At 61.4% G+C, this 55,576-nt stretch carries 60 protein-coding genes, 2 tRNA genes, 1 pseudogene and 1 riboswitch (1 of these 64 running past the window's edge); of the genes and pseudogenes, 37 read left to right on the top strand and 26 right to left on the bottom strand.

Annotation, left to right across the window (positions count from 1 at the left end):
* From RI518_RS00875 to gatB, 8 genes are all read left to right on the top strand, one after another.
* A protein-coding gene (locus RI518_RS00875) for a polyribonucleotide nucleotidyltransferase (protein WP_310671554.1) crosses the window boundary here: on the top strand, positions 1-905 show its end. The gene continues 1,342 nt to the left of window position 1, outside the view; only the last 905 of its 2,247 coding nucleotides appear in the window; its start codon lies beyond the left edge, outside the window; its stop codon occupies positions 903-905.
* Positions 906-1,205: 300 nt separating this feature from the next.
* Positions 1,206-1,934 (top strand): bacteriorhodopsin, encoded by a 729-nt coding sequence (locus RI518_RS00870; RefSeq protein ID WP_310689141.1) that lies wholly within the window; start codon positions 1,206-1,208, stop codon positions 1,932-1,934.
* A gap of 111 nt (positions 1,935-2,045) precedes the next feature.
* The gene (locus RI518_RS00865; RefSeq protein WP_310671557.1) at positions 2,046-3,398 is read left to right on the top strand and encodes a pitrilysin family protein; all 1,353 of its coding nucleotides are present in this window, start codon (positions 2,046-2,048) and stop codon (positions 3,396-3,398) included.
* Positions 3,399-3,456: 58 nt separating this feature from the next.
* A complete protein-coding gene (locus RI518_RS00860; protein WP_310671558.1) occupies positions 3,457-4,059 on the top strand; it encodes a histidine phosphatase family protein in 603 nt (200 codons plus the stop codon).
* Between the two features lie 84 nt (positions 4,060-4,143).
* Entirely contained in the window at positions 4,144-6,354 is a 2,211-nt protein-coding gene (gene ligA / locus RI518_RS00855; protein ID WP_397428152.1) for an NAD-dependent DNA ligase LigA, read from the top strand.
* A 60-nt stretch (positions 6,355-6,414) separates the two neighbouring features.
* A complete protein-coding gene (gatC, locus tag RI518_RS00850) occupies positions 6,415-6,714 on the top strand; it encodes an Asp-tRNA(Asn)/Glu-tRNA(Gln) amidotransferase subunit GatC (RefSeq protein ID WP_310671561.1) in 300 nt (99 codons plus the stop codon).
* The gene (gene gatA, locus RI518_RS00845) at positions 6,711-8,243 is read left to right on the top strand and encodes an Asp-tRNA(Asn)/Glu-tRNA(Gln) amidotransferase subunit GatA (RefSeq protein ID WP_310689139.1); all 1,533 of its coding nucleotides are present in this window, start codon (positions 6,711-6,713) and stop codon (positions 8,241-8,243) included. Before gatC ends, gatA begins: the two co-directional genes overlap by 4 nt.
* Entirely contained in the window at positions 8,240-9,748 is a 1,509-nt protein-coding gene (gene gatB / locus RI518_RS00840) for an Asp-tRNA(Asn)/Glu-tRNA(Gln) amidotransferase subunit GatB (protein WP_310671563.1), read from the top strand. The genes gatA and gatB overlap by 4 nt, the downstream gene beginning before the upstream one ends.
* An 85-nt stretch (positions 9,749-9,833) precedes the next feature.
* Here gatB and RI518_RS00835 read toward each other — a convergent pair whose 3' ends face one another.
* Positions 9,834-10,607 carry an alpha/beta hydrolase gene (locus RI518_RS00835; RefSeq protein WP_310689138.1) on the bottom strand — a complete coding sequence of 258 codons (774 nt, stop codon included), beginning with the start codon at positions 10,605-10,607 and terminating at the stop codon, positions 9,834-9,836.
* A 36-nt stretch (positions 10,608-10,643) separates the two neighbouring features.
* Here RI518_RS00835 and RI518_RS00830 point away from each other — a divergent pair, with 36 nt between their 5' ends.
* Positions 10,644-10,820, top strand: a complete 177-nt coding sequence (locus tag RI518_RS00830) for a hypothetical protein (RefSeq protein ID WP_310671566.1) — start codon at positions 10,644-10,646, stop codon at positions 10,818-10,820.
* 95 nt (positions 10,821-10,915) lie between these two features.
* Here RI518_RS00830 and RI518_RS00825 read toward each other — a convergent pair whose 3' ends face one another.
* Positions 10,916-11,410, bottom strand: a complete 495-nt coding sequence (locus RI518_RS00825; RefSeq protein WP_310671567.1) for an FBP domain-containing protein — start codon at positions 11,408-11,410, stop codon at positions 10,916-10,918.
* A gap of 139 nt (positions 11,411-11,549) precedes the next feature.
* Positions 11,550-11,753, bottom strand: a complete 204-nt coding sequence (locus RI518_RS00820; RefSeq protein WP_310671568.1) for a cold-shock protein — start codon at positions 11,751-11,753, stop codon at positions 11,550-11,552.
* Between the two features lie 245 nt (positions 11,754-11,998).
* Between RI518_RS00820 and RI518_RS00815 the strand changes: the two genes are divergently transcribed.
* The 6 genes from RI518_RS00815 (at position 11,999) to RI518_RS00790 (ending at position 16,872) form a co-directional block, all read left to right on the top strand.
* Positions 11,999-12,481, top strand: coding sequence for a DUF427 domain-containing protein (locus RI518_RS00815; RefSeq protein WP_310671569.1), 483 nt, complete (start codon positions 11,999-12,001; stop codon positions 12,479-12,481).
* 23 nt (positions 12,482-12,504) lie between these two features.
* Positions 12,505-13,044: a GNAT family N-acetyltransferase gene (locus RI518_RS00810; RefSeq protein ID WP_310671570.1), complete on the top strand. Its 540-nt coding sequence runs from the start codon at positions 12,505-12,507 to the stop codon at positions 13,042-13,044.
* Complete coding sequence (locus RI518_RS00805) at positions 13,037-13,885, top strand: glycosyltransferase family 2 protein (RefSeq protein ID WP_310671571.1); 849 nt, start codon at positions 13,037-13,039, stop codon at positions 13,883-13,885. The genes RI518_RS00810 and RI518_RS00805 overlap by 8 nt, the downstream gene beginning before the upstream one ends.
* A gap of 4 nt (positions 13,886-13,889) precedes the next feature.
* Positions 13,890-13,996: riboswitch (TPP riboswitch) on the top strand.
* A 30-nt stretch (positions 13,997-14,026) separates the two neighbouring features.
* Entirely contained in the window at positions 14,027-14,980 is a 954-nt protein-coding gene (locus RI518_RS00800) for a thiamine ABC transporter substrate-binding protein (RefSeq protein WP_310671572.1), read from the top strand.
* The gene (locus RI518_RS00795; protein WP_310671573.1) at positions 14,940-16,382 is read left to right on the top strand and encodes an ABC transporter permease subunit; all 1,443 of its coding nucleotides are present in this window, start codon (positions 14,940-14,942) and stop codon (positions 16,380-16,382) included. Before RI518_RS00800 ends, RI518_RS00795 begins: the two co-directional genes overlap by 41 nt.
* Positions 16,375-16,872 (top strand): hypothetical protein, encoded by a 498-nt coding sequence (locus RI518_RS00790; RefSeq protein ID WP_310671574.1) that lies wholly within the window; start codon positions 16,375-16,377, stop codon positions 16,870-16,872. Before RI518_RS00795 ends, RI518_RS00790 begins: the two co-directional genes overlap by 8 nt.
* Here the strand turns inward: RI518_RS00790 and RI518_RS00785 are convergent.
* From RI518_RS00785 to RI518_RS00770, 4 genes are all read right to left on the bottom strand, one after another.
* Positions 16,869-17,147, bottom strand: a complete 279-nt coding sequence (locus tag RI518_RS00785; protein WP_310671575.1) for a metallopeptidase family protein — start codon at positions 17,145-17,147, stop codon at positions 16,869-16,871. The genes RI518_RS00790 and RI518_RS00785 overlap by 4 nt on opposite strands.
* A 99-nt stretch (positions 17,148-17,246) precedes the next feature.
* Positions 17,247-17,322 (bottom strand) — tRNA-His (locus RI518_RS00780).
* A gap of 60 nt (positions 17,323-17,382) precedes the next feature.
* Entirely contained in the window at positions 17,383-17,997 is a 615-nt protein-coding gene (gene orn / locus RI518_RS00775; protein ID WP_310671576.1) for an oligoribonuclease, read from the bottom strand.
* A 9-nt stretch (positions 17,998-18,006) separates the two neighbouring features.
* Complete coding sequence (locus RI518_RS00770) at positions 18,007-18,411, bottom strand: hypothetical protein (protein WP_310671577.1); 405 nt, start codon at positions 18,409-18,411, stop codon at positions 18,007-18,009.
* 289 nt (positions 18,412-18,700) lie between these two features.
* On the opposite strand from RI518_RS00770, the gene RI518_RS00765 reads away from it, so the two are divergent.
* The 3 genes from RI518_RS00765 to RI518_RS00755 are packed head-to-tail and all read left to right on the top strand — an operon-like array spanning position 18,701 to position 21,844.
* On the top strand, positions 18,701-19,981 hold the full coding sequence (locus RI518_RS00765) for an efflux RND transporter periplasmic adaptor subunit (protein WP_310689137.1): 1,281 nt from the start codon (positions 18,701-18,703) through the stop codon (positions 19,979-19,981).
* Positions 19,974-20,681: an ABC transporter ATP-binding protein gene (locus RI518_RS00760; protein WP_310671580.1), complete on the top strand. Its 708-nt coding sequence runs from the start codon at positions 19,974-19,976 to the stop codon at positions 20,679-20,681. Before RI518_RS00765 ends, RI518_RS00760 begins: the two co-directional genes overlap by 8 nt.
* The gene (locus tag RI518_RS00755) at positions 20,678-21,844 is read left to right on the top strand and encodes an ABC transporter permease (protein WP_310671581.1); all 1,167 of its coding nucleotides are present in this window, start codon (positions 20,678-20,680) and stop codon (positions 21,842-21,844) included. The genes RI518_RS00760 and RI518_RS00755 overlap by 4 nt, the downstream gene beginning before the upstream one ends.
* Positions 21,845-21,854: 10 nt before the next feature.
* Here the strand turns inward: RI518_RS00755 and RI518_RS00750 are convergent, their stop codons facing one another.
* Both RI518_RS00750 and RI518_RS00745 read right to left on the bottom strand, forming a co-directional pair.
* Entirely contained in the window at positions 21,855-22,232 is a 378-nt protein-coding gene (locus RI518_RS00750) for a type II toxin-antitoxin system death-on-curing family toxin (RefSeq protein ID WP_310689136.1), read from the bottom strand.
* Positions 22,229-22,438, bottom strand: a complete 210-nt coding sequence (locus RI518_RS00745; RefSeq protein WP_310671584.1) for a hypothetical protein — start codon at positions 22,436-22,438, stop codon at positions 22,229-22,231. Before RI518_RS00745 ends, RI518_RS00750 begins: the two co-directional genes overlap by 4 nt.
* 123 nt (positions 22,439-22,561) lie before the next feature.
* Between RI518_RS00745 and RI518_RS00740 the strand changes: the two genes are divergently transcribed.
* The 4 genes from RI518_RS00740 to RI518_RS00725 all read left to right on the top strand — a co-directional run bounded on the left by RI518_RS00740 (position 22,562) and on the right by RI518_RS00725 (position 27,194).
* Complete coding sequence (locus tag RI518_RS00740; RefSeq protein ID WP_310689135.1) at positions 22,562-23,578, top strand: DUF1611 domain-containing protein; 1,017 nt, start codon at positions 22,562-22,564, stop codon at positions 23,576-23,578.
* A 17-nt stretch (positions 23,579-23,595) separates the two neighbouring features.
* The gene (locus tag RI518_RS00735) at positions 23,596-24,567 is read left to right on the top strand and encodes a dipeptide epimerase (RefSeq protein WP_310671586.1); all 972 of its coding nucleotides are present in this window, start codon (positions 23,596-23,598) and stop codon (positions 24,565-24,567) included.
* Positions 24,568-24,714: 147 nt separating this feature from the next.
* Positions 24,715-26,025, top strand: coding sequence for a pyridoxal-phosphate dependent enzyme (locus tag RI518_RS00730; RefSeq protein ID WP_310689134.1), 1,311 nt, complete (start codon positions 24,715-24,717; stop codon positions 26,023-26,025).
* Positions 26,025-27,194 carry a cystathionine gamma-synthase gene (locus RI518_RS00725; RefSeq protein WP_310689133.1) on the top strand — a complete coding sequence of 390 codons (1,170 nt, stop codon included), beginning with the start codon at positions 26,025-26,027 and terminating at the stop codon, positions 27,192-27,194. Before RI518_RS00730 ends, RI518_RS00725 begins: the two co-directional genes overlap by 1 nt.
* A gap of 293 nt (positions 27,195-27,487) precedes the next feature.
* On the opposite strand, the gene RI518_RS00720 is transcribed toward RI518_RS00725, so the two are convergent.
* Together RI518_RS00720 and RI518_RS00715 are read right to left on the bottom strand one after the other, a co-directional pair.
* The gene (locus tag RI518_RS00720) at positions 27,488-28,453 is read right to left on the bottom strand and encodes a bile acid:sodium symporter (RefSeq protein ID WP_310672370.1); all 966 of its coding nucleotides are present in this window, start codon (positions 28,451-28,453) and stop codon (positions 27,488-27,490) included.
* Complete coding sequence (locus tag RI518_RS00715) at positions 28,450-30,198, bottom strand: AMP-binding protein (protein ID WP_310689132.1); 1,749 nt, start codon at positions 30,196-30,198, stop codon at positions 28,450-28,452. Before RI518_RS00715 ends, RI518_RS00720 begins: the two co-directional genes overlap by 4 nt.
* 198 nt (positions 30,199-30,396) lie before the next feature.
* Here RI518_RS00715 and RI518_RS00710 point away from each other — a divergent pair, with 198 nt between their 5' ends.
* The 6 genes from RI518_RS00710 (at position 30,397) to RI518_RS00685 (ending at position 34,154) form a co-directional block, all read left to right on the top strand.
* Positions 30,397-30,855: a MarR family winged helix-turn-helix transcriptional regulator gene (locus RI518_RS00710; RefSeq protein ID WP_310672368.1), complete on the top strand. Its 459-nt coding sequence runs from the start codon at positions 30,397-30,399 to the stop codon at positions 30,853-30,855.
* A gap of 199 nt (positions 30,856-31,054) precedes the next feature.
* Positions 31,055-31,732: a hypothetical protein gene (locus tag RI518_RS00705; protein WP_310689131.1), complete on the top strand. Its 678-nt coding sequence runs from the start codon at positions 31,055-31,057 to the stop codon at positions 31,730-31,732.
* Positions 31,733-31,799: 67 nt separating this feature from the next.
* Complete coding sequence (locus RI518_RS00700) at positions 31,800-32,513, top strand: phenylalanine--tRNA ligase beta subunit-related protein (protein ID WP_310672365.1); 714 nt, start codon at positions 31,800-31,802, stop codon at positions 32,511-32,513.
* A gap of 17 nt (positions 32,514-32,530) precedes the next feature.
* The gene (locus RI518_RS00695; RefSeq protein ID WP_310689130.1) at positions 32,531-33,403 is read left to right on the top strand and encodes an EamA family transporter; all 873 of its coding nucleotides are present in this window, start codon (positions 32,531-32,533) and stop codon (positions 33,401-33,403) included.
* Between the two features lie 95 nt (positions 33,404-33,498).
* Positions 33,499-33,768, top strand: a complete 270-nt coding sequence (locus RI518_RS00690) for a hypothetical protein (protein WP_310672363.1) — start codon at positions 33,499-33,501, stop codon at positions 33,766-33,768.
* Positions 33,756-34,154, top strand: coding sequence for a PIN domain-containing protein (locus tag RI518_RS00685; RefSeq protein WP_310689129.1), 399 nt, complete (start codon positions 33,756-33,758; stop codon positions 34,152-34,154). Before RI518_RS00690 ends, RI518_RS00685 begins: the two co-directional genes overlap by 13 nt.
* Before the next feature lie 34 nt (positions 34,155-34,188).
* On the opposite strand, the gene RI518_RS00680 is transcribed toward RI518_RS00685, so the two are convergent.
* The 4 genes and pseudogenes from RI518_RS00680 to RI518_RS00665 all read right to left on the bottom strand — a co-directional run bounded on the left by RI518_RS00680 (position 34,189) and on the right by RI518_RS00665 (position 37,152).
* A complete protein-coding gene (locus tag RI518_RS00680; protein ID WP_310689128.1) occupies positions 34,189-34,959 on the bottom strand; it encodes a RibD family protein in 771 nt (256 codons plus the stop codon).
* Between the two features lie 473 nt (positions 34,960-35,432).
* Positions 35,433-35,663, bottom strand: a pseudogene (locus RI518_RS08030) (methyltransferase domain-containing protein); the annotation flags it as partial.
* Positions 35,664-35,776: 113 nt separating this feature from the next.
* Positions 35,777-36,172 (bottom strand): 6-carboxytetrahydropterin synthase, encoded by a 396-nt coding sequence (locus RI518_RS00670; RefSeq protein ID WP_310672378.1) that lies wholly within the window; start codon positions 36,170-36,172, stop codon positions 35,777-35,779.
* Between the two features lie 11 nt (positions 36,173-36,183).
* A complete protein-coding gene (locus RI518_RS00665) occupies positions 36,184-37,152 on the bottom strand; it encodes a zinc-binding alcohol dehydrogenase (RefSeq protein WP_310689127.1) in 969 nt (322 codons plus the stop codon).
* A gap of 34 nt (positions 37,153-37,186) precedes the next feature.
* On the opposite strand from RI518_RS00665, the gene RI518_RS00660 reads away from it, so the two are divergent.
* Positions 37,187-37,945, top strand: coding sequence for an FkbM family methyltransferase (locus tag RI518_RS00660; protein WP_310689126.1), 759 nt, complete (start codon positions 37,187-37,189; stop codon positions 37,943-37,945).
* On the opposite strand, the gene RI518_RS00655 is transcribed toward RI518_RS00660, so the two are convergent.
* Genes RI518_RS00655 through RI518_RS00640 form a run of 4 tightly spaced genes read right to left on the bottom strand, consistent with a single transcriptional unit; the run spans position 37,942 to position 41,613 of the window.
* Positions 37,942-38,799: an inositol monophosphatase family protein gene (locus RI518_RS00655; protein ID WP_310689125.1), complete on the bottom strand. Its 858-nt coding sequence runs from the start codon at positions 38,797-38,799 to the stop codon at positions 37,942-37,944. The genes RI518_RS00660 and RI518_RS00655 overlap by 4 nt on opposite strands.
* Complete coding sequence (locus tag RI518_RS00650; protein ID WP_310689124.1) at positions 38,796-39,896, bottom strand: glycosyltransferase family 4 protein; 1,101 nt, start codon at positions 39,894-39,896, stop codon at positions 38,796-38,798. The genes RI518_RS00655 and RI518_RS00650 overlap by 4 nt, the downstream gene beginning before the upstream one ends.
* On the bottom strand, positions 39,893-40,831 hold the full coding sequence (locus tag RI518_RS00645) for a lysylphosphatidylglycerol synthase transmembrane domain-containing protein (protein ID WP_310672372.1): 939 nt from the start codon (positions 40,829-40,831) through the stop codon (positions 39,893-39,895). Before RI518_RS00645 ends, RI518_RS00650 begins: the two co-directional genes overlap by 4 nt.
* A gap of 35 nt (positions 40,832-40,866) precedes the next feature.
* On the bottom strand, positions 40,867-41,613 hold the full coding sequence (locus RI518_RS00640; RefSeq protein ID WP_310672371.1) for a CDP-alcohol phosphatidyltransferase family protein: 747 nt from the start codon (positions 41,611-41,613) through the stop codon (positions 40,867-40,869).
* Positions 41,614-41,835: 222 nt separating this feature from the next.
* Here RI518_RS00640 and RI518_RS00635 point away from each other — a divergent pair, with 222 nt between their 5' ends.
* From RI518_RS00635 to RI518_RS00625, 3 genes are all read left to right on the top strand, one after another.
* Entirely contained in the window at positions 41,836-41,991 is a 156-nt protein-coding gene (locus RI518_RS00635; protein ID WP_310689123.1) for a hypothetical protein, read from the top strand.
* Between the two features lie 247 nt (positions 41,992-42,238).
* On the top strand, positions 42,239-42,730 hold the full coding sequence (locus RI518_RS00630; protein ID WP_310689122.1) for a DUF6036 family nucleotidyltransferase: 492 nt from the start codon (positions 42,239-42,241) through the stop codon (positions 42,728-42,730).
* A 612-nt stretch (positions 42,731-43,342) separates the two neighbouring features.
* Positions 43,343-43,418 (top strand) — tRNA-Arg (locus tag RI518_RS00625).
* Positions 43,419-43,467: 49 nt separating this feature from the next.
* On the opposite strand, the gene RI518_RS00620 is transcribed toward RI518_RS00625, so the two are convergent.
* Genes RI518_RS00620 through RI518_RS00610 form a run of 3 tightly spaced genes read right to left on the bottom strand, consistent with a single transcriptional unit; the run spans position 43,468 to position 46,037 of the window.
* Entirely contained in the window at positions 43,468-44,412 is a 945-nt protein-coding gene (locus RI518_RS00620) for an aldo/keto reductase (RefSeq protein WP_310689121.1), read from the bottom strand.
* A gap of 18 nt (positions 44,413-44,430) precedes the next feature.
* Positions 44,431-45,018: a DUF6069 family protein gene (locus RI518_RS00615; protein WP_310689120.1), complete on the bottom strand. Its 588-nt coding sequence runs from the start codon at positions 45,016-45,018 to the stop codon at positions 44,431-44,433.
* A complete protein-coding gene (locus tag RI518_RS00610; RefSeq protein ID WP_310671141.1) occupies positions 45,015-46,037 on the bottom strand; it encodes a DMT family transporter in 1,023 nt (340 codons plus the stop codon). The genes RI518_RS00615 and RI518_RS00610 overlap by 4 nt, the downstream gene beginning before the upstream one ends.
* Before the next feature lie 127 nt (positions 46,038-46,164).
* Here RI518_RS00610 and msrA point away from each other — a divergent pair, with 127 nt between their 5' ends.
* From msrA to RI518_RS00585, 5 genes are all read left to right on the top strand, one after another.
* Complete coding sequence (gene msrA, locus RI518_RS00605; protein WP_310689119.1) at positions 46,165-46,689, top strand: peptide-methionine (S)-S-oxide reductase MsrA; 525 nt, start codon at positions 46,165-46,167, stop codon at positions 46,687-46,689.
* A gap of 142 nt (positions 46,690-46,831) precedes the next feature.
* Positions 46,832-47,230 carry a single-stranded DNA-binding protein gene (locus RI518_RS00600; RefSeq protein ID WP_310689118.1) on the top strand — a complete coding sequence of 133 codons (399 nt, stop codon included), beginning with the start codon at positions 46,832-46,834 and terminating at the stop codon, positions 47,228-47,230.
* 65 nt (positions 47,231-47,295) lie between these two features.
* A complete protein-coding gene (locus RI518_RS00595) occupies positions 47,296-47,796 on the top strand; it encodes a DUF6993 domain-containing protein (RefSeq protein ID WP_310671146.1) in 501 nt (166 codons plus the stop codon).
* A 5-nt stretch (positions 47,797-47,801) separates the two neighbouring features.
* Positions 47,802-49,484 (top strand): energy-dependent translational throttle protein EttA, encoded by a 1,683-nt coding sequence (gene ettA / locus RI518_RS00590; RefSeq protein WP_310689117.1) that lies wholly within the window; start codon positions 47,802-47,804, stop codon positions 49,482-49,484.
* A 45-nt stretch (positions 49,485-49,529) separates the two neighbouring features.
* Positions 49,530-50,246, top strand: coding sequence for a hypothetical protein (locus tag RI518_RS00585; RefSeq protein WP_310689116.1), 717 nt, complete (start codon positions 49,530-49,532; stop codon positions 50,244-50,246).
* Here RI518_RS00585 and RI518_RS00580 read toward each other — a convergent pair.
* The 4 genes from RI518_RS00580 to RI518_RS00565 all read right to left on the bottom strand — a co-directional run bounded on the left by RI518_RS00580 (position 50,243) and on the right by RI518_RS00565 (position 55,486).
* Positions 50,243-50,656, bottom strand: coding sequence for a globin (locus RI518_RS00580; protein WP_310689115.1), 414 nt, complete (start codon positions 50,654-50,656; stop codon positions 50,243-50,245). The two genes, RI518_RS00585 and RI518_RS00580, sit on opposite strands and share 4 nt — an antisense overlap.
* Positions 50,657-50,660: 4 nt before the next feature.
* Complete coding sequence (locus tag RI518_RS00575) at positions 50,661-51,620, bottom strand: mechanosensitive ion channel family protein (RefSeq protein WP_310689114.1); 960 nt, start codon at positions 51,618-51,620, stop codon at positions 50,661-50,663.
* 34 nt (positions 51,621-51,654) lie between these two features.
* Complete coding sequence (gene pepN / locus RI518_RS00570; RefSeq protein ID WP_310689113.1) at positions 51,655-54,207, bottom strand: aminopeptidase N; 2,553 nt, start codon at positions 54,205-54,207, stop codon at positions 51,655-51,657.
* 121 nt (positions 54,208-54,328) lie between these two features.
* Complete coding sequence (locus RI518_RS00565) at positions 54,329-55,486, bottom strand: DivIVA domain-containing protein (RefSeq protein WP_310671153.1); 1,158 nt, start codon at positions 55,484-55,486, stop codon at positions 54,329-54,331.
* Between the last annotated feature and the right edge of the window lie 90 nt (positions 55,487-55,576).

The following is a 55,576-nucleotide window of genomic DNA, read 5'->3' as shown; positions in this document are numbered from 1 at the left end:
CGGTACTGCCCACCCGCGAAGAGTTCCCCTACGCCATCCGGCAGGTCTCCGAGGCCCTCGGGTCTAACGGGTCCACCTCGATGGGCTCAGTCTGCGCATCGACCCTGTCGATGCTGGATGCCGGTGTGCCGCTGCGCGCCCCGGTTGCCGGTATCGCGATGGGTCTGATCAGTGAAGAGGTCGACGGAAAGATGCACTACAGCGCATTGACCGACATCCTCGGAGCAGAAGACGCCCTGGGTGACATGGACTTCAAGGTCGCGGGCACGAGGGACTTCATCACGGCAATCCAGCTGGATACGAAACTCGACGGCCTTCCCGCCAGTGTCCTCTCGGGCGCCCTGGGCCAGGCCAAAGAGGCTCGTCTCACCATTCTCGATGTGATGAACCAGGCCATTAGTGAACCCGATGAGATGGCTCCGACGGCGCCGCGGGTCATCAGTGTGCAAATCCCTGAGGACAAGATTGGCGAGCTAATCGGACCCAAGGGTAAAACCATCAACTCGATCCAGGATGAGACAGGGGCTCAAATCTCTATCGAGGATGACGGCACCGTCTACATCGGAGCAACGGACCAGGCGATTGCCGATGAGGCCCGTTCACGGGTCAACGCGATTGCCAACCCGGTCACCCCGGAAATCGGTGAGCAGTACCTCGGTACTGTCGTCAAGCTGGCGACCTTCGGTGCATTCGTGTCCCTGATGCCCGGTAAAGATGGTCTGCTGCACATCTCTGAGGTGCGCAAGCTCGCGGGCGGTAAGCGGGTCGAAGACATCGAAGAAGTGCTCTCCGTGGGTCAAAAAGTCCAGGTGGAAATCACCAAGATTGACGACCGCGGCAAGTTGTCGCTGAGCCCCGTGCTCGAGCAGGGCGCTCCTTCGGGAGATGACGGCGAGGACGGCTAACACCCGCAGATGCGGGGCAAAAGGGGCGGGAATTCCCGCCCCTTTTGCCGTTTCTTACCCCCTAGACACAGGGCTTTTGTTGATTACCTACAAAAGGGACCCAGGTTATTTTCAGCTGAATTTCGGGTTTCACCTAAACAGGAGTTCACGACATAGCGGTAGCCTGTGGGGCGCTAGGTCGTGGAAGGGTTGATATTCTTCTGCACGTAGCACCGGGGACCCAATCCCCACCACCCGCCGACATCCCGTCGTGGCGGCGGGCGGACAAGTAAAAACCCAAAAACCTTTCGAGGGAGAACAATGGATCTGCTCGCTATTACGCAGGCATTCTTCATGCTCGGATTTGTGGCCATGGCCGCGGGAACGCTGTACTTCGTTCTCGAGCGCAATGACATCAAACCCGAACACCGTATGACTGCTACTTATGCAGGCATCATCACCTTCATCGCCGCGATTATGTACTGGATCATGACCGACTTCGTCGGCTTCTTTGACCAGGCCGCAACCGCCGATGTCGCCGCGACGATGCCCTACCGTTACATCGACTGGCTGCTCACCACCCCGCTTCTGCTGGTGGAGTTCGGTCTGATTGTCGCCATCGCTGGTGGCGCAACCAAGGGCTTCGTGACCCGCATCGTGATCGCTGACGTGATCATGATCGTCACCGGTTACCTCGGTGAGCTGGGTGAAGCAGGTACGGTCAACAACTGGGTCTTCTTCATCATCTCCAGCCTCGCGTGGCTCTACATCGTCTACGCGGTGTACCAGGTGAAGCTCGATGGAATGCCCGACTACGCAGCACGCGCCGTGCGCATCATGCGTCGCTTCGTGTTCTTCGGTTGGACAATCTACCCCGTCGGCGTTGCCGTTGAAGAGTTCCTCACCCTCGGTGGTGCGGACCTCGGCCTCGCTGTCGGCCTCGCCGCGATCATCTTCGTCATCGCTGACGTGTTGAACAAGGTGGGCTTCGGTATGGTTGCGGTTTCCGCAGCCAAGAAAGCCAGCGAAACAGCAGGTGCCAAGGCGTAATTGCCCAAGGTATCGAGTGGGCCGGAGCGAAAGCTCCGGCCCACTTGGCGTTTCAGGGCAGGTGATGTTTGTGCAGGCTCCACTGACCTTCTGCCAGTAGGCTCGGCGTTTGTGTCCGACGCCATTGACCTCCCCTTAGACGTTCCAGAAATTGCGAGCACTATTTCCCAGGGCGCCCATCTGCGGCGCACCGTCCACCCCTCGGGACTGCGCATCCTCACCGAGTGGGTTCCCGGTGCCGCGAGCACCTCGGTGGGTTTCTGGGTCCCCGTGGGCAGCCGCGACGAAGACGCCGTGGCGTACGGTTCCACCCACTTTCTCGAACACCTGTTGTTCAAGGGCACTCCGGGTCGCTCGGCCATGGACATTGCGGTGGCCTTTGATCGGGTGGGCGGTGAACACAACGCGCTCACCGCCAAGGAGCACACCTGCTACTACGCCAAAGTGCAAGACCGCGACGTCGACATGGCGATCGACGTGCTCGCTGACATGGTCTCATCGTCGCTGCTTGACCCGGGTGAATTCGATGTCGAGCGCAGGGTAATTCTCGAAGAGCTCGCCATGGCAGAAGACGACGCCACCGACGTCGCTCACGAGCACATTGCGCAGGCGGTGATGGGTGAACATCCACTCGGGCGGCCCATCGGTGGTTCGCCGGAAAGTATCGAAGCGGCCTCCCGCGACCAAGTGCTCGCCCACTACGCGCGCTACTACCGACCCGACCACCTCGTGGTCACTCTCGCGGGGGCTGTCGACCACGATCACGCGGTGCGCACGCTGCTCGACGCACTGGAGCGCTACGGCTGGCCGCTGGAGCGCCAGGACGCCCCGGCTCCCCGGCGCTCCACGACCGCTCTCGGACTGCCCCAGGAGTCGACCAAGAAGGTCATTCATCGCCCGCTGGAGCAATCCATTGTGGTGTTGGCCACACCGGGGCTTACCCAAACCGATGAACGCCGCTCCACCGCCGCCGTGTTGACAACCGTGCTCGGTGGCGGGATGTCCTCGAGGCTGTTTCAAGAAATTCGCGAGAAGCGCGGTCTGGCCTACAGCGTCTACGCCTACGCGAGCCACCACTCCGATGCCGGGCTGTTTGGAATGGCCGCCGGCACCAGCCCCGAACAGGTGGACACCGTCGCGAGGGTGATGCAGGAGATTTTCCAAGACGTCGTCGCCGAGGGCATTACCCGGGAGGAGCTGGAGCGCACCCTGGGAAATCTGCAGGGGGCGAGCTCCCTGGCGCTGGAAAATACGGATAGTCGAATGGTGCGCCTCGGGCGATCGGAAATACACACGGGTGAATTCGTGGACCGCGACGAAGCGCTGAGGCGATTGGGTCTGGTCACTCGAGAATCCGTGCAGGATCTCGCACAGCATTTCGCCGAGGGTCCACTCAGTGCCGTCGCGGTGGGCTCGGTGAGCGATACTGCTCTCGACAGCGTGGGGTCTGCCGTAGCAGACTAGGGTCGGTTCGATCGTTCACCTCTTGTGGGCCGACCTTCTTCCGAAAGTGAGACCAAAGGTGTCGCGTTATCTCTACCTGGTCAGACACGGTGAACAAGTCGACGCAGAATACGGCCTCCCGGAGGGTCCGCTCTCACCGCGGGGGATGCGACAGGCCGACGCAATCGCGGAGCGTCTGAGCGCGGTGCCCTTCACCCACGCCTACACGTCACCTCTGCAACGCGCCCTGGACACGGCTCAGGCAATGGCGACAAGGATGCCCTCGCTGGCGCCAGAGCCCTCCGCGCTGCTCATGGACTGCGTACCCAGTGGACCCACCCCCGATATGCCCGGAGTGTTCGAGACGTTTTACGGGGGCATAAGCGACGAGGAGATTCAAGCCGGGGAAGCGCAAATGGCCGACGCGACCGCGGAGTGGCTCTCGGTCGGCCCCAGTGACACCCACGAGCTGCTGGTCACCCACAACTTTGTCATCGCCTGGTTTGTTCGAGAAGTCTTTGGGGCCGCCCCCTGGCGATGGATGGGAATCAACCAGGCCCACTGTGGTCTCACCATCATCCGTGTGCGCACGGCGAAACCGGCGGTCCTCGTGACCCATAACGATCTCGGACACCTCCCCGCTGAGTTGCGCACCGGAATGCCCGAAGAGCAACCGTTCTGAGCCCTCCCGTCCCTCGATTCCCTCTGGTGACAGGTGCTCACCAGATAGAATGGTGGGGTGGAGGAGTCCGAAGCGCGAGTCGAAATGGACTCCCTGGCGGCCAGAATCTATGCCCTCCGCGACGCCTATTACGCCCGCGATGAGCTCCTCGCCGACGACGCCGAGTACGACCAACTGGTCGCACAGCTAGAAGCCCTCGAGGAGCAATTTCCCCAATTTGCCACCGACGATTCGCCGACCCGCATTGTGGGGGCAGGCCAGTCCACGCTTTTTGCCCCGCTGACACACGCGGAGCGGATGTACAGCCTCGATAACGTTTTTTCCGATGAGGAAATGCGCGACTGGTTGAGCAAAATCCGGGGTGAATACCCCCAGGTGCACTTTTTGTGTGAACCCAAAATTGATGGTTTGGCCCTGAACCTGCACTACGAAAACGGGCGGCTGATCACCGCGGCGACTCGAGGTGACGGTGTCACCGGGGAGGACGTCAGCGAAAACGTTCAGCACATTCCGGGGCTCCCCGAAATGCTCACCGGCACCGAACACCCAGCCGTCGTCGAAGTGCGCGGCGAGGTGTTCTTTCCCGTCCAGGTATTTCACGACATGAACGCCACCCTCGCGGAGGCCGGTGAGCGGGTCTTTGCCAACCCCCGAAATGCCGCCTCTGGTTCGCTGCGCCAAAAACTCGACGCCCGCGCCCAAGCCAAACAGGACGCGGGCCGCTGGCGCATTTCTCAGCTGAAGATGACCGTGCACGGTATTGGGGCGTGGCCCGAACCCCCACTGTCCACCCAAAGTGAACTCTATGAATTGCTGGGCCACTGGGGCTTGCCGGTGTCCTCGCTGGCGGAGGTGCACACAGACACCGAAGGGGTCATCGACTACATCCACCGGATGAATGAACGTCGGGAGGGTCTGGACCACGAAATCGACGGGGTTGTCGTCAAAGTGGACTCCTGGGCGACGCAGCGTGAATTGGGTGCCACCTCGAGGGCGCCGCGCTGGGCGGTTGCCTATAAGTATCCTCCGGAGCAGGTGAGTACCATCCTGCGCGACATTGTCGTCAGCGTGGGGCGAACCGGGCGGGCGACCCCCTACGCCGTGTTAGACCCTGTCACCGTGGCAGGAAGCGAAGTGGAACGCGCGACCCTGCACAACCAGGACGTCGTGAAGGCCAAAGGGGTGCTGATTGGTGACCACGTGGTCATTCGCAAAGCGGGCGATGTCATCCCCGAAGTGTTGGGCCCGGTGGTCGAGCGCCGAGACGGCTCGGAGCGTCCCTTTGAGATGCCCACCCACTGCCCGGAGTGTGGCACCAGGCTTGCCCCTCAGAAAGAGGGCGATATTGACCTGCGCTGCCCCAATCAGCGCAGCTGCCCCGCGCAGGTGCGCGGACGGATCGAACACATCGGCTCGCGCGGTGGCCTCGATATTGAAGGCTTGGGTGAAGTCAGCGCCTTCGCGCTGACCCAGCCCCTACGCCCCTCGCCGGCACCGCTGAGCTCGGAGGCGGGACTTTTCGGACTACGGGTGGAAGACATTTTCCCCATCGATTACCAACCGCGAGACGCGGATACCGGACAACCCCGAGTGGACGACACGACCGGTGAACCCATCGTCTTGAGCCCGTTTCGACGAAAACGCGGCAAAGACGACCCGCACCACCAGGACGGTGGCGACTTTGCGGGAACAGAATCTGAGGTGCCGTCCCGGGCGGCCATCGAGCTCATTGATCAGCTGGAAAAAGCTCGAACAAAACCGCTCTGGAGGCTTCTGGTGAGCCTCAACATTCGACACGTGGGGCCCGTGGCTGCGCGGGCGCTAGCCGGGCATTTTGGATCCCTCGAGGCGATCGAAGCGGCGGATAGTCAACAACTGGCCGCTATCGACGGAGTCGGTCCGACCATCGCCCAGTCCATCGTGGACTGGCTTGAGGTGGACTGGCACCGAGAGATTGTCGCGTCCTGGCGAGCATCGGGGGTGAACTTTGTGGACCCGGACTGGTCGCCAGAGGCTGGCCACGCCGAGTCGGGCCCGTTGGCCGGCGCGAAAGTGGTTGTCACGGGCAGTGTGGACGGGTTCACTCGTGACGGGGCGGCGGAGGCTGTTCGGGCAGCCGGCGGGCTGCCCGTCTCCGGTGTGAGCAAAAACACCACCGTGGTCGTGGTGGGCCCCGGTGCCGGCTCAAAACACGATAAAGCCCTCGAGCTCGGTATTCCCGTGGTGGATCAGAAGGACTTTTCCACACTGATTACCGAAGGTCTCGCTGCTGTCAGTGTCCTCAACGCCGACTGAGGCGAGGGTCGTTGCCCCCTAAACTATGGGGGTCAGCGGCTCCAATGAGTAGAGGGTGTTATGTCGGAAATTACGCCGGACCAGGTGCGACACCTTGCGGGTTTAGCCCGCATTGCTCTGGATGAGAGTGAAGTCACACGACTGACCGGCGAGCTGGGCGCCATTGTCGACGCTGTCGAAAAGGTGGGTGCTGTCGTTTCTGAAGATGTTGAGCCCACCAGTCACCCGATTGGCCTGGGAAACGTGTGGCGGGTCGATGAAGTCGGAGACACCCTGACGACCGAGCAGGCACTCGACGGGGCGCCCGATCACGACGGGTCGCGCTTTCGGGTCACCGCGATTCTGGGTGAAGAGCAGTGAGCGAACTGCACCGGCTCTCGGCACTCGACTTGCAGGGTTTGTTGCAGTCGGGTGAAGTCTCCGCAACGGAATTGACGCAAACATTCGTGGACCGCATTTCGGCGGTGGAACCCGTGCTGAACGCGTTCGTGCACCTCAATGACGCCGCCCTGGCCGAAGCGCGCGAGATTGATGCGCGCCGCGCCGACGGGGAGAGTCTTCCCGCCACCGCAGGGCTGCCGGTCGCGGTGAAAGACGTGCTGTGCACGCTCGGGATGCCAACGACGGCGGGCTCTCGAATGTTGGAGGGATGGCGACCTCCCTACGACGCGACCGCGGTGAAAAAATACCGCGACGCCGGAATGGTCGCGCTGGGAAAAACCAATATGGACGAATTTGCGATGGGCTCCTCCACGGAACATTCGGCCTGGGGTCCCACCACAAACCCCTGGGACATCGAACGGGTGCCGGGTGGCTCCGGCGGTGGTTCTGCTGCCGCGGTAGGAGCATTCGAGGCACCCATTGCGCTGGGCAGTGACACCGGTGGGTCTATTCGACAGCCCGCCGCTCTGACGGGAACAGTGGGGATGAAGCCCACGTACGGGGGAGTCAGTCGTTACGGCGTGATTGCCCTGGCGTCCTCGCTCGACCAGGTAGGACCGGTCGCGCGCAGTGTCGCCGATGCCGCGCTGTTGCACGACGTGATCGCCGGTCACGACCCCCGCGATTCGACGTCGATTCCCGACGCCTGGCCGTCGATGCTGGAAGCGGCTCTTCGTTCGGGGGTCGAACCCGATCTTCGCGGGGTGCGCCTTGGTCGGGTCACACAGCTCGACACGGACGGGTTCCAACCCGGTGTTCGCACTCGTTTTGCTCAGTTGCTCGAGTTGGCAAGCGCCCACGGTGCAGAAATTATTGATGTGGACTGCCCGCATTTTGATTACGCCGTGGCCGCCTACTACCTCATCTTGCCCGCGGAAGCCTCCAGCAACCTCGCCAAGTACGATTCCGTCCGCTTTGGAATGCGCACGGCCATGACCAATGGCCAGTCCACCGTCGAAGACGTGATGGCGGCCACCCGCGAGGCGGGTTTTGGCGACGAGGTCAAACGCCGAATCATTCTGGGAACTTACGCGCTGAGCGCTGGCTACTACGACGCGTATTACGGCAGTGCCCAGCAGGTGCGCACCCTGATCCAAGGTGACTTCCAAAGAGCTTTTGAACAAGTCGACGCACTCATCACCCCCTCTGCTCCGACCACGGCGTTTAAGTTGGGCGAACAGTTAGATAACCCGTTGACGATGTATGCCAACGATTTGACCACCATTCCGGCCAACCTGGCCGGGGTGCCGGGGTTGTCCCTGCCGATGGGGTTGGCCCCGGAAGACGGCCTGCCCGTTGGCGTGCAACTGATGGCGCCCGCCTTCCAAGACCAGCGCCTCTACAGTGTCGGGGCTGCGCTGGAAGCGCTCATCATTCAGCGCGATGGCTCGACACTCAGTGCGCGTGTGCCAGAGCCCGGTCAACCACGACAGCAGGTGGCCCAGTGAACACCCTGGTCGATTTAGATGTCGCCCTGGAGCATTTTGATCCAGTGATCGGTCTCGAAGTGCACGTGGAGCTTTCTACGGCAACCAAGATGTTTTCTCCCGCACCCAACCCCGCCGCATCACTGGAAGATTTCGCCCCCAACACCGCAATCTCACCGGTGTGCCTCGGGCTTCCGGGTTCGCTCCCGGTGGTGAACGCCGAGGCGGTGCGCTCCAGTATTGCCCTCGGTCTGGCGCTGGGTTGCGAGATTCGGCCCACGTCGCGTTTTGCGAGGAAGAACTACTTTTACCCCGACCTGGCGAAGAACTACCAGATCAGCCAATACGACGAGCCCATCGCCTACGACGGCGCCGTCGAAGTGGAGCTCGACGACCAAAGCGTGTGGAGGGTGGAAATTGAGCGCGCCCACATGGAAGAAGATGCGGGGAAACTCACTCACGTGGGCGGGAGCACCGGCCGCATTCAAGGTGCGGAGTATTCCCTGGTCGACTACAACCGTGCGGGTGTGCCGCTGGTCGAAATCGTGACCAGACCGATCGCCGGCGCGGGTGCTCGTGCGCCGCAGTTGGCCAGGGCGTATGTCCAGACCATCAGAGACATCGTCATCGCCCTCGGCGTCTCACAGGCGCGAATGGAGCGGGGGAACCTTCGCTGCGACGCCAACGTGTCGCTCATGCCTCGAGGTGCCACCGAGTTTGGCACCCGCACGGAGACGAAAAACGTCAACTCTTTTCGCTCCATCGAGCGCGCCGTGATTTACGAAATCCGACGCCAGGCCACCCTGCTGCTCGGGGACACGGCCATCACCCAAGAAACCAGGCACTGGCACGAAGACACCGGTCAAACCAGCCCCGGCCGGCCCAAATCCGACGCGGATGATTACCGCTACTTCCCGGAGCCAGATCTTCTGCCGGTGAGTCCTGACTCGGACTGGGTGGAAGAGATCAGGCAATCGCTGCCGGAGACCCCGTCGGTGCGACGGCGCCGGTTGCGCGAGGCGTGGCAGTTGCCAGAAACGGATTTCCACGCGCTGATCAACGCTGATCTGTTGGATGTGGTGGAGGCCACCATCTCGCTGGGCACTTCCCCGGCTGCGGCCAAGAAATGGTGGTTGGGGGAGCTCTCACGCATTGCCAACGATCGCGGTGTGGAGGTCACCAGCCTGTTGACGCCCGAACACGTCGTTGAGCTCGATCGCCACATCAGCGAGGGCACCATCAACGACAAGATGGCCCGAGAGGTCCTCCTCGCCATGGTTGAGGGTGAGGGCAGTGCGGCGGAAATCATCGAGGCGCGGGGGTTAGCCGTTGTCAGTGACGACGGCGCGCTGCGCGCCGCTATTGACGAGGCGCTTCGAGCTCAGCCGGATGTGTTGGCCAAGATTCGTGAGGGCAAAGTCCAAGCAGCGGGCGCCATCATCGGTCAGGTGATGAAGGCACTGGGCGGTCAAGCAGACGCCCAACGAGTTCGCGAGCTGATTCTCGAACAGGCCGAGCAGTCCTGACACAGCCTGGGCAGCGAGTTACTCGCCCGACAGGCGCTGTGACCATTCTCCCGGGTGCCCTGCCCTCCCTCAGGGGCGCTTAGGCCTAGCGGGCAATCTCCCGCAGGAGAATGTCGCTGACTTTTTCGATCGCGTCCGTCCGAGAAAGAGTGGGTATTCCATCACCGCCCTGGGGTCCGTAATCGCCAAACGACGCGTGGCTCGCGCCGTCGATGGTGACTTCTTGGTAGCTCTGTGGCATCAGCTCGCGAGCAGTCACAACGGCGTCCCGGTCGATTAGTTCATCCTTGGAGGCCAAGACATTGAGCACGTCCACCTCTGTGTCCTGGAGGTCGACTGCGCAGTAACTGGCGAAGAGAATCAGCCGCTCGATGCCAGAGTTTGTGGCCAACGTGCAGGCCTGCACTCCACCCATCGAGTGGCCACCGACCAGAGAGATGGGCGTCGAGGGGCTGAGGGCTTGAAAATCCTCCAGGCTTCGACCATCAGCCAGGGCGAGGTTCATTGTCGGTCGGGGCAGAATCACCGTCAGCCCCGTCTCGGCGACCACGTCATAAAAGGTGGTGGCGTAGGCGTGGGGGCTCACCCGGGCTCCTGGCAGAAACAACAGCGCATCACCCGAGAGGGGACCGGATTGTTGTGCTGGGCCCATGACCACGAGGTCGGGGCCGATCGACCAGGCGATGTCTTCGGTGGCGTAGAGCTCGCGCAAACCCTCGGGTTGGTCGGGGTAGGGCGTGTAGGCCCACACTAAAAAGCCCACGATGGTGACCAGGAGGCTGGAGAGTGCCGTCCACCCCGTGATGCGGATACGCCGAATTTTGCGTCGTTGTTTTGCTGACCGGTTGGATGGCGCCATCACGACACTTTCTTAGTGTGGGATACTGGGGGAACCATGAATATCTTCCTCTTCATTCTCTCATCGGTCATCTTCCTCGCGTCGTTTCCGATGTTTACCTACTCGTTTGTTGTCCCCGAGGAATACGCCGCCCTGCTCTTTTCGGCGGGAATTTTCACCGCCTCGGCGGCGTTTTGGATTCCCATGGTGATTCTCGGTCGCTCCGAGCGCTAACGCCCCAGTCCCCGCTGCACGGGGCAGACCGCTGTGCCTGAAGCGACCGCGAGGAGTCACCGAGCGGGCGTGGCCGCCGTGTGGCACTTCGTGTGCTAGCTGTCGTTTCGCACGCGTGCGGTGAAGCCCAAGAGACGCTTGAGAACTCCTTCGGCGAGCATTCTCCGCGTGTGTTCTGAATCGATTGGCCGCGAGAGTTCATCTGATTTCTGACGGATCAACATCGGACAGTTCAGATCGCGACAGAGGTAGGTGCCGACCGTGTCGCCTTTTTTGCCCGAGGCGCCGGCTTTGGGGGCCACAAAGAGGCTCACCTGTGGGGCGGGCTGTTGGGTGTGACACAGTGAGCACATCGCTGGCCGTCCGGGGGGCATTGTGGACTCGGCCGCCCTCACCCAGACACCCACCGGGGTCTCACCGTCCCAAAAAACTAGGTAGCCACGGTGGGGCCTTTCTGGATCTCGCCAACCGAGAAACTCCCGCTCGGACCACTCTGTCTCGTGCAGGCCGGGCAGAGGAATTTCCGGCCTCTCGGAATCGTCGATATTCACGATCGACGAGCGAATGTCGTCAGGAGCTAGGGGGCGCATTCATCCCAGTCTATGACGGGCGGTAGGGCAGAGCAGGAAAGCCACTGGGCGGTGAGTAAATCGGCGGTGGAGCCCAAAGAGTCCCACAAAGCACTGTGGCCAGCCCGGAGGCTGGCCACAGTGGTAATCCCACCGATCGTTAGAGCGGTTGGATGTTCTCTGCCTGAGGGCCTTTCTGGCCCTGGGTGGTTTCAAACTGAACCTTTTGGTTCTCATCGAGGCTTCGGTAACCACTCGACTGAATGGCGCTGAAGTGGGCGAAGACGTCCGCTCCGCCATCGTCGGGGGTAATGAACCCGTAGCCTTTATCGGCGTTGAACCATTTCACGGTTCCGGTTGCCATGTACTTTCCTTACTTTCGGGGTATATCTGGTAGGAGTTTCGAACGACGAAACAACTCGTCGAGACTCCCAGTGTGATCTCCCAGAAAGCAGGTCCGTAAGGGCCCCCACTACACCGACTGACCACTGGGCCTTTCAACGCCCTCTTAGCCTAGCGGGAAAAGGGTCCCACCGGAATGATGCGCACCATTTTCTAAGGTTTGTCTCGCTCCCACCGCCTAGCGTGGGAAGCGGCGAAAGGATTGTGATGGCCGAAAAAGAGCAGACTCCCGAATCGGTGTGGGACTATCCACGGCCCCCGGCCCTGGATGAGAGCTCAGAACGCGTCGTGGTCACCCACCGCGGTGTGGTGATTGCCGATTCGACCGAGACTATTCGGGTCCTCGAAACGAGCCACCCGCCGACCTATTACATCCCGTTGAAGGATTTCACCCCCGGACTTTTGGAGCCTGTCGCCGGTCAAACAATGTGTGAGTTCAAGGGCGCTGCGTCCTACGCCGATCTTGTGCTGGAGGGTGGTCGCATGCCGCGAGCGGTGTGGTGGTATCCGACGCCGCACCGCGACTACACCCGCCTGGCGGACCACGCCGCGTTGTATCCGGCGATGTTCGACGATGTGCGCGTCAACGGAGAGAAGGTCGTTGCCCAGGAGGGCGACTTTTATGGCGGGTGGATTACCTCACGAGTGCAAGGCCCATTTAAAGGCGCTCCGGGAACCTGGGGCTGGTAACCCCACGTTGGTAGGCTGAGGGTGTGGTTACACCCCCCAGCACTCACGGCACCCTTCCTGTCTCACCCCCGGTCATTCGTGGTGCGCTCGCTGCTGACGCGCCCCGGCTGGTGGCATTGAACAATGGTGCCGTACCCGCTGTTCCAGAAGTATCGCTGGAGGAGATGGCCGCACTACTAGAAGCCTCTTCGTGGTCGGTTGTGGCCGAGAGAGACGGTGTCGTTGTCGGGTTTGTGATCTGTTTCGACCCCGGTGTGTCATACGATTCGGAAAATTATCGGTACTTCGAGGCGCGCTACCCGAGTCATTTCTACATCGACCGGATTGTCATTGACCCTGACCACCGCGGGGCCAAATGGGGCGCAAGGCTCTACGCCGAAGTGTTTAATCGGGCGGAGGAACAAGGCCACGCCCAGGTGACCTGCGAGGTGAACCTGGAGCCGCCCAACCCGGCGAGCATCGCCTTTCACCGCAGGATGGGCTTTGTGGATGTCGACACCCAAGCAACTAAAGGCGGCAGCGTCGTGGTGCAACTGATGGCTGCCCCAGCACGCCATGTCTGAGGCTGCGGGGGTCAGCGTGGGGATTGTGATCCCCGCCTACAACGAAGAGGACACGATTCGCGGTTGCGTCGAGGCGGCGCTGGGACAAACAGTTCCTGCGGACGAGATCATCATCGTCGACAACCGTTCACGAGACAACACTCGGGCGATTTTGGACGAACTGATCGCTCGACACCCCCACGCACCTCTTCGGGTGCTGAGCCAAGAATCCGAACAGGGGATTACTCCGACACGAAATATGGGATTCGATGCCGTCGAATCCGACGTAATCGGTCGGATTGATTCGGACACTCTGCTCGAGCCCAACTGGGTCGAGCAGGTGAAAAGGGTGTTCGCCGACCCTGGCGTGCACGCCGCCACCGGGCCCGTGATCTACTACGACATGCCCCTGCGGCGCTATATGGCCAGAGCCGATGACACCATGCGCAAAGCGATGTTTCGCCTCGCGACCAGCTATAAGTTCCTCTTTGGAACAAACATGGCGTTGCGCAAAGACGCCTGGCAGGCCATACGAGACGAGGTTTGCCTCGATTCCGACGACGACATGCACGAAGACATTGACCTGTCCGTGCACCTCTACGACCAGGGGTTCCGCGCGATCTATTCCTCGCAGATGGTGGCGGGGATGTCTGCCAGGCGCCTCGAAGATAACCCCAAAGATTTTTACGACTACGTGCAACGTTTCGATCGCACCTACCGCCACCACGGCATACGCAAACGTCGTTTGCGTGCGCCGGCCTGGGTCTATTTGGCGATGTATCCGATTGCGAAAGGGATGCGCTGGAGCCACAAGCTTCGAGAAAACCAAGTCTTCAAGATTCCCCGTATCGATCTGCGATAGACTGAGCCAGTAACACGGGAGTCTCGAGCAAGAGGCTGAGAGGAAGCAAACGCTTCGACCGTCGAACCTGATCCGGATCATGCCGGCGCAGGGAGGACCTCTACCCGTGCCACGTTATCAATCGATTGCGAAAGGCACGTAATGAAAAAGATTGCGCTACTACTGGCCGGTGTGATGGCTCTCGCCGGCTGCACGGGACCAGAAAACACTCTGGTGCGTTTGGCCGCCCACGATTCGTTTGTGATGAGCGACGAACTGATCGCTCAGTTTGAATCGGATACCGGCTACGAACTCGAAATCATCCGCCTGGGCGATACCGGTTCGCTCACCAACCAGCTTGTCCTCACCAAGAATGCGCCCGTTGCGGACGCCTTCTTTGGAATCGACAACACGTTTGTGGGTCGAGCCGAGGCGGAAGGAGTGTTTGAGTCCACACCATCCGCCATCGACTATTCGGATGTCTGTTTTAACTACGACATCGCCTGGTTTGACGACGAATCACTGACTCCGCCGGCAACGTGGAGGGACTTGGTGAACGATGACTATCGGGGTTTGACGGTGGTGACCAACCCGAACTTCTCCTCACCCGGCTTGGCGTTTCTTGCGACCACCCACGCCGCTTTTGACTCACCCGCAGAGGTTCAGGGTTTTTGGGCCGATCTTCGCGATAACGACGTGAAGGTGGCGGGGTCGTGGGAGGACGCCTATTTCTCCGATTTCACCCGCTACGGCGGGAATTACCCCATTGTGCTGAGCTACGCGTCCTCACCTGCCGCCGAAGTTAACGAGGATGGCACCCCCGGTTCGAAGGCCCTGTTGGAAGAGTGCTTCCGACAGACGGAATTCGCCGGAGTGATCGCCGACTCGGACAACATCGCCGGAGCCGAAGCGCTCGTCGAGTTCATGCTTGGCGAGGAGTTCCAACGCTCCGTGCCCGAAGCAATGTATGTCTACCCGGCGGTCGAGGACACCCCGGTGCCCGACTCCTGGGCCGAATTTGCCACTCCGGCCACCTCCACTCTCGGTGAGGATCTCGACATCAACGCCAACCGGGATGACTGGCTCGAGCAGTGGTCTGAGGTGTTCGCTGGCTAGCGGAGAACTCTTTGTCACCACCGCGCTGATCGCGACGATGAGCGCGGTGGTGGCACTGCTCCTTGGTTACCCGGTGGGGCTGTGGCTGGCGTCTGTGCGGCGGGGGCGAAAACTGGCCACCAGTGTGTTGCTGCTGCCGTTTCTGCTGCCGGCCTTTCTGATCGGCTTGGCGTTTCGTCCCGTCTTTGGCCCGTGGCTCGACGACAGCCGGGTCGGGATTGCTGCGGTCGTGTGTGCGCATGCGTTGATGAATGCGGGTTTTATCGCGGTCGTGACCGCTGCGTCCCTTGTGCCACGAGACCAGGTCGAGGCGGCGTTGCTCGATGGAGCCTCAGCCGGTCAGACCAGGCGTTTTATCGAAATCCCCCAACAACTCCCCGCGCTGAGCGCGGCGGCGTTGCTGGTGGCGCTGTATTCAGCGACCAGTTTCGGGTTGGTCATTTCTCTGGGTCAGGGCGCGATCAACACCCTGGAAACCGGGATCGCCACCGCGGCACTTCAACTGCTTGACCTGCCGACGGCGGCGTTACTCGCTGGTCTACAAAGCCTGTTGACGCTGGGATTTTTCCTCATCTCGAGGCGCCTCGGGGCAACACCCACGGTGCTCTTTGGTGATGTCGAGCCGGTCGCTCGCCGTTTTGTTCCGGGAATGGTCGTCGGCGGTGTCGTGATCGCTGCGGTGGTCTGGCTGGTGGCGGGTGTCGTGCAGCGGGCGATCAGCGCGGGGCCTGGCCTCTGGGGAAACATCGCGAACCTCGCGGGGCGTGGTTCCAGAGACATTCTCAACCTCAGCGTCATCGACGCGTTGGGCAACTCGCTTCGAAACACCCTCGTCGCCGTGGCGATCTCGTTGGCCCTCGCGTGGTGGTTGAGTGCAAAGCGGGTGGGGTTGGCCGTGTTGGCGCCGATTGGTATCTCTCCCGTCGTGATCGGCTTGGGCGCCCTGGTGCTCTCCGGGTATTTACCCAGCGCCATCTCCGGGAGCTGGCTGCTTTTGCCCCTCGTGCAGAGTATTTTCCTCACCCCACTGGCCTTCCACATCATCGCTCCTGCACGGCGTTCACTCTCTCGAGACCTGGTGGACGCGGCCCGCTTGGACGGCGCGAACAGCGGGCAACTTTTTACCCATGTGGAGTTGCCGACACTCCAGAGGCCGCTGATCGCCGCGGCGGCCTTGGTGAGCCTTGGTTCACTGGGCGAGTTTGGCGCCGCCACCTTCTTGGCCTACGGCTCTGACCAGACCCTGCCTCTGGTGATGTTTCGGTTGATGTCTCGACCGGGTTCGGAAAACGTGGGGATGGCGATGGTGGCCGCCACCCTCTTCATCGCTCTCGCAGTAGCCGTGGTGTGGCTGATTTCCTCGGTGGGTCGCCATCCGGATCGGGTGAGAGCAGATGGGTGACGGGGACGCCAGAAGGCAGTTGGTGCTCGTCGATGGTCGCTCCGGGGCGGGTAAAACCCAGTGGGCGAGCGAGTTGGCAGAGCGTTCCAACAGTGCGCTGCTGAGCCTCGACGATCTCTACCCCGGCTGGGACGGTTTGGATGCCGGGTCCTGGCAGGCCTACCAGCGGGGGATTGCGCCGTGGGCGCAGGGGCGCACGGCCCGGCTGCGCACCTGGGACTGGTCGCGGGGCGCGTGGGGGGCTCTGCGGGACATCGGGCCCGAGCAGAGCCTGATCGTCGAGGGGTGTGGCGCGCTGTCGAGGTTCAGCGCCCCCCACGCCACCGCTCGATATTGGTTGGAGGCCGACGACGAGGTGAGAAAACAGCGCGCGCTCGAGCGCGACGGCGACACCTTTCGACCCCACTGGCTTCGGTGGGCATTACAGGAGGACCGGTTTTATCGCCTCCACCGGTCCAGAGATTTGGCCGATTCGATTATCCGCACTTAGCCCCAGCCCAGCTCATGAAGCTGCTGGTCGTCAATGCCGTAATAGTGGGCAATTTCGTGTACGAGCGTGACGTGAATTTCGTGAATCAGATGCTCTAAGGATTCTGATTGTTCGAGCAGCGGTTGACGGTAAAGAACGATGCGATCGGGTAATTCGCCGTAGCCGTAGTCGCCGCGCTCGGTGAGGGCGACTCCCTCGTAAATACCCAGTACCGCCTCGGAGTCAGTGGGCTGGTCTTCGACGAGGAAGACGACGTTGTCGAGACCATCGACCATCGCGTCGGGTAGTCGGTCGAGCCCCTCGACGACGAGGGCTTCGAACTGTTCGAGGGTGGGCCACCAGTCGGAAATAGCGCGCCTCCTCGAGGGGAGCTTTGGGGTGAGTAACGGGGCTTGAACCCGCGACCTCCTGGACCACAACCAGGCGCTCTGCCAGCTGAGCTATACCCACCATGCGCCCGATGCGCGGGCCCCCACAGTCTAATACAGCACGGCCGGCGTTTTCGCAGGGTTAGTCGAATTCGGCGCTCACGTCGAGACTGATTTGCTTGATCTCGGCACTGCTGGGCCCCGGTTCTGCCACGAAAGCCACTCGGCGGTAGTAAGCGAGTTCGCGAATCGACTCCCGAATGTCGGCGAGGGCTCGGTGGCCACCATTTTTTTCCGGTGCCCCGAAATACATTCTGGGAAACCAGTGGCGAGTGAGTTCTTTAATGGTGGACACGTCGATATTTCGGTAGTGCAGGTGGTCGTGGACCTCGGGCATATCGCGCTGAATAAACGCCCGGTCGGTGCCGATGGTGTTGCCCGCCAGCGGCGCGGTGTGCGCCTCCGGAAGGTGGCTGCGTAAGTAGTCCATCAATTCTGACTGGGCCTGCTCCAGGCTGATGCCCTCGGCGAGCTCATCGAGGAGGCCGGAGCTGGTGTGCATCTGTCGCACAAAGTCACCCATCTGCTCCAGCGCCGCCGCGCTCGGTGCAATGACTCGGTGGAAACCCTCGTCTTGGATGGTGAGGTTGTAGTCGGTGATGAGTACCGCGACTTCAATCAGTTCGTCAGATTCGAGGTCCAGCCCGGTCATCTCTGCATCGAGCCAGACCAGCCTGGCGTTATCGGTTGAAGCCATTTGAGGATTCTAGCGACCGGGGCGCAGCCATCGGGCGAGCGCCGCAAAATAGGCGGCGGAAAAGCCAAAACTGAGCAATCCGTACGCCACACCGAACCCCGTAATGGCGGCGGGAACGAGCAGGGTGACGAAACCGAGGGCGCCCGAGCTCACCATCATCACCGCGGATGCCGCCACCACGCTGGAGGCCGGGGCGCGGTAGGAGACGATGGCCATGTTGCCGGTGAGGGCAATGAGGGTGATCGCACTCATCCACATCGACCAGCGCAGCGCAAGGGTCGGCTCCAGGGCCAATAATTCGAGAAAAAAGCCGGGGGTGATCAGCAGCCATACGGCGCTGAGGCCAAACACACCAGCCCCGGCGCGGAGGATCCAGCGCAGAATCCGGGGGTCGTCGACGCGATTGCCTGTCATTGTGTCTCCTCGGGCTCGGTGGTGCCAGACGTTGTGGTGCCACACGTTGTGGCGCCAGACTATTGGGTCGTGGGGGACGCCGGGGAGGCCCAACCGGGTCGCGTTTCGCTCGAGTAGACCCACACCTCGGGGTCAGTCTGAGCCGACCGGTAAACTCCCAGGAGCTACCAAGAGTAGGAGCCCTTCCGGTGACAGACTGGGCGAGGCCGGGTGGAGATTATTGCTCGGCGGCCGTCGCTTCGTCGGTGGCCAGGATGGATACCCTCCACAAAAAGGACAAGGCATACGCGTGAAGAAGTCGACCAAAATTACCCTCGGTGTCGTGATCGGAGTGGCCGTAGTTGGAGCCGGTGTGGCCACCGCGGTATCGCTTGCAGACCAGCCCGACCCCGTGGAGCAGCTGATCACCAGCGAAGTGGAAGTGCGGACCATTTCCACGACGGTGGCCGCCTCTGGTGAGGTTCAGGCAGCCGATCAGTTGGGGATCAACTTCGCTGTTGCCGGCGAAATCGCCAGCATCGATGTCGACGCGGGCGATGTTGTCTCCGCCGGTGACGTCTTGGCCACGCTCGATCCCACCGCGTTGGAATCGGCTGTTGCGACCGCTGAGAACACCCTGGCGAGCGCCAGAGACGGTGTGAGTAGTGCGAACCTCGCTGAAGCCACCGCCCAGCAAGCAATCAATTCCGCCGACCAGGCGCTCGCCGCGGCGGAACAAGCCATTGCCAACGCCAAAGACTCCGAGACCAACCGATCCGAAGCGGTGGCAACGGCCAACCGCCAACTCGCGGCAGCGCAAGCCCAGCGGGACACCGCCGAATACCAGCAGGCTCGGGTGCCCCTCCAGAAAGCGGCGGCGGCCACCGCGCTCGCGTCCGCTGAAGCGGGACTCGAGCAGGCCGAAGCCAACCTCGAAAAAGCTACCCTGCGCGCTCCGATGTCGGGCACCGTCTTGATGGTGTCGGCCGAGGAGGGTGATGCGGTCACCACCGCGGGTGGCGACGTGTTCATCGTGGCTGATTTAGGGTCGTTCGAGGTAACGGCGAACTTCGGGGAGTCCGACATCACGGCCATTGAAGAGGGCCAGAGCGTCCAGGTGGACTTTGACGCCATCGCCGGCGAGGCTCGCGAGGGGACGGTGACCGAGGTGTCACTGATGGGCCAGGTCGACCCCAGCGGGGGATCGCTCACCACCTACCCCGTTACCGTCTCCATCACCGACCCGCCCGAGCAGCTTCGGGTGGGCATGACCGCTCAAATCGACATCATCACGGCCGAAAACGTCGATGTGGTGGCCGCGCCGGTCTCCGCGTTGAATGTGCGGGGCGATGACGTCGTCGTCAACGTGCTCGGCGCCAATGACACCGTGCAAGAGGTGGTCGTGGAAACGGGCACCCAGGGCAGTAACTTTGTGGAAATCACGTCCGGTCTCGAAGGCGGTGAGATCGTGGTGATTGGTGATGTCGGGGAGTTCCCGGTGGTGAGCACCGATGAAGAGTTCGATCCCGCCACGGGACCCCCACCTGGTGTGGAAGACCAGCAGCGCCAGGAAGAGCAATTTAATGAGTGAGCTGGTCGTTGACCTCCGACACGTGAAGCGGGAGTACCTCACCGGCGACGTGATCACCGTGGCGCTTGCGGATGTGAGCTTCCAGGTGGAGCGCGGCGAATTTGTCGCCATTGTGGGGCCTTCAGGGTCGGGCAAGTCGACGCTAATGAACCTCGTCGGCTGTCTTGATCGGCCGAGCTCCGGTGATGTGATTGTGGCGGGTAAGAACGTCAAAAATCTCGATGACGGTGAACTCACCGAGTTGCGCTCGAAGTCGATTGGTTTTGTGTTCCAACAGTTCCAGCTCTTGCCGCTGACCTCAGCGGTCGACAATGTGGCGACTCCGCTGCTCTACCAGGGTGTTCGGCCTCGAGAAGCGAAACGTCGCGCGGCCGAAATGCTCACCAGGCTGGGCTTGGGTGAGCGATTGAATTTTGATCGTGGGCGACTGAGTGGCGGTCAGCAACAGCGCGTCGCCATCGCTCGTGCGCTCGTGACAAACCCCGATATCGTGCTCGCCGATGAGCCCACCGGTGCGCTGGATTCGGCCTCCGGTGAAGCGGTGATGAATATTTTCAAGGAAATGAACGCCGAGGGTCGCACCATCGTGTTGATTACCCACGAGTTGGATGTGGCGGCGGTCGCCAGTCGTCGTGTGCACATCCGCGACGGGTTGATCGAGCGAGACGACCGGTCTCCGATGACGGCGGCGACGCGATGACTTTTGCGCTGCTTTTGCGCTTGGCCACTCAGCGTATTTGGGCGTCCAAATTACGCTCTGCCCTGACCATGCTGGGCATCGTTATCGGTGTCTCGGCGGTGGTGACCCTGATTTCTGTGGGGCAAGGCGCTCAGCAGGGGATTAACGATTCGTTGGCCGATTTGGGGGCCAACCAGATCTCGGTGACGTCGACGACCCCTGATGGTTTGCAAGACCAGGACATGGACAATATTGCCACTATCCAGGGGGTATCGAGAGTCTCCAGTGAAGTGCGCTCCAACGGCGATGCGTCTTTCGAGGGTAATGACGCCAGGGTTTCCCTGATCGGCGTCTCGCCCGGGTATGAGGCCATTGCCACTCCGACGGTGGGATCGGGGCGTTTCCTTCCCGAAAATCAGGCGGCGCAGTCGTCTCGGGTGGCGGTGCTGAGCGCGATTGCCGCCTCTGACCTGGGTGTGGGCTTTGATGACCTGGGCAGTGAAATCAGGGTCAATGGCGTCGCGTTCCAAGTGATCGGCGTGCTGGACGACGCCGAAGGCTTTGGTGGCGGTGGAAATGTGCTGATGACCCAGACGGCCGCCCGGAGCCTCTACGCCAAGTCGCCCTATGTGTCAGTCATTAACATTCAAGCCGTCGACAAAGAAGCCGTCGCGGCCGTGGAATCCTCGGTCGAGAGCTACCTGCGGGTGAGTAAGGGTTTTGTCGACGACGACGACGCCGAATTCATCATCTTCAACCAGGCTGCCCTGCAGGATGCGGTGAATACGGTGACGGGCACGCTAAGCCTCTTCATCACCGCCATCGCCGGAATCAGCCTTGTCGTGGGTGGTATCGGGATTATGAACATCATGCTCGTGTCCGTGCGTGAGCGCACCCGAGAGATTGGTGTGCGACGGGCGATTGGTGCCACCCAGGGCCAGATTCTCACGCAGTTTCTCCTCGAAGCGGTCCTGTTATCGGTGTTGGGCGGACTGATCGGGTTGATTATCGGCCTGGTGTCGTCATTCGGGCTTGCCCAGTTGGGTGGTTGGGACTTCTTTATCGACCCGGGGACCGTCGCGCTCGCGCTCGGCTTCAGTGCGTTTGTGGGAATCGTCTTCGGGGTGTGGCCCGCGCGGACAGCCGGCAAACTCCAACCCGTTGAAGCGCTACGCTTCGAATAACGATGTGGCGCTAATGCAGGGGTGAGACTTCGAGACGGTCGCTCAACCACTGGGCAATCTCGTCCAGTTCGAGAGTGTTTGTTGCGACAGCGAGGACAAATTCCAGACCCTCATCGGCACTAGTGATCACTTCACGGTCATTCATCGCAAGAAAAGTCACCAGAAGAGCCCACGCTGTGCGCTTATTGCCGTCGATTAGCGGGTGGCTTGTCGCGACCGAGTGCAATAGGGCAGCAGCTTTATGGCTGAGAGTGGAGTAGGCCTCTTCGCCGAAGAGCGTCGTCTCTGGGCGGGCAAGGCATCCCTGGAGAAGGCCAAGGTCTCGGACGTGAAATCCGAGGTACTTGACCTGGCGAAGTGCGTCCTCGAGGTCAAGAAATCGCGTCATGAGTCGGCGAGACGGTCCATGAGCTCTTTATCTCGTGTTTCGAGAATGTGCTGGGCCTTTCGCAGCGCGGTTTCTTTGAGGGAGATACGAGTGTCAGTCATTTCAATGGCTCGAATAATCGCTTCGTGTTTTGAGCAGTCGAACGCCTCAGCGAGCCGCTGAGCCATCATGTCGTGGTCGGCATCTAGTCGAAGAGTCATAGCCATGACCATATGGTACCAGAGTGGTATCACGGCGTCGGGGCGGAAATATGTGGATAATGGCTATCCCGACCTTTCTTGTGGAACGAGTCGATCAGCGGGTCTGGTTCGGCGTGGCACACTAAGGGCATGCTGACCCTACGCACCCCCTACCTCGTATTCCTCGGCGACGAAGCAGACGCGGGATACGCCAAAACAGGAGTAGGCCTGGCCTACTGGCGCCCCGATCTCTGTGTCGGACAAATGCGCCTGAGTGACAATGCCGCCGATGCAGGCCTTCCCGACCAGAGCATTCAGGAAGCCAAAGCTGCCGGCGCACAATCGGTTGTGTTGGGGGTGGCCATGGTCGGCGGCGCCATCCCCGCCGAATGGCTGCCCATCCTGGTGGAAGCCCTCGAGGCGGGAATGGATGTTGTCGCGGGTTTCCACACCAGGCTCAGTTCTTTTCCGGAACTTGTCGACGCCGCCGAGCGCGGTGGGGCGAATCTTGTTGACGTGCGGGTACCACCAGCAGATATCCCCGTGGGCACAGGCCAGAAGCGCACCGGCCGCAGGCTTCTCACGGTGGGAACAGACTGCGCACTGGGGAAAAAATACACCGCACTCGCCTTGGCGAAAGGAATGGCTGCCTCGGGCATGTCCGCCGACTTCCGCGCCACCGGTCAAACGGGAATACTCATTGCCGGTGGGGGAGTGCCCCTCGATGCCGTGGTGGCAGACTTCCTCGTCGGGGCAGCCGAAAAGGTCTCCCCGGATAATGACCCCGACCACTGGGATGTTATTGAAGGCCAAGGGGCCCTTTTTCACCCCGGCTACGGCCCGGTCAGCATGGGGTTACTCATCGGGTCACAACCCGACGCGTTCGTGGTGTGCACGGAGGCGGGGCGTGACACCATCCGCGGCTGGGATCGCTTCAGCACACCCGATATTCGAGACGTCATTGCGCGCACCATTGACATCGGTCAGCAGTTCAACCCCGATATTCGCTGTGTGGGAATCAGTGCCAACACCCGACACCTGGATGCCTCCGCGAGGGCCGACTATTTGGGTGCCCTGGAGAAGGAATACGGGCTTCCTGCGATTGACCCCATCGCGACTGGGGTCGAGCCCATCGTGACACGACTCGCCACAGAATTTGGCCAGTAGGGGTCACTCCAGTGCGAATGACCATTGCCACCCAACGGTTTGCCCTGCGGGCACCGTTTGTGATCACCGGGCACACCTTCACCGAAATTAACCCCGTGTGGGTTCACCTCGAAACTGACGGGCACACCGGGCGGGGCGAAGCCATCGGTGTCTATTACACCGGGGAAACCACGGAATCGATGGTGGCCCAGTTGGAAGCAGTGCGTGAAGCTGTTGAAGCGGGAGCAACACGGGCCGATATTCAACACCTGCTCCCTGCAGGGGGTGCGAGAAACGCATTGGACTGTGCCTACTGGGACCTTGAATGCAAAAGCTCCGGCACGACCATTTGGCAGCTACTGGGTCTGGTACCCCACGAGTTGAACACTGTCGCCACGATCGGCATTGGTACCCCGGAGGCCATGGCCCAACAGGCACGCGACTACCACTCCTTCGAGAAACTGAAAATCAAACTCGACGGCGATAGTCCTTTGGAGAAACTTCGTGCGATTCGCCACGCCCGGCCTGAGGCCTCACTGGTGATTGATGTGAATCAGGGCTGGAGCCTCCAGGAACTGACCGACTACCTTCCCGCATTAGAAGAGCTCCAGATCGCCATGGTGGAGCAGCCCTTAGCCCGGGGCACCGACAGCCAGCTGGAAGGATTTTCCTCCGCGATTCCCTTAGGTGCGGATGAGAGCTGTTTGGATCTCGCCGAGTACGACAGCGTTGCCCCGTTCTATGACGTCATCAACATCAAACTGGATAAGTGTGGGGGGCTCACAGAAGCCCTCGCCATTGCGAAACGCGCCACCGAAGACGGCAAATCGGTGATGGTCGGCAACATGACCGGCACATCACTGTCGATGGCCCCCAGCTACGTGGTGGGGCAGTGGTGCGAGTTTGTCGACATCGATGGGCCAGTACTACTCGCTGAGGATGTTCCCGGTGGTTTGGTCTACCGCGAAGGCGGCACAGTGGGTCTGCCCGCAGCAGAGCTCTGGGGTTAGCAACTGGGGTTAGCAACTGGGGTTAGCAACTGGGGTTAGCAACTGGGGCTAGCGACTGGGCCACCCACCAAGCCCAGAGCGGTACCATCGAGTGTTAGCGGGGGTTCAGGTCTCCAGAGACTACCCGCCCACTACCGGGGAGGTTTAGTGAAAATCGCAGGGTCCGTTTTGGACGTAATTGGCCACACACCCCTCATCCAACTGGGCCCGCTGGTCAAAGGTCTCACCGACGCCACCGTTGTGGCCAAAGTCGAATACTTCAATCCCGGCGGGTCCTCCAAAGACCGCCTTGCGGTGGGCATGATTGATGCGGCCGAAAAGGCGGGTCTGTTGAAACCAGGCGGAACCATCGTCGAGCCCACCAGTGGAAACACGGGAGTGGGTTTGGCTCTGGTTGCCCAACAGCGCGGTTACCACTGCGTGTTTGTCTGCCCCGACAAAGTCAGCGCCGATAAGCGCAAAGTGTTGGAAGCCTACGGAGCGAAAGTTGTCGTGACCCCCACCAACGTGGAACCCGATGACCCCGAATCGTATTACTCGGTGAGCGACCGGTTGGCCAGGGAAATTCCGGGTGGGTTTAAACCCAACCAGTACGCAAACCCCGCCGGGCCAGAGGCGCACTACCGCACGACGGGTCCCGAAATTTGGGAAGACACCGACGGGACGGTGACCCACTTTGTCGCCGGTGTCGGCACCGGGGGCACCATCAGCGGCACCGGAAAATACTTAAAAGAGGCCTCAGGTGGAAGTGTCCGGGTCATCGGAGCAGACCCCTACGGCAGTGTCTATGCCGAAAAAGGTGCCGCGAGGCCCTACTTTGTCGAAGGCGTGGGGGAAGATTTCTGGCCCGAAGCCTACGACCCCTCGATTCCCGATGAAATCATCACCGTCAGTGACGCCGAAGCGTTTTCCATGACGAGGCGTTTGGCGCGCGAAGAGGGACTCCTGGTGGGGGGCTCCTGCGGCATGGCGATGGTGGCCGGGCTTGAGGTCGCGAAAAAAGCGTCCGCGGGCGACCTCGTCGTTGTCTTACTTCCCGATAGTGGCCGCGGTTACTTACAAAAGATTTTCGACGATGGTTGGATGACCCACAACGGGTTCCTTGCGCCTGAAGGAGTGGCCACCACCTGGGGGAGCCGGGTTTCTGGGCTGAAGCCTGCCGTGCTCACCAGTCAGAAGGAGGACGAGGCCTCGACCCGGGCAAAACGTCTGGAAGACTCCGGTCGGCTGGTGGGTGTGGTGACTCACGCGTCCCCTCCGCTTCAGCCCGGTGAAATGAAGGGGTGGTTCCACCTGGACGACCCTGCAGAAGTGCGAACGGCGGATCGCTTAGTCACTGTGGGTGCCGCCGAGGAGTTTGACCCCCACGCCCTGGACGGTGTGGATGGCGTCGTGGTGATGGATCAAGGACAGGTCGTCGCGGTTGTGGCATCTGAGGAAGTAATGGAGCAGGTCTAATGACAGAACAGACGCACGGTGACAACAATCAAGGGTTTGCGACCAGAGCGATTCACGCCGGGCAAGAACCCGACCCGTTGACGGGTGCCGTGGTGCCGCCAGTAGTGATGGCCTCGACGTTTACCCAAGACGGTGTGGGAAACCTGCGCGGTGGTTACGAATACGCCAGGGCGGCAAACCCCACCCGGGATGCCCTCCAGACCCAACTGGCCTCGCTCGAGGGAGCACGCCACGCCATTTCCTTTGCCTCCGGTCTCGCCGCTGAAGACGCTCTGATGCGCGCGGTATTAGCACCGGGCGATACCGTGCTGATGGGTAACGACGTCTACGGCGGCACTCACCGCTTAGCGAGTAAAATCTTTGGACCCTGGGGCGTCACCGTGGTCACCACGGAAATGACCGACCTGGCAGGTGTGGAGGCGGCCATTTCCCAGCACGGCCCCGCTGTGGTGTGGTTGGAAACCCCCAGTAATCCCTTTATGAAAGTCTCCGATATTCAGGCGGTATCCCAGTTGGTGGGGGACGCGCTGCTGGTGGTCGATAACACCTTTGCCTCGCCCTATCTCCAGCGCCCCCTGGAGCACGGCGCGCGCGTCGTCGTGCACTCCACCACCAAATATCTCGGCGGCCACTCCGATGTGGTCGGTGGTGCTGTCATCACCAGTGACGATGAATTGGCCGAAAAAGTGGGCTTTCACCAGTTTGCGGCCGGCGCGATTAGCGCCCCATTAGAGGCATGGCTCACGACGAGGGGAATCAAGACCCTCCCGGTTCGGATGGACCGCCACTGTCACAACGCCCAGGTACTCGCTGAAGCCCTCGACACGGATGCGCGAGTGGAGCAGGTGTACTACCCGGGCTTGCCCGCCCACGCCGGCCACGAGATTGCCCGCAGGCAAATGTCGGGTTTTGGCGGCATGCTGTCGCTGCGCTTTCCCTCCGGCGCTCACGCACAGGCGTTTGTCGAATCTACCGAAGTGTTCACCCTGGCGGAGAGCCTCGGGGGAGTGGAATCGCTGGTGAACTATCCGGCAAAAATGACCCACATGTCCGTCAAGGGCACCGAGTTGGAGGTGCCGGACACCATCGTGCGCCTCTCCGTCGGGATTGAAGATGCCGACGACTTGCTGGCCGATGTGATGCAGGCGTTGAGCCGGGCGGTGGCATAGGGAGTTGGCCCCTCCCGAACTGCCCCACCACGCGTTGTGCCTGCTGTGTTGCGGGGATAGTTTATTTCGCCGGGGCGGGTTCAGATTCAACCGGTTTTCTGCGTGAGCGCTCACTAACGCAATGCACCTCGAATCCATGGTGTGAACAATGAGCGCGGCGGTGAGGGTCGTTGTGCCTGTATTGCCGGTCTTGCTCATGACTCAAGGGTAGACCTGGCCTCTCGGCGTGACCTGTGGCCCCATCCGAGCCGGGAGGGGTTTGGATCAGGTTGGGGGTGAGACCAGGTCGGGGGTTAGAGCAGGTTGGGGATTTTTTGTTCCTCGGCGAGGTTTGCCCGGCGGAAAAAGAGGGTGACGATTGTGGCCACGACGACAATGAAGAGCGAATAGAGCGCCGGGATGATCAAAATCAGACCGATGTCGGGGTTTCCCGAGAAACTCAGCAGCACGACGGCAATACCGAGGGGCCCGTTTTGAATCCCCGTTTCCATGCCGATGGTCCTCGCGTTCATCGGGTGGAGCCGGAGCGCGCGGGCCAGACCGTACGCCACGAAGATTCCCAAAAGGCCCATCACAATGGCGACGGTGAAGGTCTGCCACGGAGTATTGGTGAGTAGGACCCAGTTGCGGGGCACCCAGGTGGCGACCAAAAACACGATGAAGAACATGCCGACAAAACCACCGAGGAGCTCCAAGACCGCTCCCACATTGGCGCTTTTCTTGCGAATGAACATACCCGCCACGACGGGCACCAACAGCAGCACAAGGGTGATGACGATGTTGAGCATCGGGATTTCAAAATCATCGGCCTGGTCGGCAAAGAGCAGCCTGCCGTAGAGGGTGAGAACGAGCGGAGTCATCAGGATCGCCCACAGGGTCGAGTGGGTCGTCATCATCACGCTCAGCGCCAAGTTGCCTTTGGAGAAGTAGGTGAAGATGTTGGAGGTCGTTCCGGCCGGAACGCTCCCCATCAGCAGTGCGCCCAGGGCGACCGGTGCGGCGTATTCGAGGGGTAGCTGGAAGAGCAGCAGGCTGATCAAACCGAAGGTGATCAGGGGCATCAGGCCGAACTGGGTAAACCAGCCAATGATCAGGCCCCAGGGGCGTCTAAACGCCAGGCGAAAATCTTTGGGAGTGAGCCCTGCGCCCAAGCCAAACATGATGATGAAGACCAGGATCACCAACAGGTTTTGCTCAAAAGGGGTGACGACGTCTTGTTCGGAAATTCCGGCCTGCGCGAGCACCATCACGTTATTCATTTGGCAGAGCCCTTCTCGTCAGTACTTCCCGACTGGGTGGTGATCTCACCGGTCGCGGTGGAGCGAAGTTGGCGGCGCAAAATTTTGCCAATTGGGCTTTTGGGTAGCTCATCGATGATGGTGACCCGCTGGGGCACCTTATAGGCGGCCAATTGGGTGCGGCAGTGCGCGCGGATACTCTCGCTGGAGGGTGGAGGGTGTGACGCGACGACGAACGCTTCGACGCGCTCGCCGGATTTTTCATCCGGTAGCCCGATGACGCCCACCTCGAGGACTCCGGGAACCGTCGCAATCTGATCTTCGACCTCGTTGGGGTAGACGTTGAACCCGCTGACCAGGATGACGTCTTTTTTGCGATCCACGACGGTGAAAAACCCGTCGGCGTCCATTTCGGCCACGTCACCGGTGCGTAACCACCCCTCGGTGATCGCCGAGGCGGTCTCTTCCGGCTTATTCCAATAGCCGGCCATGATTTGGGGCCCTTTGGCGAGGAGCTCCCCTGCCTGGCCTACCGGAACGTCTTTTCCGGCGTCGTCGACACAGCGAACAAAGGTCGAGGGCACCGGGATGCCAATCGTGCCGTCACGCGCCGTGCCATCGAGCGGGTTGAAGGTCAACACTGGAGAGGATTCGGTGAGGCCGTAGCCCTCCACGATCGGTGTTCCCACCATTTCCCGCCACTGTGTCGCGACCGACGTGTGCAGGGCCATTCCGCCAGCCGCTGAGGCTCGAAGGGAGGCCGGCGGGCTGTCTTGAAACCAGCGTTCTTTGAGCAGTGCCTGGAAGAGCGTGTTGACACCGGTCAACCAGGTCACCGTGTAGTTTTCAAACGCCCGTTTGAGGTTGCTGGGCGGCCGGGGCGAGGGGATGAGAATATTTCTGGCACCCAGGTGGTAAAACGACAGCAGATTCACGGTGAACGCGAAGACGTGGTAGAGCGGGAGCGCCGTCATGACCGTTTCTTTACCCGGACGCAGAAATGACCCCGACATCGAAATCATCTGCATGGTGTTGGAAATGAGGTTTCGGTGGGTGAGCATGGCGCCTTTTGCCACGCCGGTAGTCCCTCCGGTGTACTGCAGTGCGGCGACGGATTCGCTGGTCACGCCCTCCAGGTAGGCGGAGGTATTCGTGGCGGGCGCGGCGCGCTTTCCCGCTTTGAGAGCATCCGCAAAACTCGTATGTTCCACGGTGATTGCCGGTAGCGAGCGATTCCAGACCCGCTGGACCAAACGGATGACTCCGGCAATGACCGGCGGAAAAAATTCCCCAATTTTTGTGGTGACCACGGTGTGGATGGTGGTGTGGGGCAAGACTGAATCGAGGCGATCGGCGAACATATCGATGACCACCAACACGGTGGCTCCCGAGTCGGAAAACTGGTGGATCATTTCGGAGGGTGTGTAGAGCGGGTTGGTATTGACCAACACACAGCCAGCTTTTAGCACTCCAAAGGCTGCCACCGGGTAGCTCAAGCAGTTGGGCATTTGCAGGGCCACCCGATCCCCCGCTTCGACTCCGACTGTCTCTCGAAGGTAGATGGCGAACTGATCAGACAGCTCGTCGACTTGTGCGTAGGTCAACGAGCCATTCATTCCGTTTGGCATGCACTGCGTAAAAGCAATCGTGTCGGCGTAGTCGGAGGCGGCCGTGCGAACCAGTTCGGGCAGGTGCAACGCGGGGAGGTCGGCGAGTTCCGGATCGACGAACGAGGGGTAGTGGGACATCCACGGAGTACTAGTCACGGCGACCTTTCGTCAAAGTGGCCACCGCCAATAGGGAGGGCGACGACGCTGTCCGGACACAAACCTAGCGGTTTGTTCCGTGTGGCGCCTCATACTTCGGCTCCTGGGCCAGCTAATTGGTCGAGCTCGCCCCTCCACACCCATCCAATATAGTTAACTAGTTGACAAAAAAGGGGTGCGCTAGTTAACCTTCTGTGCATGACCAGCGACCGGGTAACTTTTACCCTCAATCATCTTGTGGGAGAGATTAACCGCTCCGCCGATCGCATCCTGCGGGAGCGTTTTGGACTGACCTACAGCCAATTTCTTTTCCTGGTCACTCTCGACTCCACGGGGCAGGTCCCCTCAAGCGTTCTCGCCCACGAGTTGGGTGTCTCGCGAGCCGCGGTGAGTAAGCGAACATCCTGGTTTGAAAGCCGTGGATTAGCGAGCTCCCAGCCCTCAGCTGTCGATTACCGGGTGGTTGAATTGTCGATTACCGCAGAGGGGCACCGACTCGCCATCCAAATGGGCGACACCCTTGAAAAGCAATTTCGACAGCGCTTTGTGGGACTCCACGGGGTTGATCTCGACCAACTAAACCGCGACCTTCACGCGCTCTTGAGTCATTTCAGTGAACACTCGACAACACGGAGGGGCGAAGAGGTCGCTGCATGAGTCCGAAAACCTCCGTCGTCGGCTACCCATTTGAGGAGAGCGTGAACCAGGCTCTGCCCGCGCGGGACTGGCAGAGCCCTGGGCGAGTCGAGTTCAGGGTGAGTAGAGCAGGGCGAGTAGAGCTCAGGGCTCGCGCCCCACACCGGGAGAGAGGGCTGCAGAACATTCGCATCCACGTTGAGAAAGAGCTAAAGCGAACATGAGTGAACCACAAGAGCTTTTCTTTGACACCCTGCTTGTCATTCACGTCGTGGCCGGAACAGCGGGGCTCACGAGCGCCCTGCTGGCTGCGTCAAACCAGAAGGGCGCTCGAAGCCACCGCCGTATTGGCACCGCTTATTTCTGGTCCATGCTGATCATGGGCACCAGTGTGATTCCGGTGACAGTTGTTCAACCCGACCCGTTTCTTCTGTCCATTGCCCTGTTTTCTCTCTACATGGCCTTCGCCGGCTACCGCAGGGGAAGGGCTAGCTATCGTTACCAACCCGTCGACCGGGTGGCAGCGGTGCTGATGGCTATTGTCGCCGCGATGATGGTCGGGTACGGCGGATTCCTTGTTACCTCGGGGGATACACTCGGTTTCGCCCTCGCTGCCTTTGGATTACTGGGACTCGGCTTTGGAATCGAAGATTCCGTGGAGGCGCGAAAGCCATTGGGACACGTCGACAAAGTCCGGATTCACCTGGCGCGAATGCTGGGCGGCACGATCGCCATCCTGACCGCTGTTCTCGTGACGCAGGGATCAGCTTTCGTGTCGGAACCAGCGGCCGAGCTCGCCCTGTGGCTCGCTCCCACAATTTTCATCACGCCCCTCATTGCCGCGTGGTCAATCCGGATTAAACACACCCGGCGGTATCGACTTCTCCCGGCTCGGTAACGCCCTGGGCCACCGCTCGCGCTAGTCTCTCCGAGGTGGTTCGCGAACGAGCAAAGGGTGGTGTGACGTGGACTGTGAGGCTTTTCTCCGCGACGCTGTGGTGAGCGACGACGTCTTCGCCCTTCGCCCCGACTATCGGGTCGACTTGGTTGCGGCCAGCGGTGTGCGGCCAGACGCCGACGGACAGGCAGTAGACCAGTTGATCGCCCGGTCAGAGGATTACGCCCGCGAAATGCTGGCAAGCACCCCGGTGGCAGAAATTCCCCATATCGCTTCCTGGAGGCAGGCGTTCAAAGCTTTTGGAGCCAAGCCTTCGGACTACCGAAACAGCGCCGAAGCACTCCTGAGGAGAGCGCCCGGCGGTCTTCCACGCATTAACCCGCTCACCGATGTGTATAACGCCTTGTCGGTGCTCCACCAGACCCCGATCGGGGGAGAGAACCTCGATGTGTACGAGGGGCCAGCGCGGTTAACCCGGGCCCGAGGCGACGAAGAGTTTGACACGGTGTCGGGTGGTGAGGGCGTCGTCGAACACCCGGCAGCTGGCGAAGTGGTCTGGCGAGACGACCGGGGAGTCACCTGTCGGAGGTGGAATTGGCGTCAGTGCACACGAACTCAATTGACCGAAAACACCGCCAATGTGCTGTTCATCATTGACACCCTCGATCCTTTGAGTGCGGAGCAGAGAAACCAGGTCGTCGACGACCTCACCGGGTGGTTGGAGCGATTGGGCGGTGAAGACATCTCCCGGCGCACACTATTACGAGAGCACACCCCGTGACGGCTGAGGGGTGGGGCGTGAGGCTGCCGGCCTGGAGTCTCGCCGTTGTGGCGATGCTGAGTATTCAATTCGGTTCAGCGCTCTCGGTCTCGCTCTTTCCCGCGGTGGGCCCCGCCGGCACGGCCTGGCTTCGACTGGCGCTTGGTGCCCTCATCCTGATCGCCCTCGTGCGCCCTTCCGTGCGGATCATCACCCGGAAAAACCTGCCGGGATTACTGGGTCTCGGTGTCGCTACGGGAATCATGACCGCCGCATTTCTCACCGCACTCGATCGCATTCCTCTAGGCACCACGGTGGCGATCGAGTTTTTGGGTCCGCTCACCGTCGCTGCGCTCTCGGGCAAGAATGCCAGAGCGGCACTCTGGCCGGCGGTCGCACTCGTGGGGGTGGTCTCCTTGACCAGGCCCTGGACGGGCACAGTCGATGTGGTCGGTGTGGGCTTTGCCCTCATCGCGGCGCTCGGTTGGGCGCTCTACATCGTCTTCACCCAGCACGTCGGCGACCAGTTCAGGGGGCTTCAAGGACTCGCCCTGTCGACCCCGGTGGCCGCACTGACGGCCACCGTTGTGGGCTTGCCCCAGGCGTGGGGCAACATCACCCTCGAGGTGCTGGCCTTTGCGGTGCTCCTGGCGGTCTTAACCCCGGTGTTTCCTTTCGCCCTGGAAATGCTTGCGCTCAAGCGAATGAATAAGCGTGCCTTCGGCACGCTGATGGCGGTGGAACCGGCTATCGCCACAGCGATCGGCCTGGTGGTGCTGTTCCAGATTCCTCAACTTTTTGATGCGCTGGGAATCGCTTTGGTGGTGCTTGCGGGAATTGCCACCCAAAGGGATGCCGTTAGACCACCGCTGTTGGATATGCCCGCTGTAGTCGACCCGAAAGAACTCTGAAGGACACGGGCCCTCTCCGCGATAAGGGCTGATGCGCCATTGAGCACTGGACGTTCACAAAGTGTTGCACTAAGTGCAAAGTGTTACACTGTGCCATGCCCACAAGTCGACCCCGGCACATGATCACCGAGACCGATCGACTCTCTTCTGCCCTCGAGGTCGCCGCCGAAGTGTGGCCAGACATCGCGGGGGAAAAAGGTCTGTTGCTTCGTCGCATTCTGGAGCGAGGTATCGACGAAGTGGAAAAGGCAGGTCAAGGACGCGTGGCCAGTCGCCGCGTCGCAATCGAGACTCTTGCCGGCAGTATGACCGGTGTGTGGCCGCCTGATTGGCGTGAGCAGTTGAGGGATGAATGGCCGGCATAGTCGTCCTCGATGCTGGTGTTCTCATCGCCCTCAGTAGTGAAAGCGACGCCCACCACGAATGGGCGATGGGAGTGTTTCTTCACACGCTGAGCCAGGAGCTGTCGATGTCAGCCCTCACCTACGCCGAGGTGATGGTCCACCCCACCACAGCGGGTAAAGCTGACGAGTTTCAACAACGCCTCGCAGGACTACACCTTCAGGTTCGCCCGTGTGATCAGAGTGATGTGGCAGACCTTGCCACCCTTCGCGTGGAAAGCGGGTTGAGGATGCCCGATGCGGTGGTACTTCACGAATCACTCACACTGGGTGCCACCCTGGCCACTACCGACAACCGCCTCAGCCGCGAAGCCAGAAAGCGTGGTGTTCTCGCGCTGAGCCCCCACTAACGAGGAAGGCGTGCCGAGTTGCGAGGTCGAGTGGTCAGCGCGGCAGTTCGCAGTCGAAAACCACATCCGAACCCACAGAAAATGCCGTCGTCGTCGGTCGCATCGCCTCGGCGAGCGTGTCCGGGGGTGAGGGCATCGTGATCCCCTGCTGACCGGCTCCGATGAGGACCGGCGCGATGGCGATGTGCAGGCGGTCAAGAAGCCCGGCGTCGATAAAGCGGGAAATGGTGAAGCCGCCACCCTCGACCAGAAGTGTGTGAAAACCTTCCCGCTGCAGGGCGGCGAGGATATCTGCGGGTTCAACTCGGCCGTCACTCGCTGCCAACCGAATGACCTCGACACCGTCTGGCCGGAGTTGATCGACTGCTTGGATCACCAGGCGACGGGTGCCATCGGGGTGAAAGATGGGGGCGTCGTTGGGCAACCGGCCGTGTGGGTCAATCACAATGCGCGCGGGGCTGGGGCCCTCACACAGTCGCACCGTCAGGCGGGGCTCGTCGTGCAGGGCAGTTTTAACCCCGACGATCACCCCATCGGATAGTGCCCGCATGCGATGGAGGTGAGCAAGCCCGTCAGGTCCCGAAATATCGCGGGCATCGTCAGCCACGGTGGCCACGCGACCATCCAAGGACTGACCAATCTGACCGACGGTGAGCGGGCCCCGATCTCGCCTGGCGAGCGGGCCATAGAGCTCCAGTGCGCGTTGTTCACCGGGGCTCCACTCGCCACCCGTCAGCTCTGCCGTGCCACCTCGCACCTCCAAAAGCCGTCGCCAGACCCGATCGGTCACATCCACCTGGTCCATCAGGAGACCACCGGCTCTGTCGCGCTCGGGGGAATGATGAGCAGGTCACCGTGGCCGGTGACGCTCTCGGTGTGGCGGGCCTGTGCCATTCGGGTCTCGCCCCAGGCCCGGGCGGACTCAGCTTTCCCCTCTGCGCCGGCCTCAGCGCCGGCCTCCGCGGGGGCCTCCGCGGCGGCCTCGGCAATCCCCGCCACGTGTGCGCGCTGTAGCTCCTCAGAGTCGGGGCCCACACGCCACGGACTCTCCGCGTGGACAACGTGAAAGCCCGCGGCTTCGAATACCTCGATGGTTCGCTGCACCGAGGTGGGCCCAAGCGCTGGGCCGAGGCCCTTATCGATGCGTTGGTGGCGATTAAACGCCTCGGTGATCCACTCATCTCGGGGATCGGCGGGGCTCCAGTGCATCTGGCCGTTATAGGACAGTGCCGCATAAAAGGGGACGGTGAGGATGGCGGCGAATCGAACCAGCCAGTCCTCCGTGACGAGGTCGAGCAGTGCCGAGGCGGTGACCAGTGTGACGCCCTCCAGTGGCAGCTGGTCCAGCCGGTCGATATCGACCAGGTGGCTACTGGAGTGTGGCCCGGCGGCCTCCGCGGCTTGCGCGAGTAGCTCCGGGTCGTTATCGACTAGTCGCCAGCTCGTGTGCGGTGGCAGTGCAGGTGCCAGCGTCCGCACGGTCGAGCCCGTCCCGCACCCCAAATCCATGACCACGGGGTCACTGCCGGCGAGGGCGAGCGCGCGCTGGAGCAAGGGTGTGTCTCTGGCGGCCCGGTCCGCGGGTTCGCGGAGGGTTAACCAATCACTGGAAAAACCCACCCCTAGAGTTCGCTTTCAAACCAGGCGCGAGCGATGTGGCTCTCGTGGAGCATAATTTTCAGCCGTTGAACGCGTCCGGCATCACCCAGTTGCCCGGAGCGGATTCGCTCGGCGAGGCCGTCGAAGATGTGTTTGCACAAAAACTCGGTCGTCGTGAACTTCCCCTCAAAACCGGGTACCTCATCGAGGTTTTTGTAGCGCAGAGGCTCCAACACCGCAGAGAGGGCTTCGGAGGCGAGGCCGATGTCGACAACAAGGCCGTGCTCGTCGATGTCTTCGGTGAAAAACGCCGCATCGACGGTGAAGGTCGCCCCGTGGAGGCCCTGGGCGGGGCCAAACACCGGGGAGGGTAACGAGTGACCGATCATGATGTGGTCTCGAACTTCCAGCGCAAACACTCGATTTCTCCTCAGGAGGTGGGGTAGGCCACTCGGTGGCACAGGGTGGCGGGGTCGTTCAAAATAGTGCCGTACTCGCCTGGCAATTGGGACAATGTGCTCTCGCCGGTAATCAACGTATCGAGAATCGGGTCGCGCAGAAGCTCTAGCGCCATCGTCAGTCGCCTGGCGTGATTCCACCGGGGGGTGCGACTCGTCGGGAGTTGACCGACTTGGGAACTCACCAGCTTCAGGCGTTTACTGTGAAAGGCTCCCCCCAAGGGCACCTCGACCAGGGCACTACCGTGCCAGCTTGCTTCGACCACGGTCGCCTCTTGTCCCGCCAGCGCGAGCGCCGTGTGCAGGCCCGCTTGGCTCGCGGACGTGTGCACGACGACGTCGCACGACTCCAGCGCATCGGCCGGGCTGGCAAAGTGGCAGCCCAGTGTGTGAGCGAGCGCGGCGCGGTCCTGATTCGTATCGACCAGTGTGACCTCAGATCCGGGTAACTTCGCGGCCAGGTACCCCACCAGGGCACCGACTACTCCCGCCCCCACAACGCCGATCCGATCGCCCGCTCCCGCATTGCTATCCCACAGGATGTTCAGCGCCGTTTCCATGTTGGCCGCGAGTACAGCCCGCTCGGCGGGAAGAGCGTCGGGAAGAGGGGTGAGCATGTGCTCGGGAAGTCGAAACGATGTTTGGTGGGGGTGGAGGGCAAAGACGAGCTGGCCAGTCCTCTCACCCTCCGCCACAGCGCCGACGGCGCTATAGCCGTATTTGACGGGGAAGGGGAAATCGCCCTCCTGTGCGGGGCCTCGCATGCGCACAAACTCACTCTCTGGCACAGCACCACCAAAGACCAGGCGCTCTGTTCCCCGACTGATACCCGAATAGAGAGTCTCGACGAGAACCCCCTCACCGAGGTCAGCCTCGCGCAATTCGGCGTGCTGCGGCCCCACGCACCACAGCGCGCTCGCCGCCACGTCGCGCTCAGTCATTTCGCCTCAAGGCCACTGTCCTAGGCTACCCACCGTGGAGAAAGAGACCAACAGCCAGCGCGTCGCGCGCTGGTGGGGGTTTTCCCGCTCGCTCGTGGTGTATCTGAACCCCTTCATCATCCGCGCCTGGCGCCGGTTCTATCGCACCCTGCTCACCCCCGGAGATGTGGTCATCGATGTGGGTGCTCATTTGGGGACCCGGGCGCGGGCGATGCGCTCGGTGGGAGCGCGGGTCATCGCCCTCGAGCCGCAGCATCCTTTCACCGCTTTCCTCCGCGCCACACTGCCGCGGGACATGGTGTTGATTAACGCCGCAGCGGGCGGCAGCGAAGCCACCGGCCAGCTGGCGGTGTCTTCTCGCCACCCCACCGTGTCATCGCTGCGCACCGATTTTGTGGCCGATGCGGCGAGCGTGGCCGGCTTTGAGCAGGTGAGCTGGAATGACAGCCAAGAAGTCGCCGTGGTCACCCTCGACAGCGTGATCGCCGAGCACGGCACACCCCGCTACATCAAAATCGACGTCGAGGGGTTTGAAGAGGAAGTACTCGCCGGCCTCTCAACGCCCATCGAGCTGATTTCGGTGGAATTTCTCCCCGGCTTTCCCCAGCTCAGCCTCGTCCTGGTCGACCGATTAATGGAACTCGGCGACTACCGATTCAACCCCGTCATCGGCGAGACGGGGCAGTTTGCCTGGGCCGAGTGGAAAAGCGCCGAGGCCACAAAAGAGTGGTTGCACTCGTTGCCGCCAGAGAGTGGCTCCGGGGATCTCTTCGCCAGGAACCAGGCGCCCTAGCCTGTGCCCTCGCCTGCGCCCTCGTTGGCGGCGGTGTCTCGAAGGTGACCGGCGAAGTCAGCGAACAACTCGGGTGTGGCGGCAATGACCGACCCGGTGTCTTCGGGCCGCTCGTGCTGATGCCAGCCCTCCACCACAACTCCGGCCTCTCGCATGATGACCAGTCCCGCGGCGATGTCCCAGGGCTGTAGCGCGCGCTCCCAAAAACCATCCAGTCGACCCGCGGCGACGTAGGCCAGGTCGAGTGCGGCGGCCCCCATCCGCCGCACCCCCGCACAGTGGGGCAGTAGTCGGCTGATATCGGCGGCGTGGTCGTCGATGTGAGCCATCTGACCGAAGGGAATCCCCGTTCCCCACAACGCCTGGTCGAGCTGTGGGGTGTCCGAATGCCTGATCGCGACACCATTAAGAGTCGCCCCGTGACCGACTGCGGCGACGAAGGTTTCGTTCTTCACCGGATCGTGGACGACTCCCAGTTGGTGCTCGCCGTCGACGTCGAGGGCGACCGACACCGCCCAGTGGGCAATACCGCGGAGAAAATTAGTGGTGCCATCGAGGGGGTCAACAATCCACCTCCGTCCCCCAGCGCGGGCGCGGTGGCCACTGGCGTGGTCGCCTTCTTCACCGAGCCAACCGTCTGAGGGTCGCTGGCGGAGAAGGACCCCTTTGAGGTGGGCCTCTGCGGCGAGATCGGCATCGCTGACAAAGTCCCCGGAGCGCTTTGTCGACACGGTGAGCTCCCCGCGCGCCCTCCAGTGACCCAGTAACAACTCGCCCGCTTCGCGGGCGGCCGATTCGGCTAACGCCAGGTCGTCTGTGAAGGCGTGCCCTGGTGCACTGGTCGGATTGCTCACCACCCCATTCTCTCGCGCTGGGCCTCATCCAACACTCCGGCGATGATCCGGGCAGTATCCGACCAGCGGGGAAGGGCCAACCCCGCCTGGTGGGAGGCGGTGGCCATCGCCCGTCGTTGGTCTTCGTCGGTCAACACCCGGCGCAGGGCTGCCGAAAATGCTTCTGGGTCATCCGCGGGGACGAGTATGCCGGCCCCGGGCGCCACCGTGTCGGGTACTGCGCCGACCGCGCAGCTGACGATGGGCAAACCGAAGGCCATCGCCTCGTCAAAGACCATGCCGTAGCCCTCGAAGCGGGTGGCGAGGGCGAACACACTGGCGCGGGAGTAGAGCTCGTGGAGCTCTGTCGTGCTGAGTCCGCCCTCCACCCGCACGCGCTGAGCGAGACCCAGCTCCTCTATTAGCCGGTGTAGCGCGAGGCTGTGGGCCTCGTCGCGTGCCGATCCGGCAATTACCGCCTGCCACGGCAGCGAGGTGATCTCACCCAGGGCCCGGAGTAGGACATCGTGGCCTTTTCTCGGCGACTGGCTCCCGACGGAGACAATGAGCGGAGGACTACCAGGCAGTGTTTCGTAGTGAGGCCGATCCGTACCGGGTCTCGCGACCGTGATCTGACTGGTGGGCACCGCGTACTCATCGACCAGCACTTTCGCCGTTGCCGCACTGGTGGTGATCACCCGCGCGCAGCGGGCGAGGTTTTCTCGTTCGATGCGAAAAAGCTCATCGCGGCGAGCATCATCCAGGTGTCCCTCGAGGGCCAAGGGGTGGTGGATGAGGGCGACCACTGGGGTGTTGGTCACCGCGAGCGCGGCGGCGAACGGGGCGGGCTCCAAAGCCCCCAACGCTAAGCCGTCGATTAAGACAACCCGGAGGTCATCGATGGCGGATAGTTGCGCAATCGCTTCGGCAGTGTCGTGTGCGCTGGGGTGGGGAAATGATGAGCCCCACTCCAGGTGGGTCACGCCGACGCCTCGTTCTCGAAGCTCGTGGATCACCCGGCGGTCATAGACATAACCGCCCGTTGGGGTATCGAGATCACCCGGAATGGCGAACACGATGTGCTGCGCGGTGCTGGGTGTCGAAGCGGGGGGAGTCATCTCTTCACCTGATGGGCGCTGGGGCGAAGAAACCAGAGACCGGGGAGGGCAATGATGATCAGCACCACACCGAAGGCGACACTGGTGGCAAGCCCCTCGGTGGCGCTTAAGCCCGCCAGCGGAAAGGTCACCACGGCAGCCCCTTCTCGAAGCCCCCATCCACTCACCGTGATCGGGATCAGCATGGTGAAGAGGATGAGCGGGACGATGGCCATGGCCACGCCAAATGGCAGATCGATGCCGAGTGCTCTCGCGCACCACACGACTCCGGCGATATTGGTCAGTGCCGTCGCGAGGCCGAGGGCCAGCTGGGCTCCCCACACATTGCGCGCGGTAAGGGCGTGTCGTGCGGTCTCACCGAGTGCGATGAGAAAGTCCCTCGCGCGCGGGGGGAGAAGACGCGCGGAGGCGGCGAGGAGGAAGGGCAACAAGACGGCCAGGGCCAACAGTCCCGCCACACTCCAGGCGAGCCAGCCCGGCCAGGAGAGGCCACCGGGGACGCTCAGGGTGACGCTAAAGGCCACCGCCAGTACCAGCAGCAGGCCCAGTTGTCCTGCGAGGCGCTCGAGCACAACGGCCTGCCCGGAGGCCAGCAGGCCGGCCTGGCTTTTGGCCCGAACGGCCCGGCCGGCGTCGCCTAGAACCCCACCGGGCAGGCTCTGATTGATGATTTGGGAGAGGTAATACTCCTTGATTGCGGTCCTGGCGGAGAGCGTAATTCCCAATTGGGCGGCGGTAATGCGCCAGCGAAGAGCAGAGAGGACAATTTGGAGGCTGAGGGTGAACACCGCGGCGAGAGCCCAGCCGATGTGGGCATCGGCGAGGAGTCGGAGGGCTTCACCGCCATCGACAACGCGCCAGACGAGGGCGAGAAGACCCAGTGCCACGGCGACCTGGGCCACGAAAAGAATGCCCCGGCGGCGACTGGTGTCCATCACTCCATCTTGACCTACCGCCGCGGCCGCAGGTCTTATGGTCGTCGGCGCCACAACCACAGCACGTCTCGGCCAAACGACCAGAGCAGGGCGGCACCGACAGTCAACACCAATGCTGTGCTGAAGATGCCGAGTAATCCGGGCACCTGCAGGGCGATCAGCGCAATGACCTGAACCACACAGATCACTTTGCGCGTCATGCTCTCCGGTAGGGACGCGGCCAGCCACGGCAAGAGCCACGACGCGGCGACAAAGACATAGCGGGGGAGGACGAGCAAGAAGACCACCGGTCCGATGGTTCCCGCGACGAGCGCGCTCGCCGCGAGGATCACCGTGAATGCCGAGTCGACCTCCATATCGAGGGTCTCACCGAAGCGAGAGACCCGATCATTTCGCCTGGCCAACCAGCCGTCGAAGCCATCCAGAGCCAGCGCCACACTGGCCACCGCCACCACCAGCCACGGGTGTACCGGTCCAAAAAGAGCGGCCAGAAGGCTGATGATCAGCGCCATCCGCCCGAGCGTGACCAGGTTGCCTGCCCCCAGTGTGGGGTGGGGAAATCCTCGGCGAAACAACCACAGCGCAAAGCCTGCTGACGCTGCGTACCCGACGCCAGAGACGATGAAGGTCGCTGGCTGCACACCTCCCAGTAGGGCAGCCGACGCGAACGTGACGACGCTGCCGGCGAGAAGCCAAAGGGCCAGTTGGGCCACCGGTGAGAGCTTTGTGGGAGGAAGTGCTACTCGGGGTGCAGTTTCCGAGTCGGCGAAGTAGGTCACCATCGTCGCAGTGTAATTCACCAAATTTTTCCTGCCTGACTGAATGCTCACTGGTGCCCTTATGGATGCTCACTGCCAGGTGGTAGGGGAAAGCCAGGTGGTGAGGTGAATGTGCGCGGGCTCATCGGGCAGGTTGTTACTCCGTCGCACTATTCCACTGAGCGTCGGTCAGTTCCTTGCCACGTCTGTAGGACTGCCCCAGGGTGTCTCGGTGAGGGCGTCTCGGTGACGGGCCTGCCAGAGGCAGGCAGTGTGGTTGTCGAGGGCCCCGACTGGGTGATCAATGTCAGCGCCGACCGGGACGAGGGTGTGCTGGAAACCGACGAGGGCCAAGTCGTCGTTCGTCCTGACGCAGTCGTCGGTGGGGACAACCGCCGGTAGTGGGTTTATGGCGGGGACACTGGCCAGGGTGTGGTTGTTTTCTGAGCCGGCGTTGATGGCAACAGTCACAACGTGAGGCCTAAATGGCTGGGTGTGAGGGCTAAGCACAACGAAGGGCGTGCAAGTATCCTGAAAGGGTGAAAATGACTGACGAGGACAGAGACTTCGCTGTGGAGGCTGGTCGGCGACTCGAGCAGGCCTTCGCTCTGTGTGCGTTCGCTTCTCAACTCGCGGGTAAGGCCGTCCAGTGACCACTTTCGATCCTGCTCGGATTTTTGAGACGCTCGATCGACATGGGGTGGACTACCTCACCATCGGCGCCTGGGCTGTCATCGCTCACGGATACGTCCGTGCAACGGCTGATATCGACTTCATCGCACGCCTTGACCGAGAGAATATGGTTCGCTTGGCGGCAGCTCTCTCGGAGCTAAACGCCCGACTACGCGGTGTTGATGCTGAGAAGCTCGGCATCGACCCCACCAACCCACAGACTCTAGAAAACGGGGCATCTTTCACGATGGACACTGATGCGGGTCCTCTCGATTTCCTCAATGACGTTCCTGGGGCGGTCGAATACGACCAGATGCGCTCTCGGGCGCGCCAGGCGGATGCCGGGGGAGTGTCGGTATGGGTTGTTGGCTACGACGATCTCATTCGCATGAAGGAGGCCTCTGGGCGGGAACAAGACCTTCTCGACATCCATCAGCTGGGTGAAAAGCGATTGTCACCTGATAACTGATTGAGGTCCGTGGTGTCGCAGACCGGGCGCCGAGCTGTCTCGCTGTTCGAGGCGCCGACCGAGTTCTTCCAGGGCGGCCACAATCTTTTCCCGAGTAAAGCCCTCCGGCATCACACAGAGTCCAATTCGGCTGGATCAACGTAGACGTGTCGAATCGCATAATCGGCGGGGGAGGCTTCAAATGCGATTGCTCTAAGACCCAGGGTCTCTGTAGGAAACCATGGCCTCTCGAGAAAACGCCAGTCGTCAGTTGTCCACAGGGGGATGGGCATACCGGCTCGCCTCGCCTCTCTGGCCGCCACACCGGCGAGTAGAGCGTCCCATCGAGTATCACCGGTGCTCGGGGGGTCGCGCAGAAACAATCTCTGATCGTGTGGTTGGGTCAGCGACCGGAAGTCGCTGATTGCCTGTGCCACGAGGCGCAGGCGCGTGCTGAGCGGCTCGGATCGGCAACCCAAACCTTCGCAGATGCTCTGGGCGCAGGATTGCATGGTCTCGAGAGGCCGAGTGTCGTAGTCAGATGTGTAGCCCTGCAGACGTGAGTAACACGCGGGCGATTGCGGCCGGAAAATCCAGGATTTACCCGCCTGTACACTGAGGAGGCAAGGTTTTGCCCTCGTAGCTCAGCGGATAGAGCAGAAGACTTCTAATCTTTTGGCCGCAGGTTCGATTCCTGCCGAGGGCGCCAGTAGGGGTGAGGATGCGTCTGCGTCGCGCATGTGCTGTAGCGATAAAGCCTAAACGGGGGCATTGTCGAGGGCGGCGAGATCCTCTGGGGTGAGCTGAACGCGCTGCAAGAGCGGCGTGACCTGATCGATGTGACTGGCGCTGGCAATGGGGGCGCTCACTCCCGGTTGCTGGCGCAACCACTCGAGGGCCACGGACGCCGGTTCGACACCGTGGCGGTGGGCGACAGCGTGGAGTCGATCGAGCGTGTCGAAGTTTCTGGCAGAAAAGTAGGTGTCGGTCACGCGTTGGACACGGGGGCTCTCGGGCTGTGATTGCCTGCTGTATTTTCCGGTGAGGAAACCACTGGCGAGGGAAAAGTAGGGCAGTCCCGCGAGCTGGTGGGATTCGACGTAGTCGGCCATGCCGGCTTCGTACTCGTCACGGTAGACGAGGTTGTAGTGATTTTGCACGGCGATATAGCCCGGGATGGCGAGGCGACGAGAAATGGCGTGGGCTTCCTGGAGCCTCTCTGGGCTGTAGTTCGACGCGGCGATGTAGGAGACTTTGCCCTGGTCGATCAGTTCGCTAAACGCTCCCAGAGTGTCCTCGAGGGGAACCGTCTGGTCATCGAAGTGCGCGTAGTAGAGGTCGATGGTGTCGATGCCGAGGCGGGCCAAGGATTCGTCTGCTGCCAGTCGGATGTTTTCGGGGCTGAGTCCCGGACGACTGGTCATTTTGCCCACTTTGGTGGCGATCACGACCTCGTCGCGGGCGATACGGGAGTCTCGAAGCCACTGGCCCAACATGAGCTCGGATTCGCCGCCGCGGTTTCCGGGGTGCCACTGGACATACATGTCCGCGGAATCAAAAAAGTTGACCCCCTGGGCAAAGAGGTGGTCCAACAGCGCGTTGGCAGCGCGTTGTTCGTGAATAGACCAGCCAAAGACGTTGGCCCCGAAACACAGCGACGACACCTCGAGGGCGGTGCCGGGCAGGGTGATTCGACTGCTCATCGTCGTGTCGAAGTGGCCCTAGAGCGAGGTGTCGGAGGGGGAACCCTCGGCCGACGCACCCGGGGCCTTCTTGGCCGGGTCTTGTTGGGCAGAATCTTTTGTGGCAGAGCCTTTCTCAGCAGATCCTTTTTCCGCAGATCCTTTCTCAGCAGAGCCTTTTTTGGTCGGGGAATCGGATTCTGCGTTCGGTGTGCTCCCGTTCTTCTGCGCCGGGAGTACTCGCTCGATTAGGGGAATCACGATGGCCCCCGCCACGAGGTGCATACCCGAGAGCCACAAGAATGTGGAGGCGACACCGAGCGAGGCGAACGCGGTGGGAACAAGGCTGAGTGAGAGGCCCACCAGGGTGACAAAGCGCCACGTGTATTTGGGGGTCTTTGTGGCCAGGGCGATAGCCGCCACGATGACACCACCGACGATGGCTTGAAAGACCGTGAATACGGCGGGCAACATCGCGGGGACGGCCATGCTGGGCTCTCCGCCGACACCATCAGGGTCCACCACGAAGGCTTCACCGAAGAGTTCGGCTGCCACGAGGAAAATCACCGAGTTGAGGGCGGCGGCAATGAGAGTGCCGATGACTAGTGGGGTGAAGATCGCTTTCACGAGGGGCCGTCCTTTGGCTGTGAGGGGCTTTCGGGGTTGTGTTCTTTGTCGTATTCGTCGTGTAACCACTCTGGCAGAACAATGGGGCCGGTTTCTATGGCCAAGTCGGCGTAGACGGGTACGGCTTCTCGACGCGCGGTTTGTGCGACGGAAATTCCGATGACGACCAGGATCGCTCCTGCCAGCTGCGCGGTATTGAGCGTCTCATTGAGCCACAACCATGCGACCAGGAAGGCGAAGGCCACTTCGCTGGTGGTCGCAATGCCGGCGGGCGTGGCCGAGAGTAGTCGAATGGACTCGAGGCTCATCAGGTAGGTAATGAAGGACCCCATCACGACGTTCCAGACCAGCAGTCCCCACATCGGTGCCGAGAATCCGGATAGGTTGCCCGATAGTGACACAGACTCGAAAAGCAGTGCGGGGTCGATGTTCCACCACCCGGAGAAAAACGCCCAAAACACGCTTCCGATCGTCATCACCCAAAACATCAGCGCAAGCGGGGAGATCGTTTCGAGCTGGCGCTCGCCGACCAGGAGGTAGATGGTCAAACCGAGTGCGGAGACTAACCCGGCGAGAACTCCGAAGACATTGAGATTCGCGGCCCAAATTTGCGCGACGAGGATAAGACCCCCGATCACTAAACCGATCGCCACCCAAATGCGGGTGCGCACACGCTCCTTAAAGACGACCAGGGCAAAGACGGCGACGAATGGGACCGCGAGATATTCCAACAACAGTGCGATGCCCACCGGGAGGAGTAACACGGCTGTCGCGTAGGCGGCCTGGAGCACCGCCACGCCAAAAATGCCCATCGCGAGGATCGGCACCCACTGGTTGGGTAGCACGCGAAAGGAACGCCGGTCGAGGATAAGTAGCACCAGTCCCGCGATTAATGCGGAGCCGAGGACGCGTAATTGGGTCACTTGGAGCGCGGTGAAACCGGCTTCCATCATCACTTTGGTGACACTTCCGTTCGCGCCAAAAAGGAAGGCCGCCGTGAAGGCGTAGAGGTAACCCACGGGTTATCGAATCACGCCACTACGCAGGTTCACACCCACCAGCATGACACACCGCGGGAAGCCCCCTCGCGCACGAGTCGATTCGACCTTTCGGCGTTTTGGCAGGGGAGTTTTGTATCCTTACATTATGAGAACTTACGTGCTCGCCGGCGGCTGTTTTTGGTGTCTTGACGCGGCTTACCGGGTTCTCCGGGGTGTTCACGAAGTGATCTCTGGTTACACCGGGGGAGAGTCGGATACCCCCACATACGAGTCGGTGTGTACCGGCCAAACCGGCCACGCTGAGGCGGTCGCGGTGTCGTTTGACCCAGAGGTCATCCCCTCCGACGTGATTTTGGACGTTTTTTTCACCATCCACGACCCGCGCCAGCTCAATCGCCAGGGAGCCGATGTCGGTACCCAGTACCGCTCGGCGATGTTTTACCACGACGAGGAAGAGCGGGCGCTGTTTGAATCAGCTCGGGAGCGCGCTGCCGACATGTGGGAGGGCGATGTGGTCACCGAGGTCTCCCCGCTGGGGCCGTTTTACCAGGCCGAGGACTACCACCAAGACTTTTTTGCGAAAAACCCCACCCAGGGCTACTGCTTGGCGGTGGCGGCCCCCAAGGTGAAGAAGGTGCGCCAAAGCTTCGAGGAATACCTCCAGCGCTAAGCCTTGTAGACCCATCTGTCCACACGGTGGGCGGGCTCAGTTAATCTCCCCCTTCCCGGGAGGAGATGAGTACTCCCGCGCGGCTGCTGTCACGGTAGGCCTGCCCACACGGGCGCTACACCGACAGAGACAGGAGACACCAATGAGCACAATGAGCACCGCAGGAGTTGTGGCCACCACGCCGCGTCACGTCACCACCGCCGAAGGTCTCGCCATCACCAGCTTTCGATTGGCGGCCAACCGTCGGCGCTTTGATTCGACAGAAAACAAATGGGTGGATGTCGAGACCAACTGGTTCACGGTGGTGGCTTTTCGACAGCTGGCTCACAACGCCCAGCACAGTATTCACAAGGGCGACCGGGTGGTCGTCGCCGGCAGGCTTCGGGTGCGCGAATGGGAAAACGACAGTTCCCAGGGAACCGCAGTGGAAATCGAAGCGGATTCTCTCGGCCACGATTTACTCTGGGGAACGACCGAATACTCCAAGAACACCCGGCCCGCAGACGATCGCGAGGACGAGGACTCCCTCGAGCGGGTGTGATCGCCCGCTCGAGGGGAAAGGCTCACTCTAGACTGAGGTTTTTGGCTACGGAGAGGACGAGCAGGGTGCACAGTGTCGCAGGGGTTCTCGCGGCCAGTGGGATTCTGCTCGTCCTCTCCGGCTGCGTCGGTGGCGACCAGCCAGCAGGAATCGAGACCGAGGGGGCCGGCGCGACCAACGTCGAGACCGACCAGAGTGACCCCGCGACACCCGGCGGTGTGGCCGCAGAAGGCGAAGAGGTCGCCGAGTTCTACCCCGAACTCTCCGCCGCGGCCAACCTGTCATATTTTGAGTACACGCTGTCTCGCAGCGGGGCCGGAGCCGGCCCAGTGCCCGCCACAGAGTTAGTCGATGCCCTCATCGACGCGGGTTTTGAGACCGGCGACATTGAGGTGACTCCGGAAAACTCACAAATTGCGCTGCCCGCCGACTCGGTGGCGTTGGCGGTGGTCTTCGACGGCGAGTGCCTAGTGGGTCAGTACACCGACGAGTGGTTGGCCGTGGAGGTCCTCCCAATCCTCCCCGATGGAACCTGTCTTGTGCTCCAGCCTGAAACTCTAGACTGATACCTATGGCCGAATTCGTTTACACCATGATCAAAGCCCGTAAAACGGTGGGAGACAAGGTCATCCTCGACGATGTCACCATGTCGTTCTACCCCGGAGCGAAGATTGGCATGGTGGGCCCCAACGGGGCCGGTAAATCGACGATTCTCAAAATCATGGCGGGCCTCGATGAGCCCAGCAACGGCGACGCCACCCTGAGTCCCGGCTACAGCGTCGGCATCTTGATGCAAGAGCCCGAACTGGATGAAGCCAAGACGGTGATCGAAAACGTCCGAGACGGCGTTCGGGAGATCTACTCCAAAGTGGAGCGGTTTAACGAGATTTCTGCCGAAATGGCCAACCCGGATGCCGATTTTGACGCGTTGATGGCTGAAATGGGCACGCTGCAGGAAGCCATCGACGCGGCCGATGCCTGGGACCTCGACTCGCAGTTGGAGCAGGCGCTAGACGCCCTTCGCTGCCCGCCCTCCGATGAGCCCGTGACCCACCTCTCCGGTGGTGAAAAACGTCGCGTGGCGCTGTGCAAGCTGTTGCTGGAAAAACCTGACCTCTTGCTTCTCGATGAGCCCACGAACCACCTCGATGCCGAGAGCGTGCTGTGGTTGGAGCAGCACCTGTCGAAGTATCACGGTGCGGTGATTGCCATTACACACGACCGCTACTTCTTAGATCACGTGGCCCAGTGGATCGCCGAGGTCGACCGCGGACGCCTCTACCCCTACGAGGGTAACTACACGACGTATTTGGAAAAGAAAGCCGAGCGTCTCCAGGTCCAGGGCAAAAAAGATCAGAAACTCGCGAAGCGCCTGGCTGAAGAACTCGACTGGGTGCGCAGTAACCAGAAGGGCCGCCAGGCAAAGTCCAAAGCGCGACTCACCCGCTACGAAGAAATGGCGGACGAAGCAGAGCGCACCAAAAAGCTCGACTTCGAGGAAATTCAGATACCGCCGGGTCCGCGTCTCGGGTCCATGGTCTTGGAAGCGACCGACCTGGAAAAGGGCTTTGGCGATCGGGTGCTCATCGATGGACTGAGCTTTAGCCTTCCCCGGAACGGGATTGTCGGAATTATTGGACCCAACGGTGTCGGTAAGTCCACGCTGTTTAAAACCATCGTGGGACTAGAGCCCCTCGATGGCGGTGAACTCAACATCGGCGACAGCGTCAAAATCAGCTACGTCGATCAGGGTCGCTCGGGCATTGACCCCAATAAGAGCCTGTGGGAAGTGGTCTCTGAAGGTCTCGACATCATTCAGGTCGGAAATGTGGAAATCCCGTCTCGCGCCTACGTCTCCAGTTTTGGGTTCAAAGGCCCCGACCAGCAGAAAAAAGCGGGAGTGCTCTCCGGCGGCGAGCGAAACCGTCTGAACTTGGCGCTTACCCTCAAACAGGGGGGCAACCTGCTGCTGCTCGATGAGCCGACCAACGACCTCGATGTGGAGACCCTCTCCAGCCTAGAAAACGCCCTCCTGGAGTTTCCCGGCTGTGCCGTGGTCATCACCCACGACCGGTGGTTTCTCGACCGCGTCGCCACCCACATCCTCGCCTACGAGGGCACTGAAGAAAACCCGTCGAGCTGGTACTGGTTCGAAGGAAACTTCGAAGCCTACGAAGAGAACAAAATTGAGCGCTTGGGGCCCGAAGCCGCCACACCACACCGCTCGACCTACCGCAAACTCACCCGCGACTAACTCGAGCCACACCCCGTGGTCTAAGCCACGGGGGAGAGGTACCAGATGAGCACGACCCTCACCCTGACATCCACCACAGTGGCCCGCGACATCCAGAGTTTCCTCGGTCGCGCCCGAAGAATTATTGACGGGAACACCAGAATCGTCGCCGGCGATGGCTACGCCCAGTGCTATGTGGGCGTGTTGATGCCCCGAGGCCTACTCGATCAGACCCCGACGGTGTTGGGCTTGCGGGTCGCCGAAATCCCCGCCGACCAGCACTTTGACCACGTGGTTCCCATCGAGTCGATGGTCCACCGAATCGAACAGGCGATCGCTCACGCCGAATCTCGACAGGGCGCCACACAGACGGGTCACACCCCTGTCGAGGTGGAGCTTCCCACCGCAGCGCCCTCTATCCAATGGCCGGCGATGACCCCACCCAGAGAGGGGTGGAAGCGGCGCATGGGCATTACCTCGTCGCTGCTGAAGGACGTGGCGAAAAAAGGAATTGAGGCGATATCCGAAGCAATACCCGATTCGGTGGGCGAATCGGTATTGCAGAAGGTGCGCTCTGAAGTGTGGGGACAACCCATTCCCCACAAAAAGTCCATCCCCTGGGCGGCCGGCTTCGCCGCCGACGCCCTGGGGTTGTTGGAACAGCGCTCGCTCGCCGTCCACACGTCGGGTTACTGGGTGCGCCTGAGCTCCCACCACGGGTACGTCCTCGTCAAAGCCAAGAGTGAACCCGAAGAACTCGGTGAACCAGACCCCAACGACTAATCCTCGAAGGTGTTGACCATACTGAGCGCCGCCCGCTCCAAATAGTCCCAGAGTGTGGCGCGGTGGAGCGGGGAGAGCTCCAACTCATCGACCGCGACTTCCATGTGGGCTAACCACCGCCGCTTCGCCTCGGGGTTGACTTTAAAGGGCTGGTGGCGCATTCGAAGTCGCGGGTGGCCACGCTGCTCTGAATACGTCGTGGGTCCGCCCCAATACTGTTCCAGGAAGGATCGAAGTCGCCAGATGGCTCCCTCGATATCCTCCGGGGGATACATCGGCGAGAGCACCGGGTCGCTGGTGACCCCCTCGTAAAAGCGGCGGACCAGTGTGTCAAAGGTGGCATGACCCCCGACCTGTTCATAAAACGATGGGGCAACCTCGCCCGAATCGTCACTCACCGCGTCACTCATCGCCTCACTCCGGATTCTCGGCTGCTTTGGAAGCGGCGGGCTTGGTAGCGCTACGGACGCCTTGAATGCCGTCGAGAACCATACGATTGAGCGGGGGAAGGTCGATACCCTCGCGGTCGAGGGCTTTCTTGATCCAGGCGTGCAGCGCGCGTTTCGCGGCCCACTGTTCGCCTCCTCGAACCTTGACCACCATGCGGACCACCAGCGCTTCGGCGGAAATGGACTCGATGCCCCAAATTTCTGGCTCCGCGAGGACTTTTCGGCGCCAGTCGGCGTGCTGGCTAAACGCCGTCGCCGTCTCAAATAGCCGGTCTTGGACTTCAGAGACATCCGATTCGTAGGGGATAGGGATATCGACCACCACTCGCGCCCAGTCTTGGCTGTAGTTACCGACGCGAATAATTTCGCCGTTTCTGACAAACCACAGGGTCCCATCGACGTCCCGAATTTCTGTGACCCGAACCCCTAAGCGCTCCACCACTCCGGAGACTTCACCGACATTGACCACGTCGCCCACACCCAACTGGTCTTCAAACACCATAAACAGGCCGTTGAGGACATCACGCACCAGCGACTGGGCACCGAAACCAATCGCCGCGCCCACAATTCCGGCACTGGCGATCAGGGGTGTTACCGAGACTCCCGCCTCGGCCAACACCATTAAGACGACCACGATGCCGACGAGCCACCCGGCGAAAGAGTTCAGCACCGACCCGAGGGTCCTGGTGCGTTGCACCTGGCGCATCGCCTCCACCGGGCTCATCGTGAGGGCTTGGGTGTCTTCGACCCCGTGGCGTTTTTTCACATCGGTGACCACGCGGTTCACGATGCGACTGATGGCAATCCGCAGCAACACCAGGGCGATGGCGCCACCGATGAGGGTGAAGACAATTTGCGCAATCCGCTCGTTATCGCCAAAAAAGTCGACTACAACACTCCACCACTGAGGTTCTTCATCATCCATGGCCCCATGCTAACGGCGCCACGCCAGCACGGGTTCAGGCCGCGGAGAGATCGCGTTGCTGGGCCTTACGGGCCCTGATCACACCGGCCAGGTTCTCTTCGACCATTCGGCGAAGAGCGGCGGGGCCCTCGTGTTCGTTGAGCCATTTCACGCAGGCGTCTTCCAAAGCCGCCGAGGCCAGCGGGCTCGGGAACAGCCCCTCGACCAGGTATTCGGCCATTTTGTAGCTGCGGGATTCCCAGATGGTGTCCAACGCATCGAAATAGGTCGTCACCAGGTCGGCCAACACCGAGGGGTCACCGACGTGGGTGTAGCCAAGCGTCGCGGCGCGCACCAGGGCGTTGGGCACCGTGTCATCGGTGATCAGCCTGTGGAAGGTGTCAGCTTTTGCCTCTGCGCTCGGAATCATGGCGTGGAGGCGCGCGGCGGCCTGGTGCCCGTTGGACGTGTTGTCACCATCGCGCTGCGCTTCGATATCGTCCGCACCCGCTTCGCCGAGTAGCACCAACCCACCGAGCACGTCCCAGTGCAGGTCGGTGTCGAGAGGTCGCTCGGGCAGCACGGTCGATCCCGATCGAAGGGCGCGGAGAATGTCGGCGTGCTCCGCGCTGGTGGCCATCTGGGCGAAGGCCTTCAGGAACTGGAACTGGTTATCACTGCCCGGTGTCGCGGCGAGGGTCATTTCCCAGAGCCGGTCGGCCACCTCACGCTGAGCCCCCGACACCGTCGCCGGATCGGCATACACCGTGCTGACGATTCGCAACTGTCCGAGGACGGTGCGAATCGTGGTGCTTTCGGTTTCGGTCTCGATGTTGGCCAGAATCAACCGGCGGAAGTCCCGGGCGGCCATTTCGCCATCGCGGGTGGCATCCCAGGTCGCGGACCACACCAGGGAGCGCGCCAGTGGAGACGAAATGCTGCTCAAATTCTCTCGAGCGAACGATTCAGAGTCCTGATCGAGACGGATTTTGGCGTAGGCGAGGTCGTCATCGTTGATGATAATCATGTCGCCGCGCGGGACACCGATGAGTTCTGGAATGTCCGTGCGCGCTCCGTCGACGTCGCACTCGATGCGGTGGACCCGCTCCACCGCATGTGCGGTATCCGAGTAGATACCGATTGCCAGGCGGTGCGGGCGCAGAGTGGGCCAGTCCTCCGGGGCGCTCTGGATAATCGCGAACGACGTGATGAGTCCCTCAGCATCGACGCTCAGTTCGGGACGAAGAGTGTTCACTCCGGCAGTTTCCAACCACTTTTTGGACCAGCTGGAGAGTTCGCGACCACTAGTCACTTCGAGTTCTGCCAACAGGTCGCGTAGTTCGGTGTTGAGCCAGGCGTGTTTCTGGAAATAGTTCGAGACACCCTGGAAGAAGGCGTCTCGTCCGACCCAGGCGGCGAGCTGTTTCAGCACGGAGCCGCCTTTGGCGTAGGTGATTCCGTCGAAGTTCACTTGGACGTCTTCTAAGTCGTTGATGGTGGCGACGATGGGGTGGGTGGAGGGCAGTTGATCCTGTCGGTAAGCCCAATTTTTTTCCATCGCTTGGAATGTTGTCCACGCCTCCGTCCACTCGGTCGCCTCCGCAGTGGCAATGGTGGAGGCCCACTCGGCAAATGACTCATTGAGCCACAGGTCATTCCACCAGCGCATGGTGACCAGGTCACCAAACCACATGTGGGCGAGCTCGTGGAGGACGGTGACGACGCGGCGCTCGCGCATCGCATCCGATACATCACCCCGAAAGACGTAGTTTTCGGTAAAGGTCACCGCACCGGCGTTTTCCATTGCCCCCGCGTTGAACTCCGGCACGAACAGCTGGTCGTACTTGTCGAATGGATACGGGTAAGAGAACTTTTCTTCGAAGTAGGCGAAGCCTTTTTTCGTGATGTCGAAGAGGTAGTCCGCGTCGAGGTAGGCAAACAGCGACTGGCGGGCATAAATCCCCAGCGGGACGACCTTGCCGTTTGCGCTCGTGAGTTCATCGCGGACCACCTGGTACGGGCCGGCAATGAGGGCGGTGATGTAACTGGATATTCTCGGGGTGGGCGAGAACGAAAACACCAGCGAATCGTCGTGTTCGAGCGCTGAGGGTGTCGCCTGATTGCTCACGACCGTCCAGCCGAGTGGTGTGTGCACCCGGAATTCAAAAGTGGCTTTGAGGTCGGGCTGTTCAAAGACGGGAAAGACACGCCTCGAATCGGGGACCTCAAATTGGCTGTACAGGTACACCTCAGCGTCGACCGGGTCGACAAATTTGTGTAGCCCCTCGCCGGTGTTGGTGTAAGAAAAGTCCGCGTCGATAAACAGTTCATTTTCGTGGTCCAGGCCCTCGAGGGCGATCCGGGAGCCGTCAAAGACTTCGTCGACAGCCAATTCACGACCGTTGAGGCTCACTGCGTGAACCGAATGTGCGAGCGCGTCGATGAAGGTGGAACGCCCAGACGTCGCCAGAAAACGGATTGTGGCTCGTGTGCGGAAAGTATCCGAGGAGTGCGCCTGGGAGAGATCGATATCCAGCACGTAGGACCGAGTAGTCAGGTCCCTGGCGCGAGATTTTGCCTCTTTGCGGGTCAGGTTCTCTCCGGGCAATTCGCTCTCCTCACACTGTCATCGGTCACACAGTCAACCAAACCATTTTGCGGCCCTTCGACCAGCGCGGCAGTACCGAGCCGGGCCGAGCCGGACCGAACCCACGGGGAGAACCCGCAGCCTACTTCTTGTCGCGGGATTCCTCGAGGGGAACTTCAACGGCGTCGAGTACTTCTTCAGACTCGTCGGGAGTGCTCGACTCCGAGGGAGCTTGAGGGGAAATCGGCTTCATGTCTTCCAAGTTTGGCGGCTGAAGGCTGGTGATTTCGAGATCGACCTCGCTGGCAGCACTGCGCATCTTCTGCACGTACTCATCGAGCATCGCCTGCTGACGACGCAGGTCGCTCATGTGACTCTCGGCATCGCTGACCATCGAATTGACCAGATCTTCGGTGTCGCGGGCAATACCGCGCGAACGGGACACGGTTTCGGAGATGAGGCGCTCGGCGTAGTTTCGCGCCTCCTTGGTGAGGTCATCAGCGCGAAGCTGCGACGCTTTGAGAACCTGGTCTGCTTCTTGGCCGAGATCGGTGGCCCGCTTGGCCGCGTTTTGCACGTGCAGGTCTGCCTGCTGGTAGGCCTTCTGCGCGTATTCGTCGGCTTCCTCGTGGATGGTCGCGCGGGCGCGCTCTGCATCGTCGATTTGCTGGCGAATTGAGGCGTCTGTTGCCACAGCGCGCTCTTGTGCGGCGTGGAGCAATTCGGAGGCTTCGCGTTTGAGCTGCTCCACCTGGCGGGAGGCTTCGGCTTTAATTTCGGAAACCTGTTTTTCCGCCTGGCTGATCATCGTCGCCGCGGCGCGCTCTGCGCGGGTGCGGGTGTTGGTCGCTTTTGCGATTTCATCCGCGGCCTGCTGACGCAACTGAGCGGCTTCGCGCTCGCTCTCCAGGCGCAGATCCTCGGCGGACCGTTGTGCTTCAGAGACGGTCTTACGCGACTCTTTGGCGGCGTCTTCGCGCATCTTGGTGGATTCGCTGCGGGCGTTTGCCAAGACATCGGTCGCCTCGGCGGAGGCTTCCTGAACGATTTTCTGGGACTGGGCTTCGGCGAGGCGGAGGGTTTCTTCGAAGGCGGAGCCCAGTTCGGCGAAGCTGGGCTTGGCCCGACCTGCCCGCTCGTTGGCTTCCTGGAGTTCGCGGCTCAGGCGTTGGGCGTCTCGGGCGTGCTCGGACTGCTCCTGTTCGAGCTTGTCGATTTTACTTTGGAGCTCGCCAACAAAGCGGCTGACCTCATCGGGGTCGTAGCCGCGAACTGCTCGGCGAAATTCGGGAAAGCTCACGCGTACTCCATTCACGCTCCGGAAACCCCTACGATACGGCAAAATAGCTTTTCATGCAGGCGGGCTGTGCCCAGGTTACCTAATCGACAC

Origin of the sequence: Pontimonas sp. (assembly GCF_031581085.1) — a bacterium.
Taxonomy (GTDB): Bacteria; Actinomycetota; Actinomycetes; order Actinomycetales; family Microbacteriaceae; genus Pontimonas.
Note: the sequence above shows the minus strand (reverse complement) of the source record. Positions and strands in the feature narration are given on the sequence as shown.

Coding starts and splice junctions, on each gene's coding strand:
- RI518_RS00870 (WP_310689141.1), top strand. CDS start 1,206: ATGGATCTGCTCGCTATTACGCAGGCATTCTTCATGCTCGGATTTGTG.
- ligA (WP_397428152.1), top strand. CDS start 4,144: ATGGACTCCCTGGCGGCCAGAATCTATGCCCTCCGCGACGCCTATTAC.
- gatC (WP_310671561.1), top strand. CDS start 6,415: ATGTCGGAAATTACGCCGGACCAGGTGCGACACCTTGCGGGTTTAGCC.
- RI518_RS00835 (WP_310689138.1), bottom strand. CDS start 10,607: ATGGCGCCATCCAACCGGTCAGCAAAACAACGACGCAAAATTCGGCGT.
- RI518_RS00830 (WP_310671566.1), top strand. CDS start 10,644: ATGAATATCTTCCTCTTCATTCTCTCATCGGTCATCTTCCTCGCGTCG.
- RI518_RS00825 (WP_310671567.1), bottom strand. CDS start 11,410: ATGCGCCCCCTAGCTCCTGACGACATTCGCTCGTCGATCGTGAATATC.
- RI518_RS00820 (WP_310671568.1), bottom strand. CDS start 11,753: ATGGCAACCGGAACCGTGAAATGGTTCAACGCCGATAAAGGCTACGGG.
- RI518_RS00815 (WP_310671569.1), top strand. CDS start 11,999: ATGGCCGAAAAAGAGCAGACTCCCGAATCGGTGTGGGACTATCCACGG.
- RI518_RS00805 (WP_310671571.1), top strand. CDS start 13,037: ATGTCTGAGGCTGCGGGGGTCAGCGTGGGGATTGTGATCCCCGCCTAC.
- RI518_RS00800 (WP_310671572.1), top strand. CDS start 14,027: ATGAAAAAGATTGCGCTACTACTGGCCGGTGTGATGGCTCTCGCCGGC.
- RI518_RS00795 (WP_310671573.1), top strand. CDS start 14,940: ATGACTGGCTCGAGCAGTGGTCTGAGGTGTTCGCTGGCTAGCGGAGAA.
- RI518_RS00790 (WP_310671574.1), top strand. CDS start 16,375: ATGGGTGACGGGGACGCCAGAAGGCAGTTGGTGCTCGTCGATGGTCGC.
- RI518_RS00785 (WP_310671575.1), bottom strand. CDS start 17,147: ATGGTCGATGGTCTCGACAACGTCGTCTTCCTCGTCGAAGACCAGCCC.
- orn (WP_310671576.1), bottom strand. CDS start 17,997: ATGGCTTCAACCGATAACGCCAGGCTGGTCTGGCTCGATGCAGAGATG.
- RI518_RS00770 (WP_310671577.1), bottom strand. CDS start 18,411: ATGACAGGCAATCGCGTCGACGACCCCCGGATTCTGCGCTGGATCCTC.
- RI518_RS00760 (WP_310671580.1), top strand. CDS start 19,974: ATGAGTGAGCTGGTCGTTGACCTCCGACACGTGAAGCGGGAGTACCTC.
- RI518_RS00755 (WP_310671581.1), top strand. CDS start 20,678: ATGACTTTTGCGCTGCTTTTGCGCTTGGCCACTCAGCGTATTTGGGCG.
- RI518_RS00750 (WP_310689136.1), bottom strand. CDS start 22,232: ATGACGCGATTTCTTGACCTCGAGGACGCACTTCGCCAGGTCAAGTAC.
- RI518_RS00745 (WP_310671584.1), bottom strand. CDS start 22,438: ATGGCTATGACTCTTCGACTAGATGCCGACCACGACATGATGGCTCAG.
- RI518_RS00740 (WP_310689135.1), top strand. CDS start 22,562: ATGCTGACCCTACGCACCCCCTACCTCGTATTCCTCGGCGACGAAGCA.
- RI518_RS00735 (WP_310671586.1), top strand. CDS start 23,596: ATGACCATTGCCACCCAACGGTTTGCCCTGCGGGCACCGTTTGTGATC.
- RI518_RS00725 (WP_310689133.1), top strand. CDS start 26,025: ATGACAGAACAGACGCACGGTGACAACAATCAAGGGTTTGCGACCAGA.
- RI518_RS00720 (WP_310672370.1), bottom strand. CDS start 28,453: ATGAATAACGTGATGGTGCTCGCGCAGGCCGGAATTTCCGAACAAGAC.
- RI518_RS00710 (WP_310672368.1), top strand. CDS start 30,397: ATGACCAGCGACCGGGTAACTTTTACCCTCAATCATCTTGTGGGAGAG.
- RI518_RS00705 (WP_310689131.1), top strand. CDS start 31,055: ATGAGTGAACCACAAGAGCTTTTCTTTGACACCCTGCTTGTCATTCAC.
- RI518_RS00690 (WP_310672363.1), top strand. CDS start 33,499: ATGCCCACAAGTCGACCCCGGCACATGATCACCGAGACCGATCGACTC.
- RI518_RS00685 (WP_310689129.1), top strand. CDS start 33,756: ATGGCCGGCATAGTCGTCCTCGATGCTGGTGTTCTCATCGCCCTCAGT.
- RI518_RS00680 (WP_310689128.1), bottom strand. CDS start 34,959: ATGGACCAGGTGGATGTGACCGATCGGGTCTGGCGACGGCTTTTGGAG.
- RI518_RS00665 (WP_310689127.1), bottom strand. CDS start 37,152: ATGACTGAGCGCGACGTGGCGGCGAGCGCGCTGTGGTGCGTGGGGCCG.
- RI518_RS00650 (WP_310689124.1), bottom strand. CDS start 39,896: ATGACTCCCCCCGCTTCGACACCCAGCACCGCGCAGCACATCGTGTTC.
- RI518_RS00645 (WP_310672372.1), bottom strand. CDS start 40,831: ATGGACACCAGTCGCCGCCGGGGCATTCTTTTCGTGGCCCAGGTCGCC.
- RI518_RS00640 (WP_310672371.1), bottom strand. CDS start 41,613: ATGGTGACCTACTTCGCCGACTCGGAAACTGCACCCCGAGTAGCACTT.
- RI518_RS00620 (WP_310689121.1), bottom strand. CDS start 44,412: ATGAGCAGTCGAATCACCCTGCCCGGCACCGCCCTCGAGGTGTCGTCG.
- msrA (WP_310689119.1), top strand. CDS start 46,165: ATGAGAACTTACGTGCTCGCCGGCGGCTGTTTTTGGTGTCTTGACGCG.
- RI518_RS00600 (WP_310689118.1), top strand. CDS start 46,832: ATGAGCACAATGAGCACCGCAGGAGTTGTGGCCACCACGCCGCGTCAC.
- ettA (WP_310689117.1), top strand. CDS start 47,802: ATGGCCGAATTCGTTTACACCATGATCAAAGCCCGTAAAACGGTGGGA.
- RI518_RS00585 (WP_310689116.1), top strand. CDS start 49,530: ATGAGCACGACCCTCACCCTGACATCCACCACAGTGGCCCGCGACATC.
- RI518_RS00580 (WP_310689115.1), bottom strand. CDS start 50,656: ATGAGTGACGCGGTGAGTGACGATTCGGGCGAGGTTGCCCCATCGTTT.
- RI518_RS00575 (WP_310689114.1), bottom strand. CDS start 51,620: ATGGATGATGAAGAACCTCAGTGGTGGAGTGTTGTAGTCGACTTTTTT.